The sequence below is a fragment of the Nocardia sp. NPDC050697 genome (genome assembly GCF_040654395.1).
Lineage (GTDB): Bacteria > Actinomycetota > Actinomycetes > Mycobacteriales > Mycobacteriaceae > Nocardia.
This window is the reverse complement of record NZ_JBFAHY010000001.1, coordinates 445,701-501,900: the sequence shown is the minus strand read 5'-3', so window position 1 is coordinate 501,900 and position 56,200 is coordinate 445,701. Positions and strand designations below refer to the sequence as shown.

General features: G+C 71.0%; 51 protein-coding genes and 2 pseudogenes (1 of these 53 running past the window's edge). 20 read left to right on the top strand and 33 right to left on the bottom strand.

Annotation, left to right across the window (positions count from 1 at the left end; translation table 11 throughout):
* A protein-coding gene (locus AB0H71_RS02535; protein WP_357014144.1) for a hypothetical protein crosses the window boundary here: on the top strand, positions 1–34 show its 3' portion. Its footprint begins 422 nt before the window's first position; 34 of the gene's 456 nt are visible here — the last part of the coding sequence; the start codon falls outside the window, past its left edge; it ends in the stop codon at positions 32–34.
* Between the two features lie 6 nt (positions 35–40).
* On the opposite strand, the gene AB0H71_RS02530 is transcribed toward AB0H71_RS02535, so the two are convergent.
* The 3 genes and pseudogenes from AB0H71_RS02530 to AB0H71_RS02520 form a co-directional block, all read right to left on the bottom strand.
* On the bottom strand, positions 41–1,144 hold the full coding sequence (locus AB0H71_RS02530) for a fumarylacetoacetate hydrolase family protein (protein ID WP_357014143.1): 1,104 nt from the start codon (positions 1,142–1,144) through the stop codon (positions 41–43).
* Positions 1,129–1,392 (bottom strand): annotated as a pseudogene (locus tag AB0H71_RS02525) (homogentisate 1,2-dioxygenase); the annotation flags it as partial. The pseudogene AB0H71_RS02525 and the gene AB0H71_RS02530, both read right to left, overlap by 16 nt.
* A gap of 506 nt (positions 1,393–1,898) precedes the next feature.
* Positions 1,899–3,392, bottom strand: a complete 1,494-nt coding sequence (locus AB0H71_RS02520; RefSeq protein ID WP_357014142.1) for an MFS transporter — start codon at positions 3,390–3,392, stop codon at positions 1,899–1,901.
* Positions 3,393–3,601: 209 nt separating this feature from the next.
* On the opposite strand from AB0H71_RS02520, the gene AB0H71_RS02515 reads away from it, so the two are divergent.
* Together AB0H71_RS02515 and AB0H71_RS02510 are read left to right on the top strand one after the other, a co-directional pair.
* Positions 3,602–4,321, top strand: coding sequence for a hypothetical protein (locus AB0H71_RS02515; RefSeq protein WP_357014140.1), 720 nt, complete (start codon positions 3,602–3,604; stop codon positions 4,319–4,321).
* Positions 4,318–5,100, top strand: a complete 783-nt coding sequence (locus tag AB0H71_RS02510; RefSeq protein ID WP_357014138.1) for a hypothetical protein — start codon at positions 4,318–4,320, stop codon at positions 5,098–5,100. Before AB0H71_RS02515 ends, AB0H71_RS02510 begins: the two co-directional genes overlap by 4 nt.
* Positions 5,101–5,196: 96 nt before the next feature.
* Here the strand turns inward: AB0H71_RS02510 and AB0H71_RS02505 are convergent, their stop codons facing one another.
* Positions 5,197–5,988: an IclR family transcriptional regulator gene (locus AB0H71_RS02505; protein WP_357014136.1), complete on the bottom strand. Its 792-nt coding sequence runs from the start codon at positions 5,986–5,988 to the stop codon at positions 5,197–5,199.
* A 351-nt stretch (positions 5,989–6,339) separates the two neighbouring features.
* Between AB0H71_RS02505 and AB0H71_RS02500 the strand changes: the two genes are divergently transcribed.
* The 5 genes from AB0H71_RS02500 to AB0H71_RS02480 all read left to right on the top strand — a co-directional run bounded on the left by AB0H71_RS02500 (position 6,340) and on the right by AB0H71_RS02480 (position 11,941).
* Positions 6,340–7,566, top strand: a complete 1,227-nt coding sequence (locus AB0H71_RS02500) for an aminotransferase class I/II-fold pyridoxal phosphate-dependent enzyme (RefSeq protein ID WP_357014135.1) — start codon at positions 6,340–6,342, stop codon at positions 7,564–7,566.
* A 21-nt stretch (positions 7,567–7,587) separates the two neighbouring features.
* Positions 7,588–8,805 (top strand): cytochrome P450, encoded by a 1,218-nt coding sequence (locus AB0H71_RS02495; protein WP_357014133.1) that lies wholly within the window; start codon positions 7,588–7,590, stop codon positions 8,803–8,805.
* Positions 8,802–9,779 carry a TIGR03621 family F420-dependent LLM class oxidoreductase gene (locus tag AB0H71_RS02490; protein WP_357014131.1) on the top strand — a complete coding sequence of 326 codons (978 nt, stop codon included), beginning with the start codon at positions 8,802–8,804 and terminating at the stop codon, positions 9,777–9,779. Before AB0H71_RS02495 ends, AB0H71_RS02490 begins: the two co-directional genes overlap by 4 nt.
* 99 nt (positions 9,780–9,878) lie before the next feature.
* A complete protein-coding gene (locus AB0H71_RS02485; protein WP_357014130.1) occupies positions 9,879–11,222 on the top strand; it encodes an MFS transporter in 1,344 nt (447 codons plus the stop codon).
* A 122-nt stretch (positions 11,223–11,344) separates the two neighbouring features.
* Positions 11,345–11,941, top strand: coding sequence for a TetR/AcrR family transcriptional regulator (locus tag AB0H71_RS02480; protein WP_357014128.1), 597 nt, complete (start codon positions 11,345–11,347; stop codon positions 11,939–11,941).
* Here the strand turns inward: AB0H71_RS02480 and AB0H71_RS02475 are convergent.
* The 4 genes from AB0H71_RS02475 to AB0H71_RS02460 all read right to left on the bottom strand — a co-directional run bounded on the left by AB0H71_RS02475 (position 11,925) and on the right by AB0H71_RS02460 (position 15,501).
* Positions 11,925–12,431, bottom strand: a complete 507-nt coding sequence (locus AB0H71_RS02475; protein WP_357014126.1) for a thioesterase family protein — start codon at positions 12,429–12,431, stop codon at positions 11,925–11,927. The genes AB0H71_RS02480 and AB0H71_RS02475 overlap by 17 nt on opposite strands.
* Positions 12,432–12,504: 73 nt before the next feature.
* Positions 12,505–13,479, bottom strand: coding sequence for a LacI family DNA-binding transcriptional regulator (locus tag AB0H71_RS02470; protein ID WP_357014124.1), 975 nt, complete (start codon positions 13,477–13,479; stop codon positions 12,505–12,507).
* A gap of 83 nt (positions 13,480–13,562) precedes the next feature.
* Positions 13,563–14,324, bottom strand: coding sequence for a hypothetical protein (locus tag AB0H71_RS02465; protein WP_357014123.1), 762 nt, complete (start codon positions 14,322–14,324; stop codon positions 13,563–13,565).
* Between the two features lie 433 nt (positions 14,325–14,757).
* Positions 14,758–15,501, bottom strand: a complete 744-nt coding sequence (locus tag AB0H71_RS02460) for an SDR family NAD(P)-dependent oxidoreductase (protein WP_357014121.1) — start codon at positions 15,499–15,501, stop codon at positions 14,758–14,760.
* A 219-nt stretch (positions 15,502–15,720) separates the two neighbouring features.
* Here AB0H71_RS02460 and AB0H71_RS02455 point away from each other — a divergent pair, with 219 nt between their 5' ends.
* Together AB0H71_RS02455 and AB0H71_RS02450 are read left to right on the top strand one after the other, a co-directional pair.
* The gene (locus AB0H71_RS02455) at positions 15,721–16,869 is read left to right on the top strand and encodes a Rieske 2Fe-2S domain-containing protein (protein WP_357014119.1); all 1,149 of its coding nucleotides are present in this window, start codon (positions 15,721–15,723) and stop codon (positions 16,867–16,869) included.
* Entirely contained in the window at positions 16,869–17,150 is a 282-nt protein-coding gene (locus tag AB0H71_RS02450; RefSeq protein ID WP_357014117.1) for a ferredoxin, read from the top strand. Before AB0H71_RS02455 ends, AB0H71_RS02450 begins: the two co-directional genes overlap by 1 nt.
* A gap of 125 nt (positions 17,151–17,275) precedes the next feature.
* Here AB0H71_RS02450 and AB0H71_RS02445 read toward each other — a convergent pair whose 3' ends face one another.
* The 3 genes from AB0H71_RS02445 to AB0H71_RS02435 all read right to left on the bottom strand — a co-directional run bounded on the left by AB0H71_RS02445 (position 17,276) and on the right by AB0H71_RS02435 (position 20,578).
* Positions 17,276–17,743 carry a VOC family protein gene (locus tag AB0H71_RS02445; protein ID WP_357014116.1) on the bottom strand — a complete coding sequence of 156 codons (468 nt, stop codon included), beginning with the start codon at positions 17,741–17,743 and terminating at the stop codon, positions 17,276–17,278.
* Between the two features lie 8 nt (positions 17,744–17,751).
* A complete protein-coding gene (hsaA, locus tag AB0H71_RS02440) occupies positions 17,752–18,915 on the bottom strand; it encodes a 3-hydroxy-9,10-secoandrosta-1,3,5(10)-triene-9,17-dione monooxygenase oxygenase subunit (RefSeq protein WP_357014114.1) in 1,164 nt (387 codons plus the stop codon).
* 100 nt (positions 18,916–19,015) lie between these two features.
* Entirely contained in the window at positions 19,016–20,578 is a 1,563-nt protein-coding gene (locus AB0H71_RS02435) for an FAD-binding protein (RefSeq protein ID WP_357014112.1), read from the bottom strand.
* Positions 20,579–20,814: 236 nt separating this feature from the next.
* On the opposite strand from AB0H71_RS02435, the gene AB0H71_RS02430 reads away from it, so the two are divergent.
* The 3 genes from AB0H71_RS02430 (at position 20,815) to AB0H71_RS02420 (ending at position 25,507) form a co-directional block, all read left to right on the top strand.
* A complete protein-coding gene (locus AB0H71_RS02430; RefSeq protein ID WP_357014109.1) occupies positions 20,815–21,621 on the top strand; it encodes an SDR family oxidoreductase in 807 nt (268 codons plus the stop codon).
* A gap of 31 nt (positions 21,622–21,652) precedes the next feature.
* Positions 21,653–22,519, top strand: coding sequence for a MaoC/PaaZ C-terminal domain-containing protein (locus AB0H71_RS02425; RefSeq protein ID WP_357014106.1), 867 nt, complete (start codon positions 21,653–21,655; stop codon positions 22,517–22,519).
* Positions 22,520–23,056: 537 nt separating this feature from the next.
* On the top strand, positions 23,057–25,507 hold the full coding sequence (locus AB0H71_RS02420; protein WP_357014103.1) for a family 78 glycoside hydrolase catalytic domain: 2,451 nt from the start codon (positions 23,057–23,059) through the stop codon (positions 25,505–25,507).
* A gap of 99 nt (positions 25,508–25,606) precedes the next feature.
* On the opposite strand, the gene AB0H71_RS02415 is transcribed toward AB0H71_RS02420, so the two are convergent.
* Positions 25,607–27,307 (bottom strand): 3-ketosteroid-delta-1-dehydrogenase, encoded by a 1,701-nt coding sequence (locus AB0H71_RS02415; protein ID WP_357014101.1) that lies wholly within the window; start codon positions 27,305–27,307, stop codon positions 25,607–25,609.
* A 152-nt stretch (positions 27,308–27,459) separates the two neighbouring features.
* On the opposite strand from AB0H71_RS02415, the gene AB0H71_RS02410 reads away from it, so the two are divergent.
* Positions 27,460–27,966: a nuclear transport factor 2 family protein gene (locus AB0H71_RS02410; RefSeq protein ID WP_357014099.1), complete on the top strand. Its 507-nt coding sequence runs from the start codon at positions 27,460–27,462 to the stop codon at positions 27,964–27,966.
* A 57-nt stretch (positions 27,967–28,023) separates the two neighbouring features.
* On the opposite strand, the gene AB0H71_RS02405 is transcribed toward AB0H71_RS02410, so the two are convergent.
* The 5 genes and pseudogenes from AB0H71_RS02405 to AB0H71_RS02385 form a co-directional block, all read right to left on the bottom strand.
* Positions 28,024–28,746: an ABC transporter ATP-binding protein gene (locus AB0H71_RS02405; protein ID WP_357014096.1), complete on the bottom strand. Its 723-nt coding sequence runs from the start codon at positions 28,744–28,746 to the stop codon at positions 28,024–28,026.
* Entirely contained in the window at positions 28,743–31,523 is a 2,781-nt protein-coding gene (locus tag AB0H71_RS02400; protein ID WP_357014093.1) for a branched-chain amino acid ABC transporter permease/ATP-binding protein, read from the bottom strand. Before AB0H71_RS02400 ends, AB0H71_RS02405 begins: the two co-directional genes overlap by 4 nt.
* Positions 31,524–31,560: 37 nt before the next feature.
* Positions 31,561–32,805, bottom strand: coding sequence for an ABC transporter substrate-binding protein (locus AB0H71_RS02395; protein WP_357014090.1), 1,245 nt, complete (start codon positions 32,803–32,805; stop codon positions 31,561–31,563).
* A 160-nt stretch (positions 32,806–32,965) separates the two neighbouring features.
* Positions 32,966–33,313: pseudogene (locus AB0H71_RS02390) on the bottom strand (PaaI family thioesterase); the annotation flags it as partial.
* Positions 33,314–33,389: 76 nt separating this feature from the next.
* Complete coding sequence (locus AB0H71_RS02385; RefSeq protein WP_357014087.1) at positions 33,390–34,241, bottom strand: SDR family oxidoreductase; 852 nt, start codon at positions 34,239–34,241, stop codon at positions 33,390–33,392.
* A gap of 87 nt (positions 34,242–34,328) precedes the next feature.
* Between AB0H71_RS02385 and AB0H71_RS02380 the strand changes: the two genes are divergently transcribed.
* From AB0H71_RS02380 to AB0H71_RS02370, 3 genes are all read left to right on the top strand, one after another.
* Positions 34,329–34,976, top strand: a complete 648-nt coding sequence (locus AB0H71_RS02380) for a helix-turn-helix domain-containing protein (protein WP_357014084.1) — start codon at positions 34,329–34,331, stop codon at positions 34,974–34,976.
* Positions 34,973–36,199, top strand: a complete 1,227-nt coding sequence (locus AB0H71_RS02375; protein WP_357014082.1) for an NADH:flavin oxidoreductase — start codon at positions 34,973–34,975, stop codon at positions 36,197–36,199. Before AB0H71_RS02380 ends, AB0H71_RS02375 begins: the two co-directional genes overlap by 4 nt.
* 90 nt (positions 36,200–36,289) lie before the next feature.
* Positions 36,290–37,066, top strand: coding sequence for a helix-turn-helix domain-containing protein (locus AB0H71_RS02370; RefSeq protein WP_357014079.1), 777 nt, complete (start codon positions 36,290–36,292; stop codon positions 37,064–37,066).
* Between the two features lie 13 nt (positions 37,067–37,079).
* Here the strand turns inward: AB0H71_RS02370 and AB0H71_RS02365 are convergent, their stop codons facing one another.
* Positions 37,080–37,673 carry a PadR family transcriptional regulator gene (locus tag AB0H71_RS02365; protein ID WP_357016108.1) on the bottom strand — a complete coding sequence of 198 codons (594 nt, stop codon included), beginning with the start codon at positions 37,671–37,673 and terminating at the stop codon, positions 37,080–37,082.
* 159 nt (positions 37,674–37,832) lie between these two features.
* Between AB0H71_RS02365 and AB0H71_RS02360 the strand changes: the two genes are divergently transcribed.
* Together AB0H71_RS02360 and AB0H71_RS02355 are read left to right on the top strand one after the other, a co-directional pair.
* The gene (locus AB0H71_RS02360) at positions 37,833–38,180 is read left to right on the top strand and encodes a hypothetical protein (protein ID WP_357014076.1); all 348 of its coding nucleotides are present in this window, start codon (positions 37,833–37,835) and stop codon (positions 38,178–38,180) included.
* Complete coding sequence (locus AB0H71_RS02355; RefSeq protein ID WP_357014074.1) at positions 38,173–38,859, top strand: Dabb family protein; 687 nt, start codon at positions 38,173–38,175, stop codon at positions 38,857–38,859. Before AB0H71_RS02360 ends, AB0H71_RS02355 begins: the two co-directional genes overlap by 8 nt.
* A gap of 37 nt (positions 38,860–38,896) precedes the next feature.
* Here the strand turns inward: AB0H71_RS02355 and AB0H71_RS02350 are convergent, their stop codons facing one another.
* The 13 genes from AB0H71_RS02350 to AB0H71_RS02290 all read right to left on the bottom strand — a co-directional run bounded on the left by AB0H71_RS02350 (position 38,897) and on the right by AB0H71_RS02290 (position 53,039).
* Positions 38,897–39,760, bottom strand: a complete 864-nt coding sequence (locus tag AB0H71_RS02350; protein WP_357014071.1) for an alpha/beta fold hydrolase — start codon at positions 39,758–39,760, stop codon at positions 38,897–38,899.
* Between the two features lie 84 nt (positions 39,761–39,844).
* On the bottom strand, positions 39,845–40,105 hold the full coding sequence (locus tag AB0H71_RS02345) for a hypothetical protein (RefSeq protein WP_357014069.1): 261 nt from the start codon (positions 40,103–40,105) through the stop codon (positions 39,845–39,847).
* Entirely contained in the window at positions 40,102–40,632 is a 531-nt protein-coding gene (locus tag AB0H71_RS02340; RefSeq protein ID WP_357014066.1) for a flavin reductase family protein, read from the bottom strand. The genes AB0H71_RS02345 and AB0H71_RS02340 overlap by 4 nt, the downstream gene beginning before the upstream one ends.
* 52 nt (positions 40,633–40,684) lie before the next feature.
* Complete coding sequence (locus tag AB0H71_RS02335) at positions 40,685–41,944, bottom strand: NADH:flavin oxidoreductase (protein WP_357014064.1); 1,260 nt, start codon at positions 41,942–41,944, stop codon at positions 40,685–40,687.
* A 14-nt stretch (positions 41,945–41,958) separates the two neighbouring features.
* Positions 41,959–43,899, bottom strand: coding sequence for an NAD(P)/FAD-dependent oxidoreductase (locus AB0H71_RS02330; protein ID WP_357014061.1), 1,941 nt, complete (start codon positions 43,897–43,899; stop codon positions 41,959–41,961).
* A complete protein-coding gene (locus AB0H71_RS02325) occupies positions 43,896–44,780 on the bottom strand; it encodes an SDR family NAD(P)-dependent oxidoreductase (protein ID WP_357014058.1) in 885 nt (294 codons plus the stop codon). Before AB0H71_RS02325 ends, AB0H71_RS02330 begins: the two co-directional genes overlap by 4 nt.
* Positions 44,780–45,667 (bottom strand): SDR family NAD(P)-dependent oxidoreductase, encoded by an 888-nt coding sequence (locus AB0H71_RS02320; protein ID WP_357014056.1) that lies wholly within the window; start codon positions 45,665–45,667, stop codon positions 44,780–44,782. The genes AB0H71_RS02325 and AB0H71_RS02320 overlap by 1 nt, the downstream gene beginning before the upstream one ends.
* Positions 45,664–46,608: an alpha/beta hydrolase gene (locus tag AB0H71_RS02315; protein WP_357014053.1), complete on the bottom strand. Its 945-nt coding sequence runs from the start codon at positions 46,606–46,608 to the stop codon at positions 45,664–45,666. Before AB0H71_RS02315 ends, AB0H71_RS02320 begins: the two co-directional genes overlap by 4 nt.
* A gap of 32 nt (positions 46,609–46,640) precedes the next feature.
* A complete protein-coding gene (locus AB0H71_RS02310; RefSeq protein ID WP_357014051.1) occupies positions 46,641–48,257 on the bottom strand; it encodes an NAD(P)/FAD-dependent oxidoreductase in 1,617 nt (538 codons plus the stop codon).
* 187 nt (positions 48,258–48,444) lie between these two features.
* The gene (locus AB0H71_RS02305; protein WP_357014049.1) at positions 48,445–49,407 is read right to left on the bottom strand and encodes a VOC family protein; all 963 of its coding nucleotides are present in this window, start codon (positions 49,405–49,407) and stop codon (positions 48,445–48,447) included.
* Positions 49,408–49,433: 26 nt separating this feature from the next.
* Positions 49,434–50,618: an acyl-CoA dehydrogenase family protein gene (locus AB0H71_RS02300; RefSeq protein WP_357014047.1), complete on the bottom strand. Its 1,185-nt coding sequence runs from the start codon at positions 50,616–50,618 to the stop codon at positions 49,434–49,436.
* Between the two features lie 40 nt (positions 50,619–50,658).
* A complete protein-coding gene (locus AB0H71_RS02295) occupies positions 50,659–51,846 on the bottom strand; it encodes a Rieske 2Fe-2S domain-containing protein (RefSeq protein WP_357014044.1) in 1,188 nt (395 codons plus the stop codon).
* A gap of 113 nt (positions 51,847–51,959) precedes the next feature.
* Positions 51,960–53,039 (bottom strand): ferredoxin--NADP reductase, encoded by a 1,080-nt coding sequence (locus tag AB0H71_RS02290; RefSeq protein WP_357014041.1) that lies wholly within the window; start codon positions 53,037–53,039, stop codon positions 51,960–51,962.
* A gap of 242 nt (positions 53,040–53,281) precedes the next feature.
* On the opposite strand from AB0H71_RS02290, the gene AB0H71_RS02285 reads away from it, so the two are divergent.
* Positions 53,282–54,082, top strand: a complete 801-nt coding sequence (locus AB0H71_RS02285; protein WP_357014038.1) for an IclR family transcriptional regulator — start codon at positions 53,282–53,284, stop codon at positions 54,080–54,082.
* 30 nt (positions 54,083–54,112) lie between these two features.
* On the opposite strand, the gene AB0H71_RS02280 is transcribed toward AB0H71_RS02285, so the two are convergent.
* Together AB0H71_RS02280 and AB0H71_RS02275 are read right to left on the bottom strand one after the other, a co-directional pair.
* The gene (locus AB0H71_RS02280) at positions 54,113–55,054 is read right to left on the bottom strand and encodes an AEC family transporter (RefSeq protein ID WP_357014035.1); all 942 of its coding nucleotides are present in this window, start codon (positions 55,052–55,054) and stop codon (positions 54,113–54,115) included.
* A gap of 157 nt (positions 55,055–55,211) precedes the next feature.
* Positions 55,212–56,180: an alpha/beta hydrolase fold domain-containing protein gene (locus AB0H71_RS02275; RefSeq protein WP_357014032.1), complete on the bottom strand. Its 969-nt coding sequence runs from the start codon at positions 56,178–56,180 to the stop codon at positions 55,212–55,214.
* Positions 56,181–56,200 lie beyond the last annotated feature (20 nt).

Below are 56,200 nucleotides of genomic sequence, written 5' to 3'. Positions count from 1 at the left end.
CGCCTTCGGCTGGTCCGGCACCCAGACCACCTGACCGGGGTCACCCGGGCAGGATCCGGCCGCGCACCTCGCCGAGCTCGATCCGGGTGCCGTCCGGCCCCGGCGCGGTCGCGGCGATGGTGACCTCGTCGCCGTCCGCCAGGAAGGTGCGCGGTTCGCCGCCGATCCGGACCGGTTCAGCGCCGTTCCAGGTCAGCTCGATGAAGGAGCCGCGCTGGTCGCGGGCGGGGCCGGAGACGGTGCCGGAGGCGAACAGGTCGCCGGTGCGCGCGGTGGCGCCGTTGGCGGTCAGGTGCGCGAGCATCTGCGCGGGCGACCAGTACATGCCCGCGTACGGCGGGCGGGCGACGAGCTGCCCGTTCCACGACACCGCGAAGTCGATGTCCAGCCCCCAGCCTTCGCCACCGCGCAGGTACGGCAGCGGCGCGGGGTCCTGGATCGGGGTGGCGATGCGGGCGGTCTCGAGGGCGGCGAGCGGCACCACCCACGGCGAGATCGAGGTGGCGAAGCTCTTGCCGAGGAACGGGCCGAGCGGCGCGTACTCCCACGCCTGGATATCCCGGGCGGACCAGTCGTTCACCACCACGACGCCGAAGACGTGCTCGGCGAGGTTCGCCGGGGTGATGCGCGCGCCGCCCACCCCCACGACGAAACCCAGCTCGGCCTCGATATCCAGGCGCCGCGACGGCCCGAAGACGGGGCCGTCCGGGGTAGCGAGCTGGCCGCACGGCCGGACGATATCGGTCCCGGAGACGACCACCGTCCCCGCCCGCCCGTGGTACCCGACCGGCATGTGCTTCCAATTCGGCGGCAGCGGAGCCGCATTCGGGCGGAAGAGTTTCCCGAGCGTGCTCGCGTGGTGCTCGGAGGCGTAGAAGTCGACGTAGTCGGCGATCTCCACCGGCAGGTGCAGGGAGACCTCGTCCAGCGGGTAGGTCGCATCGAGTTCGGTTACGCGCGAACGAATCTCGGCCCAGCGCTCCGGGCCCTGGGCCATGAAGGCATTGAGGCTCGGGCGCGCGAACACCTCGTCGCCGAGTTCGGCCGCGAGGTCGACGACCCCCTCCCCCACCCGGGCCCCCACCCGCGGGGCACCGCCGCCGATCGAGAACACCCCGTACGGCGCGATCACGCCCACGACCACGCATACGTGGGGTCCTCGCAGGTCAGCCCGCCTTCGCCGAGCCCGAGCGGGGCGAAGGTGTCGACCATGACCGCGGTCTCCTCGAACCGCTCCGCGCCGAGCGAGCGCTCCGCGGATCCGGGCTGCGGGCCGTGTGTGTGCCCGCCGGGGTGCAGCGAGATCGAGCCGAGCCCGATCCCCGACCCCCTGCGCGCCTCGTAGTCGCCGCCGCAATAGAACATGACCTCGTCGCTGTCCACATTGGCGTGCGCACTGACGGTCGTTTTCGGGGCTCCCAGCGGCCGGAATCTCGGTGTCGCAGCAGTTCTACCAAGCCACTCCGGCAGACCGACCGGCCGGGACATCCGCGCCGCGCCCCGTCGGTGCCCCGCGCCGGCTTCACTCCTCGCGGGACCGCGAGCATGCGCCTGCCCCGGCAGCCCATCCACACCTGGACGATCCGGCGGCTGGACAGCGGCGGGTCGTGCGGTATCGACCCGCACCCTGCCCGTCAGGGCTGGAGTCCGGGCACGCGGCCTGCTGCGTGGCCATCGGCGAGCAGCTGCTGCCGGCCGCCCGCTCGAGCGGCGCCTGCCGCTTCGACCGGCCAGGCACGTCGGTCACGTCGCCTGCCCCCGACGACGGTGCACAGCGGCACGGGCCGTCACGTGGTCGAGTCCGGGAAGGCGAAGGAGGATTCTCCGGAAGGGGCCGATGCGGCGGCTGCCGAACAGTGTGGCCGACCCCGGCACTGTGACCGGCCGCGCCGTCCCGCTCAGCGGTCCTCCACCTCCTCCGCGAGTTCGTCGGAACGATCCGGAGTTGCGCCGCCGACTTCGACCTGATCTAGCTTGCGCAGGCGAGGAATCAGTGCAACGAGGAGGAGTCCCGCAACGGCGAGCCCGACGACGACACGGTAGGCATCGACATAGCCGGAGTCCGGATAGAACCGGGTGCCCTGGAGGGTAGTTCCGTCGTTCGCCATGACCACGAACAGCACCTGGGTGACGACGGCAGTCACGATTCCCTGCAGCATGCCCTGCATGCCGTTCGCCAAGGCCTGTTCGTGCGGCCGGACCGCTTCGATGATCATGATGGGTGCGATGGCGGCCACGATTCCCGTGCCGACGGCTCCGACCACTCCAACGACGAGAAGTTGCTCGGCCGTGTAGTGGTACTCGGCGATCAGAAGGTATCCGACGGCTACGCAGACCGCACCGGCGGCAAGCAGGATCCTGGTGTCGACCCGGCGCGCGAGCGCGCCGGCGGCCACGGCGGCGACGATGATGAGGGCGCTCGCGGGGGCGCCGATGAGCGCCATCTTCGTCGCGCTGTAGCCCAGGCCGTCGGAGACGCCGGGGATGGCGGGGAGCAGGGCGAGCAGCTGGGTGACCGTTCCGGCGGTGAAGACGGTTCCGCCGAGGACGGCGGTGGCGAGGAAGACCGTCCAGACTTCCCTGCGGGCGAGCAATTCGAGCCGGAACATCGGCTCCGCGACCAGCTTCTCGACGAGGACGAAAGCCGCGAGCGCCGCGAGCCCGCCGAGCACGCAGGCCAGTGTCGAGGGAGCGGTCCACCCCCACTCGCTGCCCTTGCCGACGCCGAACACGATGGCGGTGAGGCCGGTGCCGAGCAGGATGCCGCCGGCCCAGTCGAAGGTGCTGGACCGGTTTCGGATCGGGCTCTCCGGGACGAAGGCGATGAGGGCGACCAGGCTCAGCGCGGTGGCTGCGACGAGGAACCAGAGCACTCCCCGGAATCCGTGGTGGTCGAGAAGGTACCCGGAGAGGAAGGGGCCGCCGAGTGCGACGAGCCCGACGGCTCCGCCGATCATTCCGCTGGCGGGGCCGACGAGCCTGCGCGGGAAGACATCGCGGGCGATCGCGTAGACCAGGGCGGCGATGGGCATGTAGAGACCGCTGATGCCCTTGCCGATCAGGAGGACGGCGTAGGTGGGCGCGGTCGCCGCGACGAGGTCGCCCAGCAGGCCCGCGATGGTGATGACGATCATCATCCGGCGCTTGCCGTAGATGTCGGCGGCTTTGACGACGAAGGGGGTGACGAAGGTGCCGACGAGTGCGGCGGTGAGGCTGAACCAGGCGATTTGCGTGGTTTGGAAGTGAACCGCGATCTGTGCCTGCGCGTTTCTGGCGAGCAGTCCGATGACCGACAAGAGCTGGGCAGGCCAGATGAGGGCGATCAGCAGCAGGGTGTAGCGGGCGCCGATGCCGGTGCCTGCCGAGGCGTTTCGGGTACTCGGTGAGTCCACGGGGGTGCCTTTCGATGGCGAACAGCCGAGGACACTAGTTCGTGCTAGCGATCTGCGCGGACGATTCGCGATATGCGCTATCTGCGCCCCGATGAGCGGGACCCGCGCGTGACAACACCTCGACCATCGGCCTACAGTGCTTTCTCGTGCTAGTGAGGCACGTCTCCCTGCTGCGGCAGTGTGACCCGACGCACCAATAAGGGACATCCATGAAATTCCGTCGATCAGCCCTGGTCGCGGCGATGACCGCCACGGCCGTTCTTGCGGGCGTGACCACCGCGCACGCCGACGACTCACCCCAGGCGCCAGTGGGCTACAGCACCACCATTACCGAGGGTGCGGTCGTCACCCATCTCGACGACGGGACCTTCGCGCCCGCGGAAGACAGCCGTTCGATCCTGGTCCGGGACGCGGCCGGAGAGCCGCTGGAGACGTTGCCGCTCTCCTTCTCCATCGATGGTCAGCAACTTCCTCTGGCTCAGGCGATCTCGGCGGACGGCCGGACGCTCACCCTGACTCCGCAGCTGAGCGGCCTCGACCGTGCCGCACTGCGGCCGATCGCCTCGCCGCTGGAGAACCAGCTGGCCATGAACGATCTGATCAACGCGGTGAGCATCGGCACCTCGGTCGGCAGCCTGGTCGGCACCGCGATCGGCGCGATCGCGGGCATCGCGGTCGGCTTCGCGATCTCCGGCGCCGCCTGCGTCGCGCTGAGCCTCGGCTGCATCGTCGCGGTGCTGCCCATCATGAGCCTCACCGCGGGCGTCGGCGGGATCACCGGGCTCATCATCGGGGGCGGTCCCACCGCCGCGGCGGCGGCGTTCGAGTACTTCAGCACGCTCAACGCGCCGGTCGGCGGCAGCAAGTACGCCCCGCAGGTGCAGGGCAAGCCCGGCGGAGTCCCGGCTCCCGCCGAGGTGCCCCAGTGAGGCGTCGCACGGTGCGCATGGGGAGCACCACCGCGGTCGCCGCGGCTGCCGTGGCCGTGCTGACCGTCGCCGCCGCACCGGCTTCGGCGGAACCGGCGCCCGCCGCGCCCGCGCGGTTCAGTGCCGTTCTGCACGACCGGACACTGGTCACCACGCTCACCGGCGGGCAGTTCACGGTTGTCCCGGACCGGGATGTGGTGCAGGTCAGCGACTCGGTCGGCGTGCCGATCGCGACCCTGCCGCTGACTTTCGCCGTCAACGACCGGATCTTCCCCATCGCGCACGCATTCTCCGCCGACGGGCGGGAGCTCGCGCTGACCCCGGACCTGGACGCGGTGCGCTCCGCCGCGCTCCAGCCCGTCGCATCGCCGGTCGAGGAGCAGCTGGCACTGAACTACCTCGCCGGTGAGCTCGGCAAGAACCTCGGGATCGGCGGCTTCGCGGGCAGCGTGCTCGGCGCGTTGGTGGGGCTCGCGGTCGGACTGGGATCGTGCCTGCTGGTCGGGCCGGGTTGCCTGGCGACCCTGCCCCTGGCCCTCGGCGCCTTCGCCGGAGCCGGAGGTGTAGTCGGGACGCTGGTCGGCGGTGGCGCCGCGCTCGCGGACGGGTTGTGGAAGTACGTGCTCACCCTGCAGGCCGCGCCGGGTCAGAGCCCGTACGCGAACCAGGGTGGACTGCTGGACCCGAACGGAACGGGTGTGCCGGACTCTCCGCTGCGCCTGCCCAGCGGGTCGGCCGATGGTCTCGAAGCGGGGTCGAGCTCGGGCTCCGGCGGCTGAGCGGGATCGCGGCGCCGCCGTGCGGAAACGTTTCAGAGCGTGACCGCGGGACGGCGGCTCGGCGAGCTCAGGCCGCCGAGCCATCGTCCGGCGTCGCTATCCGCGCCTGACCAGAACCGGGCGCGGACGCAGCGGCGGAACTCCGGCGGCGACGCGCCACACGGTCGCCGCCGCGGTCCGCACTTCGGCGATCGCGGCGTCGACACGCAGGGTTCGCGTCGCCCCCGACAGCGAGAAGGCGAACTGCGCGCCCGCACCCCCGTTCTCGATGGCCGCCGCGACCGCGGTGATGCCGAGCGCGCTGCCTTGCGCGTCGATGGCGACACCGCCACGATCGCGAATCCTTTCGAGGTCACGGTCCAGCAGGGCAGCGGTGTGGATGCTGTAGGGGGTGATCGGCCCGGGGAAGGACAGCTCCGGCCATTCGGCTTCGGGCAGCTCGGCCAGCATCGCGCGTCCCGCGGCCGTCAGTACGGCAGACTGCCTTGCCCCCGTTGCCCATTCCGCGGCATACCCGGGAGCGATTCCGACCCTTTCGAGGTGCAGGATCTCAGCACCGGTGAGCATGCTCAGGTGGGCGGTGAGCCCGGTCCGGCGGTGCAGTTCGGTCATGATCGGCAGCGCGGCGCGATGGACGCTGCGCTGACGGGTGAACTGGGAGCCCAGTTCGAACATGCGGAACCCGAGCGCGTATTTGAAGTCGTTGCGTTCGACCCAGCCCAGCTCGACCAGGCGCTGCAGGATCCGGTGCGCCGAGGAGCGCGGTAGATGCGAGCGGCGGGCGATCTCGGCCAGGGTCAGCGGCCGCTGACCGACGAAGGATTCGAGTAGCGAAGCCACCCTGTCGATCATCGCCGCGGGAGCGTCGTCGATCTGCGCCGTTGCCATGTACACCTCCACCGACCTGCTGGTCAGATTCTGCCTATCTGTCAGATTATGACAGATGTGAGTGTAGCCACAGACTCAGCGGTGTGTAAAGCAGCTCACAACCGGCCGAGGAGCATTCCGCATTCCGCCTACAACAGCACGGCGGGGAGACCCCCGGACAAGGCCGGCGTCCAGTCAGTGGGAGAAACGAGACGACGGCGTTCGGCGCCGGGTCACACTTCGGTGCGTCGGCCGCACTCCCCCGCCAAGTCGAAAGCGTTGGGGCAGTGCCGACTTCAACTCGACCGAGCCGCAGGCGACCAGTTCGCCCTCGGCCGGTTCCCGCTGTCGCCCACTTCCGAGGAGTACACCGTGACCAGAGTCATCTACGCGCGCAGCGTGCACGACGAGGCCGAGATCAACGCCTGCCTCGAGGTGCTGCGCGGCGGCCCCTACGCACTCAAGATCGGCAAGAACGTCGCCGAGATGGAACGCCGCACCGCCGAGCTGTACGGCAAGCGGCTCGGGCTGATGTGCAACTCGGGCTCGTCGGCCCTGTACCTGGCACTCGAGCTGCTCGAGCTGCCGAAGGGCTCGGAGGTCATCACCTCGCCGCTGACCTTCTCCACCGATGTCTCCCCCATCGTGCGCGGCGGCTGGATTCCGGTATTCGTCGACGTCGAACCCGACACCTACAACGCCGATCCGGCCGCCATCGAGGAGTTGATCACCGACAAGACCAAGGCGATCCTGCTGCCCAACCTGGCCGGCAACGCCCCGGACTGGGACGCCATCCGCGAGATCGCGGACCGGCACGGCCTGAAGGTCATCGAGGATTCCTGCGACTGCATCGGCACCACGCTGCGCGGCACCAGGACCGGCAGCCGCTCCGACATCACCGTCACCAGCTTCGCGATGTCGCACATCATCACCTGCGCCGGCCAGGGCGGGATGGTCTGCGTGGACGACGAGCGGCTGCGCGACCGCGGACTCATGCTGCGGCGGTGGGGCAGGCGCTCGGAGCCGCACCTGTTCGGCTCCCAGGCCGCCAAGACCGGCCGGGTCTTCCGCGAGGACCTCGACGGCGTGGCCTACGACAACGACTTCATCTTCGACGTGCTGCCCTGGAACTTCGAGCCCTCGGAGCTGGGCGCGGCCTTCGGGCTGGTGCAGCTGTCCAAGCTGGGCCAGAACTACCGGCGCCGCGCCGAGATCTTCGAGGCGTTCAGCGGCGCCTTCGGCGCCTACCCGACGCTGTTCCGGCTCCCGCGTCCGCTCCCGGACTTCCATACGGCCTGGCTGTGCTATCCGGTGACCATCCGCGAGGACGCCGGTTTCGCCCGCGCCGATCTGCAGTCGCACCTGGAGGGCGCGGGGATTGACACCCGCACGGTGTGGAGCGGCAATGTCACCCGCCACCCCATGATGCGCGGCGTGGAGTACCGGATCCCCGCGGGCGGGCTGCCCAACGCCGACGAGGTCTTCGAGCGCGGCATGTCGCTCGGCATGAGCCACGGCATGACCGCCGAGGAGCTCGACCACGTCGTCGCCAGCATCCACGACTTCGCCGGGCGCTACGCCCCGGCCGCCGCCCACTGACCGACGAACGGAGACTGCGCCGTGACCAGCACAGAAGCACCGCAGAAGCTGCCCTACCTGGACACCCACACCCAAGAGTTCCTCGACGACCCGAACCACTTCCTGGGCCGCGGCGCCGATCGGCTGCGGGCGGCCGAGGGCAGGACCGGGGCCGAGGTCTTCGCCTACGACACCGTGCGCGGGGTTTACCGCGACGACCGGCTCGTGCCGCGCAGCCCGCAGTTCTTCCTGGACAAGGGGCTGACCACGGGGCCGATCATCGATTACCTGGTGGACGGCAATCTCAACTTGACCTGGACGGCGAACCATGACCGGATCCGCCCGATCCTGCTCAAGGGTTTCCGCCCGACCCGCATCGCGCAGGCGCGGCCGATGATGAGCGAGCTCGCCGATCGTCTGGTCGACCGGCTGGACGAGGGGGGCACCATCAACTTCGTCACCGAGTACAGCCACCACCTGGCGATCGGCGTGGTCGCCGGCTTCATCGGGATCCCGTTCGACGAGGTGGACGCCTTCGCGAACGCGACCGTCAAACTGCGGCTGCTCGGCCAGGAGCCGATCTGGCCGGGGGTGCCCGCGCTGGAAGACGCGCTGCGGGCGGTGCACGACTACAGCGCGCACCTGGTCGAGCAGCGCAGGCGCGAGCCGCGCGAGGACTTCATCAGCGACCTGATCGAGGCGAGGGAGGCGGAGCAGGCCGACATCTCCGATGTCGAGATCGTCTGGCACATCGCCGGTGTGCTGCTGGCCGGGCACGACACCACCCGCTACCAGCTGGCCTCGGCGGTGCGCGCGATCGTGCAGGCCGGGCAGTGGGACACGCTCGCGACGAACCCGCGGCTGATCCCCGCGGCGATCAACGAGGCGATCCGGCTGCATCCGGCCACCCCGCGCCAGGTGAAGGTGGTCGATCAACCGCTGACGCTGGAGGGGATCGACTTCGAGCCGGGCCAGACGGTGACGATCAATGTCAGTGGTGCGGGCCGCGACCCGATCGCCTTCCCCGATCCGGACCGGTTCGATCCGCTGCGCCCCGCGCCGCTGTTCGACATCGGCTTCGGCTACGGCGGGCACTACTGCCTCGGCCACGCGGTCGCCAAGGCCGAGATGGAGGAGGGGCTGAAGGTGCTCACCAGGCGGTGGCGCGACCTGGCCATCGACGGCGAGGTCGAACTGGCCGCCGGTGGCGTCATCGCGGGGCCGGAGGTGGTCCCGGTGCGCTACGAGCGAGTGCGATGACGCTCCCGATCGTGCGGCCCTTCAAGACCGCGCTCTACGCGCCGCCGGTGCAGCCCGATATCGCGGACTGGCACCGGCGGTTGCGGCGGATGGACCGCAGTGGACTCACCGCCATCACCGTCTCCGACCACTTCCTGACCGGCCGCCAGGACCCGATCCCGGCGCTGGCGGCCATCGCGTCGGTGACCGAACGGGTCCGCGTCATGGCGCTGGTCCTGGCCAACGACTACCGGCATCCGGTGATCACGCACAAGGCGGCCGCCACGCTCGACCTGATCGCGGGGGGCCGGTTCGATCTCGGCCTCGGAGCCGGGTACCTCGCCGCCGAATACGCGGCCGCGGGGATGACCTTCGATCCGGCTCCGGAGCGGGTCGATCGCCTCACCGAGGCGATCACGATCATCACCGGGCTGTTCGGCGGGGAGCCGGTCGAGCACCGCGGCACCCACTACACGATCAACGGGCTGGCGGGCACGCCCGCACCGGTCCAGCGTCCACACCCGCCGCTGGTCATCGGCGGGGGCGGGCGGCGAATGCTCGCGCTGGCCGGGCGCTGCGCCGATATCGTCGGCGTGCACGCCAACCTGGCGCGCGGCACCGCCTACGACGCGGGCGTCATCGAGGACATGCTGCCCGCGGCGATGGCGGCCAAGATCGCGTGGGCGCGGGCGGGCGCCGAGCGCGCCGGACGGAACCCGGACGCGCTGGACTACCTGTCGATCACCTGGACCTGCCGGGTGGTCGAGCGCGCGAGCGAGACCGACGCGGCGCTGCGCGAGGTATGCGCGCGCTATAACGTCGACCCAGCGATCGGGCGCCGCTCCACGGGGCTGCTGGTCGGCACCGTCGAGCAGTGCCTGGACCAATTGCACACCCGCCGTGCCGAACTGGGGCTCAACTACGTCGACTTTGGCGCCGCCGACTTCGAGTCGATCGCCCCACTTGTCGCGGCGCTGCACCCGCAATCGCGCTGACATCGGCGAAATCCCACTGACCAGAAGCACCGAATGCGGCCGCGGTGCGTGCCCGCCACGATGGCACCGTCGTCTTTCTTACCCGAAGCGGAGGCTTCCATGAGTTCGGCACCGACCCCGCACTCCGATCCAGCGCAGCTGCGCCGCGTGGCGATCTCCAGTCTGCTCGGCACCGCGATCGAGTACTACGACTTCCTGCTCTACAGCACCATGACGGCCCTGGTCTTCAACAAGGTCTTCTTCCCGGGCTCGAACCCCGCGCTGGGCACCATCGCCGCGTTCGGGACCCTGGCGGCCGGCTACGTCGCCCGCCCGATCGGCGGGGTGATCTTCGGGCACTTCGGTGACCGGATCGGCCGCAAGTCCATGCTGGTGCTGACCATGGGGCTGATGGGGGCGGCGAGCTTCCTCATCGGCGTCCTGCCGACCTACCAGGCGGTCGGGGTGATCGCACCGCTGTTGCTGGTGCTGTTGCGGGTCGTGCAGGGCGTGGCGATCGGCGGCGAGTGGGGCGGGGCAACGCTGATGGTCACCGAGCACGCCGACCCGGCCCGGCGCGGTTTCTGGAACGGCATCATGCAGATGGGGTCGCCGATCGGGTCGCTGCTCTCCACCGGCGTGGTGGCCGTGGTCGCGCAACTGCCGGACGAGGACCTGATCTCGTGGGGCTGGCGCATTCCGTTCCTGGCCAGCATCGCGCTGCTCGCGGCCGGGCTCTACCTGCGGATCGGGGTCAGCGAGAGCCCGGTGTTCCGGGAGGCGGCGGCCGGAGCCGAGCCCGCGCCGACGGTGCCGTTCCTGGCCATCGTGCGGCGGCCGGCAACTCTGCTGCTGGCGTGCGGGATCGGGATTGGCCCCTTCGCCCTCACCGCGCTGCTCAGCAGCTACATGATCAGCTACGCCACCGCCATCGGCTACGACCGCTCCAGCGCGGTGACCGGGCTGCTGTTCGTGTCGAGCACCGCGCTGGTGGCCATTCCCCTGTTCTCCGCGCTCTCGGATCGGGTCGGTCGCAGGCCGGTCGTGCTCGGCGGTGCCGTCGGCATCGTGGTGCTGGCCTGGCCGATCTACGCCCTCGTCGACACCGGCTCGGTGCCGCTGCTGTTCACCGCCCTGGTGGCGGGCCAGATCGCGCAATCGGCGATGTTCGCGCCGCTGGGCGCGCTGCTGTCGGAGATGTTCGGCACCGCGGTGCGCTACACCGGCGCCTCGATGGGCTACCAGTTCGCGGCGCTGCTCGGCGGCGGCTTCACCCCGCTGATCGCGAGCGCCCTGCTGGTCGACGGCCCGAGCAGCGCTCCGCTGATCGGGCTGGCACTGGGGTGCGGCCTGGTGACGGTGCTGTGCATCCTGCGGGTGCGCGAGACCAAGGGCCAGGATCTCGGGCGAATCGCTGCCGCCACCGCACCGACGGTGCTCCCGGCCGAGAGCCAGAACCGATGAGCGGGCCGCAGCCGAGGCCCGTGCCTGGCTCCCCACCGAATCGGCACGAGATGACACAATGTCAGTTCTTGACACGATCGCGACTACCGGGAGGTGTGGTGGAGAAGACGGCTCGTCCCACCTTGACCGAGCGCAGGGCCGAGGAGCTCCGGGTGACCATCGCGCTCACCGCGCGCGATCTGTTCATCGCCGAGGGAAACACCTCGGCGACCGTCGAGCGGATCTGCGCGATCGTCGGAATCGCTCCCCGCACGTTCCACCGCCACTTCCCGGTGAAGGAGGATGTGCTCGGGCCGCTGTTCAAGCAGAGCGAACAGCTCATCGTCGAGATCCTGCGCACCGCGTCCGCCGACGCCGACCCGGCCGAGCTGCTCGCGCACGCGCTGACCACCGAGGTGCACCGGCGTCAGGTGCCCGAGTTCGATCGCAGGTTCATGGAGCTGATGATCAGCACCCCGCCCTACCGGCTGCGCTGGCTGGAGTGGGGCGAGGGGCTGTGCGGGGAGATCACCGAATTCCTGTGCAGGCATTTCGATCTGGGCACCGACCCGTTCCTGCGCGCGCTGCCCGCGCAGCTGGTCATGCAGACCATGCGCCAGGCCTACATCCACTGGGTGGACGCCGGCCACAGCGGTGAGTTCGCCGAGGTCGAGCGCATCATGCTGCGCGGCATGCGGCTGCTGGTGGCCGGTCTCGCGGCGGTCACTCCCTCTCTCTGATCCGCATGGCGCCGCAGATCGGGGCGGGCCAGCCGAGGGCACGGGATCGGTCCAGGCGCTCGTCCAGCCCGGCGGCGATATCGCCGGGCAGCGGACTCGCTCTCCGGGCCCCGAGGTCGACGTGGACGAGCATGATCTCGAGGGTGTTCGCCAGGCGCGCCCTCCCGGTGTCGAGCAGAAAGGTCATCATGTGGATAGCCTTCGAGCTGCGCTCGAGCACCCGTGGGTGGACCGAGAACTCGTCGCCCTCCCTCAGTTCGCTGTAGTAGACCAGGTGGTGCTCGGCGGTGAACAACCCCGCGCCGCGCTGCCGATAGCTCTCGTCGACTCCGACCGCGCGCACCAGGGCGTCTGCACCCCTGGAGTTGTGGTCGAGGTAGTGCAGCACGTTCATGTGACCGTTGCCGTCGGTGTGGGCGGCGGTGACGGAGGCGGTGAGTGCGGCCGGAAGGTTCTGGATCTGTTCCGCGGTCGGTGGTATGGCGCCCATGCGGCGATCTTGGCGCACGCAGGCGCAGTTCGGATTCGAAGTTCCGCTCACCGGAACGACCACCGCGCGGGGGTCAGGAGGATTCGCGGTGCACGATCCGGAAGTCGGGCACCAGCGGGGCCGGGGCGGTGCCGGTGTGACCGAGTCCGTGCAGGGCCAGGTCGGCCACGTAGCGGGCGAGCTCGCCGATGCCCATGCGAACACTCGACAGCGCGGGTACGAACGCTTGCCCGAATGGTGCGTCGTCGTGGCCGATGACCGCGAGCGATGTCGGGACCCCGATGCCTGCGCGGACCGCCGCACCGACCGCGAGTGCCGCGATGAAGTCGTTGTAGGCGAGAACACCGGTGATCCCGGCATCGCGCCACTGCCGCACCGCTCGTGCCGCGGTGTCGTCACCGGCGGCAAGGGAGCGTACGTCCAGCGGCGGCAGCCCCAGTTCCGCCGCTGCCCGGCGGGCCGCCTCGCAGCGTGTGGCCGCCAGCTCGGCCAGCCGGCGATCCTCGGGCAGCGCGAAGGCCAGCCGGCGATGGCCACGCTCGTACAGGTGCCGCACCTGCAATCTCGCCCCGGCCGCGGTCAGTGCCGAATCCGCGATCGACTGCGTCAGAACGACCTTCGCGCCACTGACCTTCGCGGAGCGGACACTCACCTCGTCCAGCTCGCCCAAGCCGAGGACGACATCGGGATGCAACGTCTCCCACAACGGCCGGGCCCGGTCCCCCGCCCGACGGGTGTATGTGACCAACGTGTAGCCGGCCTGATCGAGGCGGAACGACACCTCGTCCAGGAACCCGGCCAGGCTGGTCTCGACCGGCCAATCGGGCATGAGCAACATGACCAGGCGAGTGTTGCCACGACGCAGTGCCTGCGCCGCGTGATTCGGACGGTAGCCGAGCCGCTCGGCCTCTGCCAGCACTCGCTGCCTGGTCTTCTCCGGGATCGTCTGCCCCGGGGTGTTGTTCAGGACGAAGCCGACCGTGGCCCGCGAAAGTCCCAGCGCGCGCGCCACATCAGCCGCTGTCACCCGCTTGCTCGATGCCGGCATCTCCGCAGCCGCCCTCCTCCACCACTGCCCGAGCACCCTCGTACTCGGAGTCAAGCTAGCACGTGCCGAACACCGGCGCCGTCCTACCAGTCCTGGAAGGGCACGATGGTCCGCAGGGTCGTGGCGAACAGTTGTTGCCCGCTCGCCGCGGCCACCGAATCCAGTTCACCGGCGGTCGAGGCGGTCGCGGTGTCGATGCGCTGGCTCACCTCGAAAGGATCCTCATCGAGGTAGAGCAGCCGGATCCGCAGCGATCCCCTCGGGTCGTCGCCTGCCTCCCGGGGCAGCATCGTCACGTTCTGATGATGGTCGAAGGAGAACGTCCACGCCCCTGCTACCCCCTCGACATCGAGCAGTGCGGGCAGCAGTACCCGATCCTCCCAGCGGTGATGCTCGTGGGTGGCACGGCCGTATGGTTCGCTGTACCGGGTCAGCGTCAGATGCAACCCCTGATTCGGCCGGTAGGGAAGCACGTCCGCCGACACCATCGCAGCGGCGGCGGCATAGCCTTTCACCGGGCGGAAGAACCCGAGCAGCGGGCGCCGCACGCCCGGAATCAGCGGTCCGCGCCCCCATTGGAAGGAATCCGAGCCGAGATCGTTCCACTGCCGGACCGATTCCTCGAAGGGCTCGTTGAACCAGTACATCGCCACGTAGTCGACATCGGCGAACTCCGGCACCTGTGGGTGGAGTCGGCCTTTGCGCGGTCGCGCCCACCGATCACCCCAGGCGACACCGGGGAGCGCCAGATTCTCCGGCCGATGGTCGAACAGGTGCCAGTGGTTGTAGGAGCGATGATCCTCAGCGGTCGCGTCGGGCAGCGCGACAAAGGAGAAGAACACCATCGGGCAGCCCGTCACGACGGCCCCCCGGCCACAGTCGGCGGTTCCGGAGTGATGGCACCGGCCGGGTCCTCCTGGCCGCCGATCCGCCGTCGCCGGCCGACCGCGGGTAGCGGGGGACCGGAGTAGACGCGTTCGTTCTCCGCGCCGATGATCGCGACTTTGCTCCTGCTCATGTGGCCTCTTTCAGGTGAAGGTCGCCGAGACCGAGCGGAGCGGCCCGATGGCGGCTCGGATGGTGCTGCTCGCGCACAGCGGCGCCGACAGCCCCGGCGCATCGGAGGAAGTGACCTGGCCGACTCGCCGCACTCGCGGGTGACGCGTGCCTGCCGAACCACAGCGGCCCGCGGTGCGCCGAGCATTCTTCTCCGCGGTCTCGATGGTGACAGCCGCCGAACCGGCGATGGGACCGCTGTCCCGCTGGGTGGTCACCCGCTCAGGCCAGCGCGCCGCCGTCGATCACGAAGTCCTGGCCGGTGCAGTAGCCGCTCGCGTCCGAGGCGAGGAAGGCCACCAGCGCGGAGACCTCGTCCGGCCGCCCGACCCGCGCGATCGGCAGGTTCGCCACCGCTCCCCCGCCTGCCCGGGTCGCCGCGGAGACCATCGCGGTGTCGATGGCGCCGGGGCAGACGGCATTGACCCGGATGCCGAGCGGGCCCAGCTCCTTGGCCGCCGAGCGGGTGGCGCCGCGCAACCCCCACTTGGCGGCGGCGTAGGCCAGCCCGCCCGCATACCCGGTCATCCCCGCGGTGGAGGCGATATTGACGATGGAACCGCCGCCGCCCGCCCGCATCAGCGGCAGCACGGCCTGCATGCCGAGGACCGCGCCGATCAGATCGACGTCGAGGACGAAGCGCAGCTCCGCCTCGGCGAGTTCGCCGAGGGGCGCGCGCGGCGCCACCCCGGCATTGTTCACCAGCACGTCGAGGCGGCCGAAGCGGTCCCGGGTGCGGGCCACCGCGGCCTGCCAGTCAGCGGCGCGGCGCACGTCGAGCGCGACGGCCTCGGCGGGGCCGGGCAGCTCGGCCGCGACCGCCTCGACCTCCGCGCGGTCGAGGTCGGCGAGCACCACCGCTGCGCCGAGCCCGGCGAGCCGGCGCGCGTGCTCGGCGCCCTGCCCCCGTCCGGCGCCGGTGATCAGCACGACCCTGTCCTTCAGTTCCAGCGAGATTCGCGTCATCGCGTCCCTTCCTCCGCCGCCCGGCTGTCGAGGCGAGTGTGGGCCGGGCCGGGGCGGGCGCGGGGCGGTGCGTCCGGTCAGTGGACGGAGCCGGGATTCCAGTGAGTGAAATCACTTACCGGCGAGCGGGTGGATCGCTGTTAGAACGGGTTCGCAGCGCAGGAGGCCGCACACCGCGGCCCGTCAGCCCCCTGCGCTCCGCATCCGAGGAGGGTGGACATGAACCCCGCACAGCAGGACCCGGAAATCCGCACGATCGAGGCGGTCGCCGCCCCCGCGCGCTTCGCGCGCGGCTGGCACTGCCTCGGCCTGGTCCGCGACTTCGCCGACGGGAAACCGCACGCCGTGCAGGCTTTCGGCACCAAGCTCGTGGTCTTCCGGGGCGAGAACGGCACGCTGAACGTCCTCGACGCCTTCTGCAGGCACATGGGCGGCGACCTCAGCCAGGGCACCGTCAAGGGCGACGCGGTCGCCTGCCCGTTCCACGACTGGCGCTGGAGCGGCAACGGCCGCTGCACCGAGATCCCCTACGCCCGGCGGGTGCCACCGCTGGCCAGGACCCGCACCTGGCACGCGCTCGAGCAGGACGGGATGCTCTTCGTCTGGCACGACGCCGAGGGCAGCAAGCCGACCGATGAGGTCGCGATCCCGCGCATCGAGGGCGCCGGGAGCGCGGGGTGGACGGATTGGCACTGGTACACCACCGTGGTGCACACCAACTGCCGGGAAATCATCGACAACGTCGTGGACATGGCGCACTTCTTCTACATCCACGGATCGCTGCCGACCTACTTCAAGAACGTCTTCGAGGGCCCGGTCGCCGCCCAGTACTTCAAGAGCGGCGCCCGCGCCGACTTCCCCGCCCCCGAGGGGCAGCCGACGATGCTCGGCACCTCGTCGGTGGCGTCCTACTACGGCCCCTCGTTCATGATCGACGACCTGACCTACCACTTCGAGTACGGCGATCAGCGCACAGTGCTGCTCAACTGCCACTACCCGATCGACGCGAACTCCTTCGTGCTGCAGTACGGCATCATCGTCGAGAAGGCGCCGGGGCTGCCCGAGGACGCGGCGATGCAGACCGCCGTCGCGCTGGGCGACTGGGTCAAGATCGGTTTCGAGCAGGACGTCGAGATCTGGAAGAACAAGGCGCGCATCGACAATCCGCTGCTCTGCGAGGAGGACGGCCCGGTCTACCAGCTGCGCCGCTGGTACGAGCAGTTCTACGTGGACGCCGCCGAGGTCACCGCGGAGATGGTGGACCGCTTCGAGTTCGAGCTCGACACCACCAGGCCGCTGGAGGCGTGGAACGCCGAGATCCAGGCCAACGTGGCCGCGCAGAGCGGCACGGCCGAGGCACCCGCCTGATGGCGCCGCGCGCCGACAACCGGCTGGCCGACACCCCGATGGTGCCGGTCGACTGCGCGCGGTGCGGCGCGCAGGTGCTGGCCCGCAAGAGCAGCTGGCAGCAGACCAGCGTGCAGTGGAACGCCGACGCGGTCGCCCGCTGCCCCGAGCTCGGCGAAGCCGTGCTGCGCGGCCCCTTCCTGCCCGGTTGCTCGCGGATGAGCGAGGCCATCCGGGCGGCGGCGGCCGCCGGGCGCATCCCGATTCCCGCGGACGCGGAGCCGGAGGTCGCCACCAGCTGAACGGCGGAACCCGGATCGACACCGAGGGCCGCAGCGGCAGCGCTGCGGCCCTCGCCGTGCCGGGACCTGCGGGAACACGAGGGGCCGCAGCGGATTCACTGCGGCCCCTCGTGGCTGCCTCGTGGTCAGGAACCGCCGGGACAGTGCTCGGCGTGGCGGGCGGCGAGCCGTTCGGCGGTGGCCCGGCTCAGCACCTCCACGATCTGCCCGAGCGGATCGCGGTGGTAGCAGGCACCGGGCGGGGTGCTGCCGTCGCCGCCCGCCATCCACAGCGGTGCGCCGCGCCGGGTCAGCTCGGCGGAGACGGCCGCGACGTCGTCGGCGACGAAGCCGAGGTGGTGGATTCCGGTGTCGGTGGGGCGCCAGATCGGGGAGTCCGGCACGGTCCGCAGCAGCTCCACGTGCGGCGGGCCTGCCGAGAGCGCCATCCGCTGTACGGTGCGCTGCGCGACCCCGTCGATCCGGCAGGTGAACTCCGTCTCGCCGAAGACCCGGATGTCGAGGCCGTAGAGCCGGTTCAGCGCCGCCGCCGCGGCCTCGACATCGTCGGCCACGATCCCGACGTGGTGCAGCTCGGCCAGATCGTAGAGCATGGCCGCGCTCAGTACATGCCCTCGTCGATCGGGACCCCGAACTCGCCGCGGCCGAACATCGCCAGTGCCCGCTCCACGTCGTTGATGACGTGCACGGTGCCGGCGTGCACGTCGCGCCAGTGCCGCTCGATCGCGTTGCCGCGGGCGATGGAGTGCCCACCGGAGTTCTCGAACAGGATCTCCACGGCGTGCACCGCCCGCTCGGTGCCGAGCACCTGGTCGCGGCGGGCCCGCAGCCGCAGCGGCTCGGGGATCTCCTCGCCGGCGTCGACGTAGCGCAGCTGCTCGGCGACGTTGTGGTCCATGGTCAGCACCGCGGCGTCGATCTCGCCTGCCGCGCGCGCCACCCGCACGTGCGCGAAGGCGTCCTCGGCCACCTTCTGGCCGCCGTAGGACATGCGGACGCGCTCCTTCATCCGCTCCACGTGCGCGGTGTAGGCGCCCTGGGCGGCGCCGACGATCGCGCTGGTGATGGTGTAGGAGAAGACCATGCCGAAGGGCAGCTTGTACATCGGGGCAGTGTTCACCGCCTGGCCGGGGCCGCGCAGCCGGTCCTGCTCGAGCGAACTGAAGGCGCGGTGCGCCGGGACGAAGGCGTCCTCGATCACGATGTCGTTGCTGCCGGTGCCCGAGAGCCCGACGACGTTCCAGACGTCCTCGACCCGGTAGTCGCCGCGCGGGACCAGCGCGGTCAGGTACTCCGGCGCCTGCCCCTCTCGGAAACACAGCGTGCCGAGCAGCACCCACTGGCAGTGGTCGCTGCCGGAGGAGAAGCTCCAGCGCCCCGAGAGCCGGTACCCGCCGTCGGCCTCGACGAGCTTGCCGGTGGGGGCGTAGGAGGAGGAGACCAGCGCGTCGGGGGTGTCCTTCCACACGTCGTCCTGCGCGCGCTCGTCGAAGAGCGAGATCTGCCAGGGGTGCACGCCGACCACCGAGGCCACCCAGCCGGTGGAGGGGCAGGCCGCCGCGATGGCGCGCACCGTCTCGTACAGCGCGGCCGGGCTCTGCTCGTACCCGCCGTAGCGCTTCGGCTGCAGCAGCCGGAAGAACCCGGTCTCGCGCAGCTCGGCGATGGTCTCGGCGGGCACTCGCCGCTGCTGGTCGGCCTCGACGGCGCGGTCTCGGATCCCCGGCAGCAGCGGGCGCACCCGGTCCAGTACTTCGTTGCTCATCTCGTTCTCCTGATCTCTACTCCGCGCGCGGAATGCGACGACGGTAGAGGCCGCCGGAGCGGGCCGGAGCACGGAGTTTCAGCCACCGGAACGGTGCCGGTCACGGCTTCGGCTCGGGGCCGCCCGCCAGGTGCCGCGCGGCCAGGTGCGCGAAGACCATCGAGGCACCGATCGGGTTGCCGCCGCCGGGGTAGACGGTGCCGCTGACCGCGGCCATGGAGTTGCCGGTGGCGTAGAGACCGGGGATCGGCGCGCCCGCGGTGTCCAGGACGCGGGCGTCGGCGTCGGTGCGCAGGCCGCCCTTGGTGCCCAGGTCGGAGAGGCCGAAGGCGGCCGCCCGGTAGGGGCCGTCCCCGATCGGCACCAGCGGGTCGGGGCAGCCGGGGACCGAGCGGTCGTAGGGTTCGGCGCCGCGGCCGAAGTCGGGGTCGGCGCCGCGCGCGGCGTGCTCGTCGTAGCGGGTCACCGTCCGGACCAGGGCGTCGGCGGGCACGCCGATCTTCGCCGCCAGCGCGGGCAGGGTGTCGGCGGTGTGCCAGAGCCCGGCCTGCTCGTAGGCGGCGGGGTCGGCGAGCGGGACACCGGTGAACAGCACCGGCGGCTCCGGCGCCGCACCGCCGTAGATCATCCAGTAGGGCAGCGTGATCCGGCCGTCGCCGAGGCGGGCAAGCACCTCGCGCGCCAGCCGGTCGTAGGGGGCGGACTCGTTACCGAACCGCTCGCCCGCCTGGTCGACCAGGATGCCGCCGGTGAACCAGAGCGAGAAGGTGGAGGCGCCGTCGGGGTGGGTCAGCCCCGGCGCCCACCACGCCTGGTCCATCAGGTCGACGTCCGCACCGACCGCCATGGCCGCCTCCAGCGCGGCGCCGAGGTTGCCCGCGGGCGCCATCGAGTCCCGGGCGCTGCCCGGCACCCCGAAGCGTCGGCGCAGCCGGTCGCTGCGCTCGAAGCCGCCCGCGGCGATGAGCACTCCGCGGGTGGCGCGGATCCGGCGGCGGCCCTGCCTGGTGGCGACCAGCGCGCCGGCCACCCCGCCGCCGAGGTGGACCAGCTCCCGGCACCCGGCGTCGCGGCGCAGCTCGACATTCGGGAACCGGCTCAGCGCCAGCAGCATCCGCCCGATCAGCGCCTGCCCGCCGACGAGCTCGTCCGGCGCGGGCTCGGCGCCGCGATCGGTGCCGAGCGGTGGGCGCAGCGCCGCGGCCAGCTCACCCAGTGCCGCGGCGGGCAGCGGCGCCGGGACGATGTGCCTGCCCGCGGCCCGCGCCCGCGGCTGCGCGCCGAAGTAGTCCGGCCACGGCAGCACCTGGAACTCGAAGGCGGGGTCGCTCTCCAGGTACTCGACCAGCGGTGCGCCCCCGGTCACGAAGGCCTCCTGCAGCGCGGCCGGGGTTCGGTCGCCCACCACCGCGCGGAAGTAAGCGAGCGCGTCGTCGATGATGTCGTCGTCACCGGCCCGGCGCAGCACCGGATTGCACGGGAACCACATGCCGCCGCCGGAGTAGGCGGTCGTGCCGCCGAAGCTGCCGGTCGCCTCGATCACGATGACGTTCAGCCCGGCGCGGGCCGCGGTGTAGGCGCCGATCAGCCCGCCACCGCCCGACCCGATCACCAGCACGTCGCAGCGCTCGTCCCACTGCACTGCGGAATCGACCCAGCTCATCGGCCCTACCCTCCGTCGTCCCCGCGACACCGGCGTCACCGGGTGCGCCGATGCTAGGCAGCGGACGCCGCTCCGGAGCCGGGCTGTTCCGCTGATCGAGACGCCCGCGGGCGCCGGCCACCGGTCCGGCGCGGTCCACTGAGCGGGAGGCCCCCGCCGCAGCACCCGCCCGGCCGACCATCCTCGACGATCGGGCTCGTCCGGCCCCGCCGCTCACCGAAACAGGAGAATCACCCATGACACAGCTGCAGCGCTACGACGGCCGCCGCGCACTCGTCACCGGCGGCGGCTCCGGTATCGGCCAAGCCAGCGTGCTGCGCATCCTCGCCGAGGGCGGCCGGGTGGTCGCCGCCGACATCAGCGAGACCGGGCTGCAGGACACCGTCGCTAAGGCGGGCGACGCCGCCGACCGCCTGCACACCGTCGTCGTCGACATCGGTGACGAGGAATCGGTGCGCACGGGCGTCGAGGCGGCGACCTCCTGGCTCGGCGGGCTCGACACCCTCGTCAACGCGGCGGGCGTGCTGCGCTCGGCGCACTTCGAGCAGACCCGCCTCGCAGATTTCGAGCAGGTGCTGCGCGTCAACCTGGTCGGCACCTTCCTGGTGACCAGGGAGTCCATCGCCGCGCTGCGCGCGGGCAACGGCCCCGCCGTGGTCAATTTCAGCTCCACCTCGGCGATGTTCGCCCATCCCTACATGTCCGCCTATGCCGCCTCCAAGGGCGGCATCCAGGCGATGACGCACGCGCTGGCCTCGGAGTTCAGCAAGCAGGGGATCCGCTTCAACGCGGTGCAGCCGGGCTCGATCTCCTCCGGGATGACCGACGGCACCGGTGCGGCCAAGCAGAGCGTCGGCCCCGGCCTGCCCGCCGACGCCGACTTCGCCCTGTTCGCGAAGGCGGCGCCGGCATTGCCGCTGAGCGACGGCGCCATTTTCGCCGGTCCGGACGCCGTCGCCGCGGTCGTCGCCATGCTCGGCAGCGCCGACGCCTACTTCGTCACCGGAACCGAGGTGCGGGTCGATGGCGGCTCGCACATGTGAGCACCACCCGCCGACCTCTCAGGAGACCCCGATGCCCATCGACCCCACCACCGCGCTCGGCGCCGAGCTGCCCGGCCAGGAGTTCTCCTGGACCCCCTCGGACGTGCAGACATATCACCTCGGCCTCGGCGCGGGACGCGACTGGACCGACCCCGCGGAGCTGGCCTACCTCGACGATCGCGCGCCGCGGGTGCTGCCCACCTTCGCCACCGTGGCGCCGGGCGTCCGCAACACCGGGGCCCCGCGAGTGAGCATGCCCGGCGTGGAAATCGACCTGGCCAAGGTCGTCCATGCCCATCAGGAGGTGGTGGTGCACCGGCAGATTCCCGCCGCCGGTCGTGCGCGCAGCAGCGGGCGCATCGCCGAGATCTGGGACAAGGGCTCGGCAGCGGTCGTCGTGCAGGAACACACCGTCACCGACACCGAGGGCCGGGCGCTGTGGACGACCCGCTCATCGATCTTCGCCAAGGGCGAAGGGGGGTTCGGCGGCGACCGCGGGCCCAGCGCCACGATCGAGACTCCCTCCCGATCGGCCGATTTCGAGGTCCTCGTACCGACGATGCCCCAGCAGGCGCTGCTGTATCGCATGTGCGGCGACCGCAATCCGCTGCACTCCGATCCCGCTTTCGCCCGGGCGGCGGGCTTCCCAGCGCCGATTCTGCACGGACTGTGCACGTACGGCATCGCCTGCAAAACCGCGACCGACACCTTTCTCGAGGGTGACACCACCCGGGTCGGAGGTTTTCGCGCGCGCTTCGCCGGGGTGCTGTTCCCCGGCGAGACCTTGCGCGTGCGGGGGTGGCAGAACGGTGGCAGCGACCTCACGCTGTCGGTTACCGCCGTGGAGCGCGATGACGCGCCGGTGCTCGCCGATGCATCGCTGACCGCACTGGTCTGAACAGGTCGCGGCTGCGCGGTCCGCGCGCGGCCGGAATAAACTATCACGTGCTAGTTTGAAGAGGCCTCTCGGAGACGCGGCCTCCCGCATCGGCCGAGCGGACATCCCGTTCCCGATGCCACGAGGAGTCCCATGACGAGTCCGGGTGCAATCGCCATCGCCCTGTCCCCGCCCCGCTTCGAGCACCACCGCGAGGCGCTCGGAATCGGTCACTCGACACCTCGGCTGAGCTGGATCACCACCGACGCGCCCGCAGGCTGGCGGCAAGCCGGCTACGAACTCGAAGAGCACGGCGGCCGACGGCACGCGGTCGACTCTCCCGACTCGGTGCTCGTGCCGTGGCCGTTCTCGCCGCTGACCTCGCGCCAGCGCCGGCGGATCCGGGTCCGGGTGCGCGGCGAGAACGGACCGGCCTCCGACTGGAGCACCTGGTCGGTGGTCGAGGCAGGGCTGCTCGACCCCGCCGACTGGTCAGCCGCCCTGATCGGCACCGGTGCCGAACAATCCCCGCCGCCGCTGCTCCGCCACGATTTCACCGTGCGGGACGTGGCGATAACCCGGGCACGGGTCTACGCCACCGCGCACGGGCTGTTCGAACTCGAACTCAACGGCCGGCGGGTCGGCGACCACGAGCTGGCGCCGGGATGGACGGCCTACGAATCACGCCTGCGCTACCACACCTTCGACGTCACCGGGCTGCTCCGCTCCGGAGCCAACGCGATCGGTGTCCGGCTCGCGGACGGCTGGTGGCGCGGCCACCTCGGCTGGGACGGCCGATCCGCGCTCTACGGCTCCGACCTGGCCGCTCTGGTGCAGTTGGAGATCGAGTACGGCGACGGAGACCGGGCTGTGATCGGATCCGGCCCGGACTGGCGCGCAGGCACAGGACCGATCCTGACATCGGACCTCTACAACGGCGAGCATTTCGACGCCCGGCTCGACGCACCGGGGTGGTCCAGCCCCGGATTCGACGACAGCGGCTGGCTTCCCGTCGAAGCGGAGACCTTCGATACCACGGTCCTGGTTGCCCCGGACGGCCCCCCGGTGCGCTGCGTCGAAACCGTTCCGGTGGCCGAGGTACTCACCACTCCCAGCGGTGCCACCGTGCTCGACTTCGGCCAGAATCTGGTCGGACGGCTCCGCATCACGGTCACGGGCCGGGCGGGGGACACCGTCGTCCTGCGCCACGCCGAGGTACTCGAGAACGGCGAGCCGGCCTTCGCTCCCCTGCGCACCGCCGCTGCCACCGATACCTATGTGCTGAGCGGCGCCGGAACCGAAACCTGGGCTCCGCGATTCACCGTGCACGGATTCCGCTACGCGCAGGTCGAAGGGTGGCCGGGAACACTGCGGCCCAGCGATTTGGTCGCCGAGGTCCTGCACACCGACATGGTGCGCACCGGCACCTTCACCGTCTCCGACCCGCTGCTGCAGCGGCTGCACGACAACGTGGTGTGGAGCATGCGCGGCAATTTCGTCGATGTGCCGACCGACTGCCCGCAACGCGACGAGCGGCTGGGCTGGACCGGAGACCTGCAGGTCTTCGCGCCGACCGCCGAGTTTCTCTACGACTGCGCGGGGATGCTCACCGGCTGGCTGCACGACTTGGCCGCTGAACAGCGCAAATACGGGGGCACCCCGATGATCGTGCCCGCCGTCGTCATGGGGTACAACGGGCCGATGGCGGGCTGGGGCGACGCAGCCACCGTCGTTCCGTGGTCGATCTATCGGGCCCACGGCGACGAGGGAATCCTCCGCACCCACTTCCACAGCATGCGTGCCTGGGTGGAGGAAGTAGCCGCCGCGGCGGGTGCTGATCGCATCTGGAACTCGGGATTCCAGTTCGGCGACTGGCTCGATCCGACCGCACCGGCGGGCAGGCCCGAACAGGCCGCCACCTTTCCGGAGATCGTGGCCACCGCCTATTTCGCTCGGTCTGCGCGGATTGTCGCCGACACCGCCACCTTGCTCGATCGGGCCGAGGACGCCCGACGGTATCGGCGGCTGGCCGAGGAGGTCCGTGATGCTTTCCGGCACCAGTACGTCACGCCGTCGGGACGGCTACTGTCGGACTCTCCTACCGCCTACGCCTTGGCGCTGCAATTCGATCTGCTCGACGGCGCCGAGGAACGCGGCCGCGCCGCCAATCGGCTCGCCGAGATCGTCCGGAACAGTGGCTATGCCATCGCCACCGGGTTTCTGGGCACCCCGCTGCTCTGCGATGCTTTGTCCGCGCACGGTCACGCCGACGTCGCCTACCGGGTGCTGATGCGGACCGAGCCCCCGTCCTGGCTGTACGCCGTCGTCAACGGTGCCACGACCATCTGGGAGCGCTGGGACTCGCTGCTGCCGGACGGCACCATCAATCCCAGTGGAATGACCTCGTTCAACCACTATGCGTTCGGCTCGGTCGCGGACTGGTTGCACAGAGTCGTAGCAGGACTGGCCCCCGGCGAACCCGGCTACCGGTCGCTGCTGATCGCACCTCAGCCGCCGCGGCGGGGGCTCACCTCTGCGGGGGCGCACCTCGACACTCCCTATGGAACAGCCGAAAGCGCATGGGAACTGCGTGCGGGGCAGTTCCACCTCACCGCAATCGTTCCCGTGGGAGCGCATGCCGAGGTTCGGCTTCCGTCCGGCATCGTGAACCGGATCGAGCACGGCACCCACCGATGGTCCGAGCCGTTCGAAGTCGAGAGCGACGAGCGGGGAGTGGTCGACGTCGACACCCGGCTCGGCGATCTGATGGATCACCCCGACGCCATGCTGGTGCTGACCGGCGTCATCACCAAGTACATCCCCGAAGCTGCCGAACATCTGAGCGCGGGAATGCGGGGACAGGAAGACATGACCCCCCGGGTGGTCGCCGGGTTGATGCCGCGCCCGGACGAAGTCCTCGCCGACCTGGAGCGTGGCTTCGCGGCAGTCTCCGCGGGCACGAAAGTCCCGCCCGACGTATTCGCCGAGCTCGCACCGCCCGCGCTCTGACACGCTGACAGCGGAAGCCGCATTCTGTCTGTGGAGTTGAGCGGCTTCCTACCCCACGGGGGGAAGCCGCTCAACTTCCGGGCCACTTGCTTCGCGGTCCTATCGGAGTTCCGCGCCCGCGGCGTGCCGGGCGGCGACATATCCGTAGACCAGCCCCTGCCCGATGGTCGCACCGGCACCCGGGTAGGTCGCCCCGAAGGCGTTGGCCGCGGTGTTGCCGATGGCGTACAGCCCCTCGATCACCCCGCCGTCCTCGCGCAGCACCCGCGCGTCCGCATCGGCCACGACCCCGCCGCACGTGCCGAGATCGCTGAGGATCATCCGCACCGCGTAGAAGGGAGCCTTGTCCAACGGTGCGAGATTGGGATTCGGTGCCACGGTGGGATCACCGTAGTAGCGGTCGTAGGCGCTCTCCCCGCGGCTGAACTCCGGGTCGGTGCCCCATTCGGCGTACTGGGCGATCGAGCGGAAGCTCTCGGCGAGCGCGTCCTCGGGCACGCCCATCGCGCGGGCGAGCTCGGCCGGGTTGTCCGCTCGGTGCGCCAGCCCCGCCTCGAACCATGCCTTCGGCAGCGGCTGACGCGGGAAGATCGCCCCGGCCATGATGTAGTTGTTGCGGTAGCGCTGGTCGAAGATCAGCCACATCTGCTCGACCGGGTCGCCCTCCTGCTCGCGGGCGAGCATTGCCTGGCCGAAGGACATGTAGTCGGTCGCCTCGTTGATGAAGCGGCGGCCGGTCTGGTCAACGACGAAGGATCCGGGCAGCGAGCGCTCGGCGAGCATGACCAGCGGGGCTGCGCCGGGCAGCGGCGCGAAGGCCGGAAACCACCACGCCTGGTCCATCAGCGCGATACCGGCGCCGAGTTCCTGTGCGGCGGTGATCGCGTCGCCGGTATTGCCCTCCGCGCCCAGGCTGGCGGCGTCGGCGAGGCGCTGCGACTGGAATTTGTGCCGGGCGGCCATGTCGTGGTCGAACCCGCCGGCGGCGAGCACGACACCCCGGCGAGCGGTCACCGTGACCTCCTTCCCGTCCTGGCTGAGCACCGCGCCGGTCACCCGATCGCCGTCCTGGACGAGCCGCACCAGGCTGGTTTCGGTCCACACCGGGATTCCCGCTCGCAGCACGCCCGCGAAGAGCCCCGCCGCCAGCGCCTGCCCGCCGGCCAGATACTCCCTCCCGATGAGCATGCCGCCGATCCCCTGCGCCGCCCGCCGCAGAATCCGCGAGAGCGCCCGCGCGGGCTTGCGCGCGATGAGGTTCATCCACTTGTAGTCGGCGCCGGTCACCGGCATGGGAACCGGTGCCTCCATCACCCCGCCACGCAGCCGCGGCCGCTCCGCGCCGAGCACCGACGCGTCGAACGGGCGGCACTCGCAGGTGCGGCCCTCCGCCCGCCCGCCCGGCTCCTCCGGGTGATAGTCGGAGTACCCCTCGGCCCAGAAGAACCGCATGGGGGTGGTGCGCTCGAGCATGCCGACGGTGGCGGGACCGGCGTCGAGGAAGGCCCGGCCGCGCTCGGCCGGCGCCGAGTCACTCACCACCGCGCGCACATAGGTCTCGGCCTCGGCGATCGCGGCGGGGCCGTTGTCCGGCAGGATCGAACTACCGGGGATCCAGAAGGCACCCCCGGAGCGAGCGGTGGAGCCGCCGACGAATGCGGTCTTCTCCACGATCAGCGCGGACAACCCAAGCTCGTGGGCCGCGAGCGCGGCCGACATGCCCGTGCCCGAGCCGACCACGAGGAAATCGACGGTCGTGTCCCTGGCGGCGGCGCGCGGGGGCATCGGCTTCTTCGCCATGATCGGAAACTCCACTCTCAGAATTCAGCGGGAAAGCCCCACGGTAGGTTCGGCGACCGGGATGGCGGAGGCGGCTTTCCATTCAGCGGGAGGTCCCGCTGACTGGAATTCGCTGCTGCTCCGCAGGTCACTGGGCGGTTAACGTCCCCGGCATGAGCAACACCTGGAGCAGAGAAGAACTCGAAAGCGCATTTCAGACCTGGCATTCCACGGTCGCGCGGGCCGCCTCCGGCGAGGGCAGCTGGCGCGAATTCGTCGACCTTTTCACCCCCGACGCCGAATATCACGAGCAGATGGTCGGCGTGTTGAAGGGGCCCGACGCCATCTGGGCCTGGGTCGAGCCGACACTGGCCACCTTCCCGGGTGCCGCGATGACCTCTTTCCCCGCCTACTGGCACCTGATCGACGACGTCAACGGCGTCATCGTGGTCAAGCTGAACAACCTGATGCGCGACCCCGGCGACGGCGCGCAGATGGGCGCGGACAACATCAGCATCCTGACCTACGCCGGCGGCGGGAAGTTCTCCAAGGAGGAAGACGTCTACGATCCCGCCGAGTTCGTGAAGCTGGTTCCGGAGTGGATCGAGCGGGCCGTGCAACTGGGAACACTCAGCGCGGACGAACTCGCGTGGTGCCAGCAGCAGGCGGCCTCCGCGTAATCACCCGAAACAACTGCGGGCCAACGCATTCGCGTTGGCCCGCAGTTGTTTCAGAGCTCAAGCGGCGTCGGTACCGAGATAGGCGCGCTCGACTCGGCCCGGATCCGCACGCAGCGCCGCCGCGCTGTCCCGGTCGGCGATCCGCCCGTGCACCAGCACAGCGGCACGATCGGCGCTGCCGAGCGCGAGGTGCACGTGCTGCTCGACCAGCAGGACGCTGGTCCCCTCGGCGGTCGCGAGCCGGCGCAGCACCTCCAGGATCTCGGTCACGATCACCGGAGCAAGCCCCATGCTGAGCTCGTCGATGAGCAGGACCGACGGCCGCTGCAGGATCGCCCGGCCGATCGCGAGCATCTGCTGCTCTCCGCCGGAGAGGCGGCCCGCATCGACCGACAGCCGCTTTTCCAGCGCGGGAAAATACTGCAGCACCTGCTTCAATGCACTCGACCGCCGAGATCGCTCGGGCACCGCGAGCAGCAGATTCTGCTTGGTACTCAGCTGCCGGAACAGCGCACGATCATCGGGGACCAGCACCATGCCCGCACGCACCGCGTCACGCGGGCGGCCGCTGCGCACCGGCGCCCCCTCGACCTCGATCGCCCCGCCGGTGTGCGGTAGCAGCCCGGCGAGCGTCTCCAGCAGCGTGGTCTTGCCCGCGCCGTTCGGCCCGAGCAGGCAGGTGATCTCCCCTGCGGCCAGGGTCAGGTCGACGTCGCGGACGCACGGCCGCTCCTTCAGGTAGCCCGCGGTGACACCGCGGCACTCGAGCGTGGTCGTCACTGCGGAGCCTCCTGTGCGGCGAGCGGGCGGGTGTGCAACTCCGGGACCGGTTCGCGCGCCGGGTCGACGGTATCGGCGGGCACCCCCAGGTACGCGCGCAGCACCTCGGGATGGGAACGGATCTCCTCGGGGGTGCCGGTGGCGATGACCCGGCCGAGGTCGAGCACGATCACCCGGTCGCAGACGGTGAGCACCAGCTCCATGTCGTGGTCGACCAGCAGCACGCCGGTGCCGTCGGCGGCGACCGCGCGCAGTTTGTCCCCGAGCCACCGGCTCTCGCCGCTGTCCAGACCGGCCGCCGGTTCATCGAGCAGCGCCACCGCGGGCTCGGCGGCGAGCACCCTGGCCATCGAGACCAGCTGCCGCTGGCCCTGCGATAGCAGCCCGGCCTCCCGGTCGGCGTGCTCGGCGATGCCGAGCACCGCCAGCGTGCGCGCGACGCGCGCCGCCACCGGCTGGTCCGAGTGCGAACGGGCCGCGCCGACCCGGACGTTCTCCGCGACGGTCAGGTCGTCGTACAGCTCGACATCCTGGAAGCTGCGGCCGAGCCCGGCCCGGCTGCGGGCGTGCGGGGGCCGACCGGCCAGGGGCCGACCGGCCAGGGTCACCGCCCCCGTGGCCGTGGCGAACCCGGTGACCGCATCGATGACTGTCGTCTTACCCGCGCCGTTCGGGCCGATCAGCCCGACGATCTCACCGGGGCGCACCTCGAAGGCGACGTCGGTGGCGGCCTGCACGGCGCCGTAGGTGACGCTGACGTCGCGCACTGCCAGCACCGGCGCCGTGCGATCGATATCGGCACGGCTCCGCGGCTCCGCGTCGGCGAGCCCGGCGGCCACGGGGCGGCGGCGCACGAGCGCGGGCCACGGGATCCGGGGCAGCTTGCTCGCGATGCCGTCCGGGTTCACCATCACGGTGACGACGAGCAGCAGCCCGCTGATCACCGCGTAGTAGTCGCCGACGTGCAGGAAGCGGTCGACCAGCAGGTAGACGACGCCGCCGGGCGCCATCACCCCGGCGAGGATGCCGCCGGTGATGGAGGTGATGCCGGCGACGTAGATGACCGCGAAGAGCGAGATCCCGACGAAGACCGCGAACGGTTCCGGGGTGGCGAGGTTCTGCTGGTACCCCATCAGCGCGCCGCCGAGCCCGGCGATGAACGCGCCGATGGCGAAGGTGATCAGCTTGGTGCGGGACACGTCGATCCCGGCCGCCGCAGCCGAGCGCTCGTTGGCCCGGACCGCGAGCATGTCGGTACCGAGGCTGCTGCGGCGCAGCGCGGCGACCGCCAGCCCGGCAGCGGTGAGCACCGCCAGGCAGAGCAGCGCGAAGGCCAGCCGCGGGTACGCCTCGCCCGCACCGATGTTCAGATCGATGCCGAACAGCCTCGGGGTGTCGATCGGCGCGCCCTGCACGCCGCCGTTGAGCTCGGGGTTTCGGAACCAGAACGCTTCGACGAAGACCGCGAGCGCGAGCGTCACGACGGTCAGCGGCAGCCCCCGGACCCGCAGCGCGGGCAGCCCGACCACCACCCCGACGACGGTGGCGAACAGCGCGGCCAGCAGCGGCGCGAACGGGAACGGGACGCCCAGGTGCTGATTCAGCACGCTCAGCGCGTAGGCCGAGACGCCTGCCAGGGTGAGCTGGGCGAGCGAGACCTGCCCCGCGTACCCGGTGACGACCACCTGGGACAGCCCGATCACCGCGAAGATGATGCTGCTCACGATGGCCGCACGCCAGCTGCCGGTGGTCGCCAGCAGCGCGGCCACGGTGACGGCGAGCGCCAGCAGCGCCGGCAGCAGGATGCGGTCGGGGCGGGGTGCCCGGCCGAGGGTCTGCCGGATCACCGAGCCCCGGTCCGGCAGCGGCCTGCCCTTCAGCACCAGGAATCCGAGGATCAGCAGCAGCGAGATCGCCTCCGCGGTGCCGGCGCGCGGCCACCAGTCGTAGAGCCCCTGCAGATTGGTCGCCTCGGCCTGGAGCGCGCCGATGACGATACCCGCGGCGACGGTCAGCCAGATCGAGCCGAAGTTGCCGACCAGGGTGGCCGCCAGCGCGGGCACGATGAACAGCGAGTAGGCGACCGGGTTCAACGCCACCAGCGGCGCGATGAGGATGCCGCCCAGGCCGGCGACGACCGAGGACAGCGCCCAGTTCGCGAAGGCGATCCGATCCGGCGAGAGCCCGGTCAGGTAGGCGCCCTTCTCCGACTCGGCGGCCGCCTCGGTGGCGACGCCGAACCGGGTGAAGCGGAAGACCAGCGCCACCACCACCGCCAGCGCCACGATGGCCAGCGCCAGCCACACCCGGTCGGCGGGCACCTTCCGATCGCCCAGCGCGAAGGTGTCGAGCGCGAAGATCGGCTGCACCGCGACCAGGCCGGTGCCCACGCGCTGGGCGATCACCGCCTGGATCACGATCATAAGGCCGATCGAGGCGACGGCCTTGGCCACCACCGGTGCGGTGCGCATCGGCCGGAACACCAGCGCGTAGCACAGCACGCCGAGCAGTGCGGCCGCGACCAGGGAGATCGCTATGGCAGGGCCGACCCCGAGCGGTCCGCCGAGGTCGATCCGCTCGGGCAGCCCCGGTATCGGGACCAGCAGGTCGCCCTTGCGCAGCAGGGCGTAGGTGTACGCGGCGTACAGCGCGACCGCACCGGTGGCGAAGTTCACGACGCCGGAGCTCTTGAAGGTCATCACGAGCGCGAGCCCGAGCGCCGCGTACACCGCCCCGTTGCCGAGGCCGAGCACGAGGTAGGAAAGGTGTTCTGTCATAGCTGGTCTCCCTGGCCGAACGAAAGTGGCGGGCGGGTCAGCCGGTCACCTTGAGGTTCACCGGGACGGCCTGGTCGTTGAGCTCGCCGATCAGCATCTGGCGCGAGCAGATCGACGGCAGCATAGGCACCGCGGTGCCGTCGCAGGTGAAGGTGATTCCGCCGCCCGCGGGCATCTCGACGCCCTTGGCCGCGCGCAGCGCCTCCTTGATGCTCGCCGCGTTCACCTCACCCTGGATTCCGTCGGTGGCACCGGCCAGCGCCAGCACGACCTGATAGCCCGAGGAGGCCGCGCCGGTCACCGTCGCCGACGGTGCGTAGGCCTGCAGCACCGAGCGGTAGAGCACCGAGTCCGGGCGATCGGAGAGGTAGTCGGTCGCGGTGATGCCGGTGCTGCCGGTGACCGCGTCCATCCCGATGATCCCGGTGACGTTCGGATCCAGGCAGACCGGGATGAAGACCTTCTGCACGGCCGGGTCGGTGGTCTGCACCGCCTTGTAAACCGAGGCGCAGGTCGCGGCGTCGGCGATCACGCTGACCCCGTCCGGCTTGCCGGAGAGCCCGGAGGTGACCAGCGGCGTCGGGTCCGGCACGCCGAGCGGGATCGGCACCACCTTCAGCTGCACACCCGCGGCCTGGAACAGCGGCGCGCCCATGGCGTCGGCCAGCGCGCCGAGCCCGCCGCCGTCGCTGGCGAACAGGGTGAAGTTCTTCATCCCCTTGTCCTTGGCGGCAGCCGCCATCGCGCCGATGGTGCCGGGCAGCCCAGCCGAGAGCGCCGCCGAGTCCGGCGAGGTCAGCTCCTGCTGCGAGACGCCGTTCAGGGTGACATAGGGGATGCCCGCGCCTGCCACGATCGGCAGGATGGTGCCGCCCTGCGAGGTGCCCGGCGACAGCACCGCGGCCACCTTCTGTTCGACGAAGTCGTTGGCGCACTTGGTCGCCGAGGTCGGCTCCTCCTGTTGCTTGCAGACCACCAGCTCGATCGGGCGCCCCGCGATGCCGCCGCCGTTCTTGTTCACGTACTGCGCCGCCGCCTCGGCGCCCTCGCGCATCTCCGGCAGCGAGACCACCGCGCCGCCCTCGGTCGACACGAAGCCGATCCGGACCGGGGCGCCCGAGGCGGGCGCGTCCGGCAGGGCGGTGGTGGGCGCGCCGGACACCGCGGCGTTGTTGTTCGACTCCTCGTCACCGGCGCACCCGGTCGCCGCGATCGCGGTGCACAGTGCGGCGGCGCCGATCACGGCGACTGCTCGTCGCCGCCGACTCAGACCAAGCTTCATGATCTGGTTCTCCTTCCGATGGCGAGGCCGCACCGGGTGGTCCCCGACACAATGAAGGTCCTCGCGTGAGCCACATCACCGACCGACGTGGCGGACGGATTATGTGTTCATCGACCGGTCACCTCCGAAGGGGTTTTCCCGGTGACCGGGACAAACCGCCTCAGGAGCGGTCACGGGGGCGGACGAAGACCCCCTCGGCCACTACCGTTACATCGCCTGCGACGGCAACGTGGCCGGTCGCGAAGGTTTTGGCGCCCTCATGGCGCACTGTCCGCGCCTCGCCGCGTATCGGGCCGAGCGGGGTCGGCCGCAGGTAGCGCAGCGTCAGGGTGCCGGTGACGGCGGGCCCGCCGGGGCGCTGTGCGACCGAGCCGAGGAGCTGGTCGAGAATCAGCGCCGAGACCCCGCCGTGCACGCAGCCCGGCGGCCCTTCGTAGGCGGCGCCGAGCTCGGCCTCGCTCCACACCGAGCCGTCCGGAGCGCGCTCGACGACGAGCGGCGGCGCGATTCTTCCTGGGATTCATCCTCACCTCCGGACGTCACCTTCGGCATCGGCCGTCAGGCACCGCAATGTCCGATTCCGGTCAGCGGGCTCGGAAGCCGCGGAAGCGGCGCAGGTAGCCGGGGAGCCCACGCAGCGGAACGGCCCGCGGCCAGACGTCCGGCCGGAAGTACGCATCGCTGCCGCCGTCCACGAAAACGACGCTGCCGCAGAGGAAGCGCGCGGAGTCCGAGAGCATCAGCAGCACCCAGTCGGCGAGGTCGTCCGGATCGCCGAAGCCCCCGATCGGCACGGGGAAGCCGCGGATGGCCGCGGCCTCGGCGGGGGTGGCGAGCTGCTTCTCCAGCAGCGGGGTCAGCACGGCGCCCGGGGCGAGCACGTTGAGCCGGATCCCGGCTCCGGCCCAGTCCGCGGTCACCGCGCGCCGCCGTGCCCAGCGGGTCACCGCGATCTTGGAGGCGGCGTAGGCGATCGCGGGCGCGTTCCGGCCGAAGATCCGCACCGCGCGCAACGCGCGTTCGACGTCCCCCGCCAGTAGGGCGCGGATCGCCCGCCCCGGTACGGCGGGGACGGTGGTAGTCGAGTTGCTGCCGAAGACGACGACTCTCGCCTCCCCCGCGGCGGCGAGCGCGGGACGCCAGCCATCGAGCAGCTCGACCACCCCGCGGTAGTTGACCTCGTAGATCTGGCGAGGCCGGTCCGCGCCCGGCGCCGGCCCGACCCCCGCTGCGAGGACCACGCCGTCGAGGCGGTCGCCGGCCGCGGCGAGCACCTGTTCGATCGCCGACCGCCTGCCCTGCCCGGTGCCCAGGTCGGCCACGACCTCGGCTTCGCGCAGATCGACGCCGACCACCGTGTGCCCGAGCGCACGCAGCTTGTCCGCCGCGGCGCGGCCCATACCGGATGCCGCTCCGGTCACGACGTAGACACCCATAATTCTCCCGCTTCCCGCTGTTCCAGCATCGACACTCGATGCCGCGCAATATTGACACACCTCGCCAAAACTGGTTCGCTTTTCTCTGTGATCGGTTCAGCTCCCCCCTCTCGCCGCCCCGGACGCCCCTCGGTCCTGGACTCCAAGGCCGTCACCGCGAGCGCGCTGCGCCTGTGGTCGGAGCGCGGCTTCGCCGGTACGAGCTGGAACGACCTCGCCCAGGCCACCGGCATCAGCGCCCGCACCCTGCTGCGGCACTACTCGTCGCGAGCCGAGATCGCCTGGCTCGGTGTGGCGCCGGCGACCGAGCGACTGCGCGCCGCACTGGACGGTGCCGCGGACGGCCTACCGACCGCGGCCATCGTCCGGGGCGCGATCGTCGAATCGGTCTCCCACGATCCGCGGCTCCACGAGGTGGCGCCGGGGTGGCTGCGCCTGATCTCGGCCGAGCCGGAACTCGCCGCAGGCGCGCCGCGTGCCTACCAGCCGTGGATCGAGACCCTCGCCCGCTACTTCGCTCTCCGCCTGCCCGCCGCTCCCGCCGCCATCTGCCGAGCACTCGCCACCGCGTACCAGGCGGCCACCTTCGCCGCCCTGCTCGAGTGGGCCGACGCGGGCGCGAACGGTGACCCGGCCGACGCCGTCGAGCGCATGCTGCGCTGGCTGGACGTACACGCACCGCTCACCACTTCCGCCGACCTCCCCGCTCCAGCCCGAACAGAGGAATCCCGATGACGACATCGTCCATCCCGGCCCGGCCGGATCCACTCGCCCCCGCGCAGCTCGGCCCGATCCAGCTGCGCAATCGGATCATCAAGTCCGCGACCTTCGAGGGAGTCACCGCGGACGCCCTCGTCACCCAGGCACTGATCGACTTCCACGTGGCGGTCGGGGCCGGCGGCGCCGCCATGACCACCGTCGCCTACTGCGCGGTCGCCCCGGAGGGCCGCACCGAGCGCGACCAGATCTATTGGCGCCCCGAGGCGCTGCCGGGGCTGCGCCGGCTCACCGACGCCGTGCACGCCACCGGCGCCGCCGTCTCCGCGCAGATCGGGCACGCCGGGCCGGTCGCCAACTCGCGCTCGACCGGATTGCCCTCGCTTGCCCCATCGAGGCGGCCGAATCCGCTCGCGATGGGGCTGGACCGCGCCGCCACCGACGACGACATCCACCGCATCATCGAGGCTCACGCCCAGGCCACCAGGTACGCCGCCGATGTCGGGTTCGACGCCGTCGAAGTTCACCTCGGCCACAACTACCTGGCCAGCTCGTTCCTGAGCCCGAACATCAACCGCCGCACGGATCGCTGGGGCGGGTCGCTACCCAACCGCGCGGAGTTCCCGCGCCGGATCCTGGAAGCGGTGCGGGCCGCGGCAGACGGGCGGATCGCGGTGCTGGCGAAGACGAACATGGCCGACGGCGTGCCGGGGGGGCTGTGGCTGGACGAGTCGCTGGCCTTCGCCCAGTTGCTCGAGCAGGACGGCCACCTCGACGCCCTGGAGCTGACCGGCGGCTCCTCGCTGTTGAACCCGATGTACCTCTTCCGCGGCGACGTGCCGCTCCGGGAGATGGCCGAGACCCAGCACGGCATCGTCAAGCTCGGCATGAAGATGTTCGGCCGCTTCGTCTTCCAGCACTACCCCTACGAGCCGCTGTACTTCCGCGACTACGCCCGCCAGTTCCGTAACGCGTTGACCATGCCTTTGGTGCTGCTCGGCGGCATCACCGACCTGGCCGCGATCGACACCGCGATGGACGACGGATTCGAGTTCGTGGCCATGGCGCGGGCGCTGCTGCGCGAACCCGACCTGATCAACCGGATCCAGGCCGACTCCGCCACGCGGTCACTGTGCATTCACTGCAACCTGTGCGCGGCGAGCGTCTTCACCGGCACCCGCTGCCCGCTGATTCCGCAGGAGGCCGACCATCCTGCGGAATCAGCGGCCGCGCCTTCGTGACCTGCTTCACATGAGGCCGGGGATGTGGCACTATTCCTATTAGAAATAGCCACGTCAGACCCGTGGCACGTGCGACGAAGGAGTCAACGCATGACGATCGCGCAGGACGTGCGGCCCGCTGAAGCCAACACCCCCAGCGCCCTACTCGACCGGCTCTCGCTCGTCCTGGACGCCTTCGACGGGCGGGACAGCCTCGGCCTGGCGGAGATCGTCGCGCGGACCGGCCTGCCGCGCTCCTCGGCCCACCGGATGCTGGACCGGCTGGTCCAGCTCCGGTGGCTGAGCCGGGAGGGCCGCAACTACAGCCTCGGCATCCGGCTCGTCGAGCTCGGCTCGCTCGCCGTGCACCAGGACCGGGTGCACGCCGCGTCCGCCGAGCACCTGCACCACCTCTACCGGACCACCGGCATGGTGGTGCACCTCGCGGTGCTCGACGGCGCGGACATCGTCTACCTCGACAAGCTCGGCGGCAGGCTCGCCGCCTACGTGCCGACCCGCATCGGCGGCAGGCTGCGCGCGGACCGATCCGCGCTCGGCAAGGCGCTGCTCGCCTCGGCGGGACGCGACGAACCGGGCGATCAGCTCATCCGGGAGCTGGGATACGCCGTCGAGCGCAACACCACGCTCGACGGGTTCGGCTGTATCGCCTCCCCCATCGGCCCGGCCGGTGAGGCCACCACGGCGGTGTCGATCTGCGGGCCGCTGTCGCGCATGACCTTCGACAGCCGGATGACCACGCCGGTCCAGCTGACCGCGAACGCCATCTGGCGCAGCATGACCTCCGGGGTTCGGATCACCCCGACCCTGCAGCGGCGCAATATCCTGCGCTCGCTGCCCACCGCCCCGAGCGTGCTCGCCGAGGGCTGACGCCTCCCCGAGGTCAGTCCTCCCCCACCGTGCGCCAGATTCCCGGATGCCGGGGCACGGGCAGCTCGTTCTCGTCGTGCGCCGCCACCTCCCGATAGCGCGCCGCCGCCCCGTCGATGTCCTCGAGCAACTGCTCGGCCAGCGCGATCTCGGCCTCGAAGTACCGCTGCGACCAGCGCAGGCTCATCTGGGTGAAGGCCCAGCCCGGCTCCGGCTCGGAGCGGTCGGCGTGCCGCGCGGCGCGGCGCGCCTGCTCGCGCAGGTTCTCGATGTGCGCGTGCACGATCCGCTTGAGGTGGTCGGGCTCGTGCAGGTGGCCCATCCACAGCCGCAGCATCACCCCGTGCTTGAGCACCGGCATGTCCACCTCGGCCTCGAGCGACCAGTTGCGCAGCGCCCGCAGCCCGGTGTCGGTGATGCCGTACAGCCTGCGCCCGCGCACCCCCTCGTCGGCGACCTGCCGGGAGCGCACCAACTCCAGGTCCTCCAGCTTCTTCAGCTCGGCATAGACCTGGCTCACCGACGGGCTCCAGTAGAAGAAGCCGATGCTCCAGTCCGCCCACTTCTTCAGGTCGTTGCCGGTCAGCTCCTCACCGAAGGCGAGCATGCCGAGCACCGCCCAGCTGGTCGCGGGTAGGCCGGGGTAGGAATCGTCGGCGGTCACGCCCGGAGCCTACAAGGACATCGACTGCGTCCGGGATCGGCAACTCCCGGCCACCGGGAGGCTCAGCCGCCGGTCAACGGCCCAGCACCTACCTTCGATCCCATGGACGAGTCCACCCTTTACATCATCGACCGGGTCGTGGTCAGACCCGGCACCGCGCGAGAATTCATCGACGCCTACCTCGCCGGCTACGCGCCCGGCGCGCGAAATCGGGGCCTGACCCTCGAGCGAATCCTGGTGAGCCCGCCGGTCTGGATCGAGGGTGAGACGAACACCGTCACCGCCACCTGGACCGTCACCGGCAGTAGCGAGTGGTGGGCGGCGGCGGTAGCAGGCAGACACGACCCGGCGCCCGCGCAGTGGTGGGAATCAATGGCATCCATGATCGTCGGCCGATCCCGCTCGACCGCGAGCCGTGCCCAGGACGTGGAAGGACTCTGCGATGTATAAGGTGACCCGCCTGCTGCACCTGGCCGAGCCCGGGGACGACAACAGCGCTGCGACGGCCGTCGAGCGGGTGACCGCGGCGGCGGAGTCCGCCGGCGCCGAGCACGTGCTGGCCGCGCGCACCCTGCCCGGCGTGCGCAACGGCGGCGACATTCTGGTGCATCTGCGCTTCGGTACCGAGGCGGCGTGGACGAGGCACCGCGCGACGATCGACGCGGCCACCTCCGGCCCCGCGATCCGGCACACCGACGGCGTCGAGTACGAGACGGCGCCGGTCGGCCGCAGCGGCCGCAGGCCGGCGGCGGGCGGTGGCGGGGTATACCGGACGCTGCTGCTGCGGGTCGACGCCGGCGCCGACCCGGCCGAGGTGCGCCGGTTCGAGCACGGCACCCTGCAGATGCCCGCGCACATCCCGGCCATCCTGGCCTGGCAGCTGAGCCCGGTCCGGCAGGCCACCGGCAGCACGCGCTGGACCCACGTGTGGGAGCAGGAGTTCGCGGACGTGCACGCGCTGCTGGGCCCCTACATGCACCACCCGATCCACTGGGGTCACGTGGACCGCTGGTTCGACCCGGAGTGCCCGGAGCAGATCGTCAGGGACCGGGTCTGCCACAGCTTCTGCGCGATCGAGGCGCCGGTCATCGACACGGCGGTCGAGCTCCCCGCGGTCCGGGCGGGCTGAGCCGGGACCGCGGGAAACGGGGCGGGCGGAAGGGAGCTCAGCGTCCCAGGAAGGCCAGCACGGTGGCCTCCCAGGCTTCCTTCTGCTCGATCATCACCCAGTGCCCGCAGTTCGGGAAGATGTGGATCTCCCCGTTGCGCAGGGTGCGCAGCGGCAGCAGCGCCATGTCGACCGGGCTCACCCGGTCGTCGCGGCCCCAGGTGACCAGCACCGGGGCCGCGATCCGGCCCAGCTTGGCCCAGCCGGGCACCTCGGCGGCGCGCGCCGCCTCCGCCATCCGCGCCAGCGCCGCCCGGCCGTACATCCGGCGCGAGTTCTCCAGCGTCGCCGGATCGGTGGCCTGCTCCCAGCGCTGCTCGATCAGCTCGTCGGTCACCAGCGCCGGGTCGTAGACCATCGAGTACAGCCACGCGGTCAGCGCCTCGCGGGTCGGGTTCTCCACGAACTCGCCGAGCCGGATGATGCCCTCGCCCGGGGAAGCGCTGAACAGCGGCGTGCCGATGCCGCCGATGGTGACCAGCCGCTCCACCCGCTCGGGATGCGCCAGCGCGAACTCGGTGCCGACGAAGCCGCCCATCGAGTTGCCGACGATCCGGACCCGGTCCAGCCCCAGTCCGTCGAGGAAGGCGCCGACCGCCTGCTGGGCCGAGAGCATCGGGTGCGCAGCGCCGAAGTCGTCGCTGACCCCGAAGCCGGGAAACTCCAGCACCAGGGTGCGGTAGTGCGCGGCGAACGCGGGGACATTGGCGCCGAAGTTGCGCCAGCCCGTCACGCCGGGGCCGGAGCCGTGCAGCATAAGCAGTGGCGGGCCGTCGCCGCTCTCGCGGTAGCGCAGCACGCCCTGCTCGGTGGGCAGTTCCCGCAGCTCGGGGAGGATTCGGGAGTCGACCGATGTACTCATACCACGAGCCTGCCACCGCGGCGCGGCGCTCCCGGCGCGATCTCCCGGTGAGCGGCACGCCTTTTCGCGCCGCGCAGCCGCGGCTCAGTGCAGCCGCGGGATGGCGTCGCCCGCCGGGAGCTCGATCCGGGATTCGGGCAGCAGCTGCTCACGCACCGCCCGGTCGATGGTGCGGTGCAGCACCTCGCAGCCGCGCTCCTGGTGCCCGACGCCGCGATCCGCGTCCGCGATCACCGGGCAGCGACCGGCATCCCCGGTCCACTGCACCGACGTGTGCGCGGCGCTGAACTTCTCGATCAGCACCCGCTGCCCGCAGCGCTCGCAGGCGAGCGGACGCAGCGTCATCGCACCGCTCCCGGCTCCGCGAAGCCGTAGCGGCCGCGAAAGAAGATCAGCGGCGCCAAATCGGACGCGTAGAGGTGCCGCACCCGGGAGACCACGATGGTGTGGTCCCCGGCGGGGTGCTCGGCCTCCAGCTCCGCCTCGATCCAGGCCAGGCTGCCCGCCAGGATCGGCGCCCCGGCCGGGGACGGCTGCCAGTCCAGGCCGCGGAACTTGTCCGCGCCGCGCGCCGCGAGCTGCCTGCACACGGGCTCCTGGGCCTCGGACAGGATGTTCACCGTGTAGTGCCCGGCCGCCCTGACCTTGGGCCAGGACGAGCTGGTCGCCCCCACGCAGAAGGCGATCAGCGGCGGCTCCAGCGAGACCGAGGTGAACGAATTGGCGGCCAAGCCGGTCGGCGCCGCGGTCTCCGGATCGATGCCGGTGATCGCGACGACGCCGGTGGCGAAGTGCCCGAGCACGGTGCGCATCAGCGCCGGATCGAGTTCCGGGAGCTCCGCTGTCGCGGTCTCGCTGCCGATGGAGGTCATCCCCTGCTCCTCATGGGTCGACGAACACACACCGTGACGGTAGAGGCCGGGGTCATGCCGGAGCGGGGCCTCTCCCGTTGGCCGGAACACCCGTTGCGGCCGGCAGCGCCGGATCCGCGAGCGGTACCGCGGTTCGCGGCCGCGCCAGCACGCAGTGGGTGTCGTAGAAGATGGTCGGCATGCACTTGTTGCAGTGGATGCAGAGCGATTTCGCACCGTGATCGGCCCGGATCCGGTTGATCAGGTCCGGCTCGCGCAGCAGTGCCCGCGCCATCGCCACGAACTCGAAGCCCTCGGCCATCGCGGTGTCCATCCCGGCCTTGTCGGTGACGCCGCCGAGTAGGATCAGCGGCATCGACACCGCGGCGCGGATCTGCCGCGCCGATTCCAGCATGAACAGATCCCGGTAGGGGTAGCTGTGCAGGAACAACTTCCCCGCGACCTTGACTCCCGCCCGCATCAGCGGCGACATCACCGCCGCGAACTCGGCGAGCGGCGCGTCGCCCTTGAACAGGTACATGGGGTTGAGCAGCGAACTGCCGATGGTCAGCTCGATGGCGTCGAGGGTGCCGTCCTGCTCCAGCCACTGGGCGACCTGCGCCGCCTCGTCCAGCCAGAACCCGCCGGGCACCCCGTCGTCCATGTTCAGCTTCGCCAGCACCGCGATCCGGCCACCGGACGCCTCGCGCACCTCGGCGGCCACCTCGCGCACCAGCCTGGCCCGGTTGCGCAGCGACCCGCCGTAGGCGTCCTTGCGCTTGTTCAGGGCCGGGCTCAGGAACGAGCTGGCGAAGTAGTTGTGCCCGAAGTGGATCTCCACCGCGTCGAAGCCGGATTCGATGGCGAGCCGGGTCGCGGTGCCGTGCGCGGTGCGGATGCGGGCGATGTCGGCGAGCGTTGCGGCATGCGTGAGCTGCGGGCCCATCGGGCTGATCCGCCGCGACGCCGCCAGCGCCGGGAAGCCGTTGGACTTCGCGCTGGCGACCGGCCCGGCGTGCCCGATCTGCGCCGACGCCGCCGCGCCTTCGGCATGGACCGCGTCGGTGAGCCGGCGCAGGCCGGGCACCGCTTCGTCCCGCATCCAGAGCTGGTCCGCCTCGGTGCGGCCCTCGGGGGCGACCGCGCAGTAGGCGACGGTCGTCATCCCGACCCCGCCCGCGGCGACCGCCCGGTGGAACTCGACGAGCTGGTCGCTGACCAGCGCGCCGGGTGCCATGTGCTCGAAGGTCGCGGATTTGATGATCCGGTTGCGCAGCCGCACCGGGCCGAGCCGGGCCGGTGCGAGGACGTCGGGAACCTGGGCTGTGGTCACGACGGTGCCGCCTTTCAGTGGGGGGTGAAGGTGAGATCCTCGGGATGCGGCTCGCGCAGCATCGTCCAGTAGTCGACGAGGCGCCACGGGCACGGCACGACCGCGCGGCCCGCGCTGTTGCGGTAGTACCCGTTGACCTCGGCGCCGGGGTGTACCCAGACGGTCTCGTCGAGCGCCTCGTCGACGCGCCGGTTGTAATCGTCCAGCGCCTCCGGCGTGACCTCGAGTGCGGCGAGGTCGTTCTCCAGCAGGTACTGCAGGCACTCGATCAGGTAGTGGACCTGTTCCTCGCCGGTGATGTTGTGCCCGGCACCGTGATTCGGCGCCGAGTTCGGGCCTGCGGTGACGAACAGGTTCGGGAAGCCGGGCGCCTGTACTCCGAGGTAGGCGCGCGGGTCCTCACCGCCCTTCCACACGTCGGCCAGCATCCGGCCGTCCCGGCCGGTGATGTCGATGGTGGTGGTGAACTGCAGCTGGAACCCGGTGGCCAGGATGATCACGTCGGCCGGGACGAACTCCCCGTCCGTGGTGTGGACTCCGTCCGGGGTCACCTCACGGAACGAGGCGCGGTGCAGCGTCACGTGCTCCCGGTTCAACGCCTTGAAGAAGCCCGGGTCCTTGACGATCCGCTTGGCGTACGGGCGGAAGTCGGGGGTCAGCTTCTCGATCAGGTCCGGCCGGTCCGGGAAGCTCTGCCGCAGGTACTCCTGTGCGGTGCGCAGCACCATGTCGTTGGCCGGGGAGGCGGACAGGTGGGTGGCGGCCCACTCCCTGTCGATGCGCGGCAGCGGGTACAGGTTGTCCGAGGCGAACCAGTAGGTGCGCAGCCGGAACCATCGGTCGTAGAAGGGCAGGTTGGCCTGCGCCCACTTCTCGCCGGCGGGGACGTCGCCGCCGACCGTCTTCTCCGGCACCAGCCAGTGCGGCGAGCGGACGACCACGTCCAGCGCCTCGACCTGGTCGACGATGCTCGCCACCACCTGCACCGAGGTGCAGCCGGTGCCGAGCACGACGACCCGCTTGCCGCTCAGGTCCAGGCTCGTGTCCCAGTCGGCGGTGTGCACGACGGTGCCCGCGAAGGTGTCCATGCCGGGGACCTCGGGGACATTGGGCTCGTTCAGCATGCCGAGCGCGGTGACGACGGCGCGGGCCCGGTGCCTGGTGACGGCGCCGCCGCGGTCCTCGGTCACCACCTCCCAGCGGTTCTCGTTCGCCAGCCAGGTCGCCGAGAGCACGCGGGTGCCGAACCGGATGTGCTCGCGCAGCCGGTACTTCTCGACGACGCCGAGCAGGTAGTCCTGGTACTCGGGGCCGGTCGGGTAGTAGCGCGACCAATCCGCCTTGAGTTCGAACGAGTACGAGTAGTAGTGGCTGGGGGTGTCCACCGCCGCGCCCGGGTAGGTGTTGCGGTGCCAGGTGCCGCCGATGTCGTCGTTCGCCTCGAACACGGTGTACGGGAAGCCGGCCTCGCCCAGCTTGATCGCGGCGTTGATGCCGACGATCCCGGCGCCGATCACCACGACGTCGAAGTCGGCGGGCGGCTGTACCGTCACCGGGACGTGGCGGCGATCCTTCGCGAACCCGGCCTGCTCCAGCAGCAGCGGGACGAATTCGGCGTCCACCCGCTGCGCGGTGCAGATCGTCGCCATCCGGCGGAACAGGTCGTCGTCGGGGACGTCGAGCGCGGCGACGGCATCCGGTGTCAGCAGTTCGCGGGCCCTGGCCCGGATATCGGCGGCGACGTCGTCGGGGTAGGTGCCCGGCGGCACCGTCGGGCGGGTTCCGGTGCGGTAGTGGTTGCCCGGCTCCTCGATCGACAGTCGCGCGCCGAACTCGTCCAGCAGCCCGGTGTCGCCGGTGACGTGCACGAGCGACATCAGCAGCGGCGCCGGCTCGCACTCGGCGATGGCCTGGTGGAGCGCGGTTTCGGACGCGATGGAGACGGTGTCGGTCATGAGCTACCTTCCGGAAGTGGGACGCCCATCCGGGCGAGCATGGCGCGGGGGTCCGCGGGTGGGCTGAGGGTGCGCAGCTGCTCGCCGCGCCGGTCGACCGCGCCCCGGCACATGGCGTCGTCGGAGAAGACCCAGAACGCGCCCCCGGCGATCTGCTCGATCATGTGCTCGGCGGCCGCCAGCGGGTCGAGGCCCTTCTCCTCGTTGTCTCGCTGCATCGCGGCGAACACCGCGTTCGCGGTGGGGTTCGCGGTGGGCGCGTCGCGCTGGGCGGCGCGGAAGATCTCGCTGCGGATCGAGTGCGGCACGACGGCACTGACCTGGATCGGCGCGCCGATCACGGCCAGATCCTGGTGCAGGCACTCGGTCATCGCCTGGACGGCGAACTTGCTGACGATGTACGGCGACTGCACGGCCACGGTGTTGATGCCGCCGACCGAGGAGAGGTTCGCCACGCAGGCCGGGGTCCCGGCCGCGAGCATCCGCGGCACGAACGACCGCACGCAGTAGAAGACGCCGTCCACGTTGATCTGCATGAGCCTGCGCCAGCGCGCCGGGTCGATCTCCCACAGCAGCCCCGCCGACTCGACCCCGGCATTGTTGATCAGCAGCTCGATGCTGCCGTGCCGGTCGAAGAGGGTCGCCGCCATCGCCTCGACCTCGTCCGGGTCGGAGACGTCGACGCCATAGGGATCGGCGTCGCCGCCGGCGGCGACGATCTCGGCGGCCACCGCGGCGGCGCGCGCCTCGTCGATGTCGGCGACGACGACGGTCATGCCGAGCGAGCCGAGGTGCTCGGCCAGCCCCCGGCCGATACCCGCCGCGGCGCCGGTGACGACGGCGGTGCCCTGTGCGAAGCGCTTGCGTGCGACGTCGCTCATCACATTCCCTCCGGCCGGATGTTGGGGTTCGCCCAATCGGGTGGCTGCCTGCGCGGCAGTTCGGCGCCGCCGTCCAGTGCGTGCACCCCGGTGCCGGTGGCGTACGGGTAGTGCAGGCTGAAGGCGACCAGCCCGGTGCGGTCCGCGGCCGGGGCGGTGCACATCTCCAGCACCGTCTGCGCCAGGTACTCGACCGGCTCGGTGTCGTACCCCTCGGGCAGCAGGGTCGCCGCGCCGGGGGTCATGATCGCGGTGGACGGGCCGACCGCGTTGACCGCGATGTTTTCGTCCACGAGTTCGGCGGCCAGCCCCTGGGTGAACCGGTGCAGCGCGGCCTTCACCGACGCGTAGATCACGTCGCCGGAGGTCTTGTTGTACTCGCGGAACGGCCGGATCGGGTTGAGACCGGTGGATGAGCCGATGTTGACGATCCACCCGGCACCCTGCTCGCGCAGGTGCGGGATCGCGGCGCGGCTGAGCACGAACGGCACCTCGAGGTAGTGCTGCACGGTGCGGTGGAAGGTGGCGTCGCTCATCTCCGCGACGGAGCTGTAGTCGGCGAAACCGGCGTTGTTGACCAGGATGTCGAGCCCACCGAGCGCCTCGGCGGCCCGGTCGACCAGGCCCGCGCGCTGCTCGGCATCCTCCAGGTCGGCGGGGAGGGCGATCGCTGTACCGCCCGCCGCTTCGATCAGCCGCACCGTTTCAGCGAGCGTTCCGGAAAGCACGTGGGTCGCACCGTCGCGCACCGACGGGCTCGGGTTCAGCGCGCGCGCGGTGACCGCGACGGCGGCGCCCTCGGCGGCCAGCCGCTGGGCGATGGCGCGGCCGATGCCGCGGCTGCTGCCGGTGACCAGGGCCCTGCGGCCCGCGAGACGGCCGCTCACGACACCTCCAGCACGTCGCGCATCATGGCCCAGACCTGTTCGCGCGCAGGGCCGGTCAGCGACAGGCTCGGGAAGGTCAGGAAGCCGTGGAAGAGCCCGTCGAAGCGGTGCGCGGTGACCGGCACGCCTGCCTCGGCGAGCAGGCGGGCGTACTCCTCGCCCGCCGAGCAGGGCGGGTCGAGCTCGGCGGTCGCGACCACCGCGGGCGGCAGCCCGGCCAAGGATTCGGCTTTGCTCGGCACCAGGTACGGGTTGTCGGTGCCGTCCGGCGCGTACTGCTGCCAGTACCAGCGCATGGCGCCGGTGGTGTTGTAGTAGCCCTCGCCGTAGCGCCGGTAGGACTCGGTGGTGAAGTCGTCGTCGATGACCGGGTAGAGCATGATCTGCGCGGCGATCCGCGGCCCGCCGCGGTCGCGGGCGGCCAGGCTCACCGTTGCCGCCAGGTTGCCGCCCGCGCTGTCGCCGGCCACCGCGATCCGCTCCGGGTCGCCGCCGAAATCCGCGGCATTGCCCGCCGTCCAGACCAGCGCGGCGTAGACGTCCTCCATCGCCGCGGGCCCGGCGCTCTCCGGCGCACGGCGGTAGTCCACCGCGACCACCACGACGCCGACCGCGGCCGCCATGGACCGGCAGAATTCGTCGTGACTGTCCAGGTCGCAGAAAACGAACCCGCCGCCGTGCGCGAAGACCACCACCGGCAGCGGCGCATCCCCCCGCGTCTCGGGTACGTAGACGCGCAGCGCGAGCGCGCCACCCGGGCCGTCGATCGTGCGGTCCTCGGCGTGCTTCGTGGCGGGCTGCCTGGTGAGCGGCGCGCGCCGGGACACGATGAGCTCGCGCAGCTCGGCCGCGCTGTGCTCGGTCACGTCGGGGAACGACTCCAGCGCCGAGAGCATCGCCTCGACCTCCGGGTGCAGGTCGGACCGTCGCTGTCCGGCCATCTCGACCACGTCCTTCTTCGTCGTTGGGAGGGTCAGCCGGCCGCGGGGGCGCTCAGCTCGAAACCCTTGTATCCGGCGGCTGCCACCTCGGCGCAGAGCGCGTTGTAGTTGCCGAACCCGCCGATGTACGGCATGAACACGCGCGGCTTACCGGGGATGTTCGCGCCCATGTACCACGAGTTCGCGGTCGGGAACAGCGTCCCCGCCGCCTTGGTGTTGCACTCGGTGACCCACTCGTCGACGGCCTGCTCGCTCGCCTCGACAGTGCCGAAGCCGTGCTCGTCGAGGTGGTCGAGGCAGCCGACGATCCAGTCCACGTGCTGCTCGGCCATCAGCACCATGTTGGCCAGCACGCTGGGGCTGCCGGGGCCCGCGAGGATGAACATATTGGGGAACCCGGCCGCCGCGAGCCCCAGGTAGGTGCGTGGCCCGGCGGCCCACTCGGCGCTCAGCTCACGGCCGTCCCGGCCGCGGATGTCGATCCGGGCCAGCGAGCCGGTCATGGCGTCGAAGCCGGTGGCGAAGATCAGCACGTCGACGTCGAAGGACTGCTCGCTGGTGCGCACCCCGGTCTCGGTGATCTGTTCGATCGGCGTGCGCCGCAGGTTCACCAGGGTGACGTTGTCGCGGTTGTAGGTCTGGAAGTAGCCGCTGTCGGTGACGATGCGCTTGGTGCCGATCGGGTGGTCGTTCGGGATCAGCTGGTCGGCGAGTTCCTGATCGCGCACCATCTCCCGGATCCTGGCCTCGACGTACTCGCGGGCGGTGTCGTTGGCGGCCAGGTTCGTCGTCTGGTCCGGGAATGCCTTGGCGAACAGGTAGCCGCCGCGCTGCCACCACTCGTCGTAGATCCGGGTCCGCTCCTCGGCGTCGACCTCGAGCGCGCTCCTGGGGTACGGGCTGTTCGGGGTGCCGCCGCCGCTGATCCGGGACAGCCGGCGCCGCTCGGCGTAGTTCGCCTTGACCTCGGCGATGAACTCCGGGTCGAGCGGGCGGTTGCCCGCCGGGATCGAGTAGTTCGGCGTGCGCTGGAAGACGAAGAGCCGCTCGGCCTGCTCGGCGATCACCGGGATGGCCTGGATGGCGGAGGAGCCGGTGCCGATGACGCCGATCCGCTTGCCGGTGAGATCGACGGGGTCGTGCGGCCACTCGCCGGTGTGGTAGGTCTCGCCGGCGAAGGTGTCGCGCCCCGGGATCTCGGGCTTGTTGGTCGCGGACAGCACGCCGGTGGCCAGGATGCAGAACCGCGCAGTCACGGTCCGGCCGGTGTCGGTGGAGATGGTCCAGCGCTGGGCCCGCTCGTCGTAGACGGCGGCGCTCACCCTGGTCAGGAAGTCGTAGGCGGAGCGCAGGTCGTGCCGGTCGGCCACGTGCTCGAGGTAGCGCAGGATCTCCTCCTGCGTCGCGAACCGCTCCGACCAGGTCCACTCCTGCTGCAACTCCGAGTCGAAGGAGTAGGAGTAGTCGATGCTCTCGACATCGCAGCGGGCGCCCGGGTACCGGTTGTGATACCAGGTGCCGCCCACGTCCTCGGCGGATTCGAATCCGTGCACCCGCATGCCGCGGCCGCGCAGCCGGTGCACCGCGTACAGGCCGGAGATCCCCGCCCCGACGACGACGGCGTCGAAGTCGCTGTCCTGATTTGTCACGTGTTTCACTTCCCTCGATGAGGTGATCGTCGGCTGGAGCCACACCGTAAGTCGCGCAATCGCTTCCGGAACGGCGCGCTCCCATCCAGCGGTCCTCGGGTTCCTGGAGCCGGCGCCGCCGCCGCGGGGGCGCCGGGGCGGGTGGCACATCCGCGCCCCGGCGCCGGTCATCGGGTACGGCCGCGCCTCAGGCGCCGACCGTCTCCGTGGCGGTGGCCGCCGCCTGGTTCCCGGCCGCCTGCTGCTGCGCTTCCTTCATCTCCCGCATCCACATCCACTCGTGGCCCCAGTAGCTGTCCGCGGTGATCTCCTCGGCGGTGTAGTAGCTCTCGTCGACGAGCTTGCCGCCCCAGCCGTACTCGATGTCCCAGCCACCCGGCACCCGGACGTAGAAGGAGATCATCTTGTCGTTGGTGTGCCTGCCGAGCGTGGAGGAGACCGGGAAGTCCCTGGCCAGCACCTGGTCGTAGGCGCGGCCGACGGCGTCGAGGTCGTCGACCTCGACCATCACGTGGATCAGCCCCGGGTCGCGGCCCGCCAGGCTCGGCATGATCGCCAGGCTGTGGTGGCGCTGGTTCACGCCCATGAAGCGGATCCGCAGCGGCGGCGCCTCCGGCGGGGTCGGCATCCGGAAGGCGCCGCGGGACAGGAACCCCAGCGTCTCGTTGTAGAACGCGAACGATTCGTCGAAGTTGGTCGTCGGCATGACCACGTGCCCCATGCCCTGCTGTCCCGTGACGAAACGCTGGCCGTACTTGGTCAGCACCGGGCTGTGCTCCAGGACCGGGCCGTGGAAGAACTCGAGCGGCGTGCCGCCGGGATCCTTCATGCTGAACCCGGCCTCGACCTTGCGGCGATCGGCCAGCTCCTGCGGCATCGGCGTGATCTCGAACCCGGCGCCGGTCAGGTGCTCGGCCAGCCTGCGCAGCGCCAGCCCGTCGCGGACCTCCCAGCCGACCGCGGTCACCCGGTCCACGTCACCACGCTCCACGGTGATGCGCGCCGGGCGCTCGTCCATCCGGAAGTGCAGGGCGTCGGTCTCCGGGCCGAAGCCGGGCGCGAAACCCAGCACCTCGAGCCCGAGTTCCCGCCAGCGCTCCATGTCGGTGGCGACCACCCGGACGTAGCCGAGCCCCTTGATTTCGGTCATCGTTGCTCGCGTTCCTCTCGAACCGGTCAGATCATCACGCGCAGCGGCCCCGGCGGGACCTCCACGCCAAGCGACGCCAGCGCGGCGGCGTGGTACGTGGTGCTCGTGACGTGAATGGCGTGGTGCAGCCCGGCGTGGGCGTCGCGCCAGAACCGCTGCAGTGGGTTGTCCATGCGCAGCGCGTTGCCGCCGGCCCGGTCGAACACCTCGTCGGCGGCGCGGACCGCGCGCCAGGCGGCGCGCGCCTGGTCCCGGCGCACCCGGGCGCGGGTCTCGAAGTCGATCTGCTCGCCGCGGTCGACCATGTCGTAGATGCGGTCGACATTGGCGAGCAACTGCTGACGGGCGGCGTCGATCTCGGAGGCCGACTCGCCCAACGCATGCAGCACGTACGGGTCGTCCTTGACCACGGTGCCGGTGGCGCCGACCCGGTTGCGCTGGTAAGCGACGCCCGCGGCGAGCACGCCCTCGCAGATGCCGATGGTCGCCGAGGTGATGCCCAGCGGGAACATGGTGGACCACGGCATCCTGTAGAGCGTCTCGGTGGCGCCGTACTCCTGGGCGGCGGTGCCGTCGATGACCTTCGCCGAATCCATCACCCGGTAGCCGGGGACGAAGGCGTCCTTGACGACGATGTCCTTGCTGCCGGTGCCGCGCAGCCCGACCACGTCCCAGGAATCGGCGATGATCTCGTAGTCCGCGCGGGGCAGGATCACGTGCAGCCCCTGCGGCGGCATGAGCGGCTTGCCGTCCGCGCCGCCGACCATGGCGCCGAGGAAGATCCAGTCGCAGTGATCGGTACCGGAGGAGAACTGCCAGCGGCCGTTGAGCCGGTACCCGCCGTCCTCGGGCACGGCGACGCCGCCGGGCATGTAGGGCGAGGCTTGCCAGGTGTCGCCGTCGGCGCCGAGGACCTCCTCCTGCACCTTCGGGTCGGCGAAGGCGAGCTGCCACGGGTGCACGCCGACGATCCCGCCGACCCAGCCGGCCGAGCCGTAGATGCTCGCCGTCTTCATGACGGTCTCCGCGAACTCCCGCGGGTGCGCCTCGAAGCCGTTGTACTTCTTGCGCTGCAGCAGCCGGATGAGCCCGGCCTCCTTCAGCTGCTTGGCCATGCCGTCGGAAAGCCTGCCGAGCGAGTCGGATTCGTCGGCGGCGGCGCGGAGGTCGTCGGCGATGGCGACGATGTTGTCGAGAACGGTGTAGGTCATCGGGACTCCTGGTCCGGAAGAACGGGAAGGGAAGGGGTGCTCAGGAACCGGCGGGGGCGGTCCGGCGGTCGGCGGCGATGGCGCTGCGGCCGGCGGCGAGGTTGGCGTCCACCTCGGCCTGCCAGTTCTGCAGGGCGCGCTCGGTGTCGATCTCGAACTCGAACCGGTTCGTCATCTCCGGCTTGACGTCCTCGACGTCCACGTAGAACTGCTGGTACCAGCGGCGCAGCTGGTAGACCGGGCCGTCCTCCTCGCAGAGCAGCGGGTTGTCGATGCGCGCCTTGTTCTTCCAGATCTCGACGTCCTGCTCGAAGCCGATCGCGATGCCGCGGCCGACGGCGGCGGCCATCGCGTTCGCGGCCTCGTCGCTCATCCCGGCCTGCTTCTCCACAATCACGCCGTACTGCAGCCGGAACGAGGTCGGTGAGATCGGGTAGTGGCAGTTGATCAGGTAGATGTTCGGCTCGTCCCGATCGGCGAACTGCGCGCTCCACAGCTTGTCCACCATGTACGAGGGGCCGTAGTAGGTGGCGTCGGAGCGGCTCTCGATACTCAGGTCGGTGGTGTTCGAGCTGACGCCTGCCGCGTCGGCGCGCGGGCGGGAGCGCATGAGCTGGGTGGCGGTGTGGCCCTCGAACACATTGCGGAAGTAGGTCGGCATGCCGTAGTGCACGTAGAAGAAGTGCGCCATGTCCACGACGTTGTCGACGATCTCCCGGCAGTGCGACTCCTCCACCAGCACCGAGTTCCAGACCCAGTCGGTCCAGCCCGGATCGCCGTAGGTGGGGATCGCCGGGACGGCCAGCTCGGCCGGGGGCTTGCCGCCCTGCGGATCGTGCCAGATGAACAGCTGTCCGCTGATCTCCAGCGTCGGCCAGGCCCGGGTCCGGGCCAGCGGCGGCACGCGCCGGGCATAGGGAATCGCCGCGCATTTGCCGTCGCCGCGCCAGCGCCAGTCGTGGAACGGACAGGCGATCGTGTCGCCCTTCACCTCGCCGTGCGCCAGGTTTCCGCCCATGTGCGGGCAGAACGCGTTGAGAACGTTGACCTTCCCGTTCTCCCCGGCGAAGACGACGAGTTCGGTGCCGAACGCGCTGATCTGGTGCGGCTTTCCGTCGGCGAAGTCGCGCACCAGACCCAGGCAGTGCCAGCCGCGCGCGTACCGCGCGGGCGGCAGACCCGTGTCGATGACGCGGACCTGGTCTCCGGTTGCAGGGGTGGAAGTCACGATTCCTCCTGGTCAGATGGGCTGCGACCGCGAATACCGGTGCACTGCGACCAGCTTGGCAGCCCGGAATCCGGTGTGACGCGCGTCTCCTGCTGAGTGGGACGGCGATCCGGTCAGTACTCGATCGCGATCTCGTCGCTCACCGGTTCGGCCTGGCAGGCGAGGATGTACCCCTCGTTCAGGTCGTCCTCGGTGAGGATCTCGTTGCGGGCCAGCTCCACCCGCCCCTTCGTGAGCGCGCAGACGCACGCGCTGCACGCGCCCTCCCGGCAGGAGTACGGTGCCTCGATGCCGGCATCGAGCAGCGCGTCCAGCAGCTTGCGCCCCGCGGTCCACGGCACGTCGTGCTCGCCGCCGTCGATGCGCACCCGGACCCGGGCGACCACCTCGGCATCCGCCGCGGGCGCGGCGGCAGGTGCGGTGCCGAACGGGTCGCTCTGCAGGGACAGGAACCGCTCGGAGTGCACCCGGGACGCCGGAAAACCCACCGCTGCGCAGACCTCGACGGCGAGGTTCATCAGCGGCGTCGGCCCGCAGATGTAGACGGTGCGGTCGGCGAAGGGGCGCAGCAGCAGCGACAGGGTGCGCCGGGTCGGATACCCCTGTACCGATTCCAGCACGTGCAGCACCGACAGCCGATCGGCGAAGCGCTGCTCCAGCTCCTGAAGCTCGCGGCCGAAGATGACCGAGTCCTGGTCCCGGTTGGCGTAGATCAGCACCACGTCGCCGCCGCCCGCGACCAGGATCGACTTCGCGATCGCGATCACCGGGGTGATCCCGCTGCCGCCGGCCACCAGCACCACCGGCTCGTCCAGCGAGGCCGGGGTGAAGGTGCCCGCCGGTGGCAGCACCTCCAGCTCGGTGCCTGCCGCGACGGTGTCGCACAGCCAGTTGGAGCCGTGCCCGCCCGCGACCCGCTTGACGGTGAACTTCATCGCCGGGTCGGTGTGCGGGGAGCTCGACAGCGAATAGCAGCGCGCGGAGCCGGTGCCGATGTCGGGCACCCGCACCGTGAGGAACTGCCCCGCCCGGTAGCTGGCCGGCGAGCCGTCGAGCGGCTCGACGACGAAGGACCGCGCGTCGGCCGTCTCCTCGATGACCTCGAGCACCCGGACGCGGGTGCCGCGCGAGCCCGCCGGGTCCGTCGCCGGGTCCGCGAGGACCTCCGGACCGGCACTCGTATCCGTGGACATCCGCCCTCCTGGTCGTGGTCGATCGTGCGCGCTCCGTCCGTGCCGGATCGGAGCCCCCGGCGAGGCTAGGCGCACGCTCGCCGGCTCGGTGGGGAACGTCTCGCTGACCGGGAACGTTGTTCGGTCAGGACGACGACCCCGTGCGATTCTCGAACTCGAGCCGGTCCGTGCTTCGAGGCCGGCCTGCACGTGGTAGTACCGTGATACCTGTCACAGTGGTGTGGCCGGTGTTGGGAGGTCGAGTGAGAACATCAAGCCCCGCGGGCGTGCCGGTCTCGGTGGTCGAGCGGATTTCGCTGGTGCTGGAGACGTTCAACGGCGTGGGTCCCCTGACCCTTGCCCAGGTCACGTCGCGGACCGGCCTCCCCCGCTCCTCGGTGCACCGCCTGCTGGAACAGCTGGCGAGCACCGGCTGGCTGGCCCGCTCCCCCGACCAGACCTACGAGCTCGGCGTCAAGGCCTACGAGATGGGGCAGGCCGCGCTCAACCAGAACCGGCTGCTGCGGGGCGCCCGCCCGGTCATGCAGGCCTTCGCCCAGCAGACCGGGCTCACCATTCAGCTCGCCGTGGTCGACCACGGCGACACGGTCTACCTCGCCAAGATCAACGGCCGGGCCTCGGGCCCGACCCCGACCGCCGTCGGGCAGCGGGTGCCCGCGCACCTGACCGCCGTCGGCAAGGCGCAGCTGGCCTTCACCGCCGCGACACGCAACCCGCACGTCATCCGGGGGCTCGGGCACACCGTCGGCGGTGAGCTGGTCCGGCGCACCGCGCAGAGCATCGGCACCGACGCCCAGCTCGCGGAGGAACTCGGCACGGTCCGCGACCGGGGTGCCGCCTTCGACCGCGGCGAGGCGTTCTCCGGGCTCGGCTGTGTGGGCGTCCCGATCGGCCCGCCGGACCACATCTACGGCAACCTGGCGGGCATTTCGCTGTGCGCCCCGGTGACCTCGATCGACTACCGCAAGCTCATAGGCCCGATCCGAGTCGCGGCCGGCGATATCTGGGATCGGTGCGTCGCGGCCGACCTGGAGACCCACTAGGGCGCGTGCCACCGCTCCCGGCGCGGGAGCTCAGAGGAGCAGCCGCCACATCGGGAGCAGGCACAGCGCCAGGATCGTCGACTTCACCACCGCCGCGGCCGCGAGCTCGACATCGGTGTCGTAGGCCTGCGCGATGGTGAACAGGTTCTGCGGGGCGGGCATGGCGGCGATCAAAACCAGCGACCCGCGCCACGGCTCCGGCACCCCGGCCAGGTTCATGGCGGCCCACATCAGCAGCGGGAACAGCACGCACTTCACGGCGACGAGCGTGTTCTCGCCGGGGGCCGCCCCGCGCCACCGCAGCCCGACCCCGCCGAGGTAGAGGCCGAGTGCGAACAGCGCGACCGGCGCGGCCGCGGCCCCGGCGAACTCGCAGGACCGCAGCAGCACCGCGGGAACGGGCGCGGCGGCGGCGTTCAGCGCCACTGCCGCCAGGCAGGCCACCACCACGGGGGTGAGCAGTGAACGCCCCGCCCCGGCTGCCGCCCGCCGCCAGGCCGGGGCGGGGCCGCCGCGTGCGGTCGTCGCCTCCATCACGGCGACGACCAGCATGGTGAACACCAGCACCTGGAACAGCAGCACCGGCAGGATCGGGGTGGCGTCGCCGAAGAACAGCACCAGCACCGGAATCGCGAAGTAGGCCGAGTTCACCTGCACCGCCGCCATGATCCGCAGCGCGATCCCGCGGACGTCGGCCCGGTGCGCGAACCGTGCCCAGGCCGCAACCACGGCGGCGGCGAACAGGGCGGTCGCGGCGTACACCGACAGCGAGTGCGGCTCGAAGAGCACCGCGAGGTCCGCCGCGTATAGCTGAGCGAACAGGTAGGCGGGCACGGCGAGGCGGAAGACGAACTCCGACAGCACGGCCGAGTCCGCGGCGGCGATGATCTTCCGCCGCGCGAAGATCACCCCGCCCGCGAAGACCGCCACGATCGGCACCACCGAGGCCGCCGCCGCCAGCACCGCGTTCATCGCGACAGCGTCGCAGTTGCGCCCGGCCGGCGACTCGGCGCGCGTCCCGCCGTGGATGCTCGAAACCCTGAGGGCGTGCGCGTCGCCGGGCAGTCCGCCGGGTCACCCAGTGCGGAGCGACGCTGTGTCCGCGTGCCTGGGGGCGGTGGGCGTCCGGTCATCGTTCCGCCGGCGCGGCAACCTGCCAAGGCAGCACGGAGTCGAATTTCGCGCGCAGCAGCGCCCCGGTCTCCGCGATGGCGAGCAGGGCGCGAGCCGAGTTCTCCGGCCGCATCAGGAAGCCGTGCAGCACGCCGGGGTACCGGGTGAGCGTGGTCTGTACGCCGGCATCACGGAGGCGGGCGGCGTAGCGCTCGCCCCAGTCCCGGATCGGATCACCCGCGGCCGTCACCACGATCGCCTGCGGCAGCCCGGAGAGATCCGCGGCGTAGGCGGGGACCCGGTAGCAGTCCGGCGGCGCGACGGCGCCGGCGTCCGCGAGTTCGTGCAGGTAGACGATGTCGTCGCGGAGCAGCATGGGGGCCTCCGGCATGGCGAGCACCGATGGCGCGCCCAGGTCGCGGTCCAGCCCCGGATACAGCAGCACCTGGGCGAAGAGCGCGGGGCCACCGCGGTCGCGGACCAGCAGTGCCACGCCCGCGGCGAGACCACCGCCCGCACTGTCGCCGAGCACTACCAGGCGGTCGGGGTCGACGCGCAGATCACGGGCGTTCTCGGCCACCCAGGTGGTGGCCGCGTAGGACTCTTCCACCTGGACCGGGGCAGGCCATTCCGGCGCCAGCCGGTAGTCGACGGCGACGACCGTTGCCCCGGTGGCCAGCGCCAGGTGCCGCGCCAGCGGCTCGAACGAGGTGGTGGAGCCCATCGCCAGCCCGCCGCCGTGCAGGTGCACCACGACCGGCGCGGCCGGATTCGTGGTGGGCCGGTAAACCCGCAGAGCGAGCGGGCCGTGCGGCCCCGGGATGGTCAGCTCCTCGATCTGCGCCATCGCGGGCATCGACTCCGGCGGGGGCATGGCCGCCACGCCCGCCCGGACCGCTTCGATCCCGCGCGCACGCATCGAGGGAATCGGCCCGAGCGCGGCGATACGCGCAGCGACATCGGGATCCAGCGGGGGAACAGCCATGGCATCTCCTCGAAAGCTCC

Bases quoted from the DNA above. Each gene is read 5' to 3' on its own strand.
- AB0H71_RS02515 (WP_357014140.1), top strand. From the start codon at position 3,602: ATGAAATTCCGTCGATCAGCCCTGGTCGCGGCGATGACCGCCACGGCC.
- AB0H71_RS02325 (WP_357014058.1), bottom strand. From the start codon at position 44,780: ATGAGCGACGTCGCACGCAAGCGCTTCGCACAGGGCACCGCCGTCGTC.
- AB0H71_RS02280 (WP_357014035.1), bottom strand. From the start codon at position 55,054: ATGAACGCGGTGCTGGCGGCGGCGGCCTCGGTGGTGCCGATCGTGGCG.
- AB0H71_RS02455 (WP_357014119.1), top strand. From the start codon at position 15,721: ATGAACCCCGCACAGCAGGACCCGGAAATCCGCACGATCGAGGCGGTC.
- AB0H71_RS02305 (WP_357014049.1), bottom strand. From the start codon at position 49,407: ATGACCGAAATCAAGGGGCTCGGCTACGTCCGGGTGGTCGCCACCGAC.
- AB0H71_RS02360 (WP_357014076.1), top strand. From the start codon at position 37,833: ATGGACGAGTCCACCCTTTACATCATCGACCGGGTCGTGGTCAGACCC.
- AB0H71_RS02490 (WP_357014131.1), top strand. From the start codon at position 8,802: ATGACGCTCCCGATCGTGCGGCCCTTCAAGACCGCGCTCTACGCGCCG.
- AB0H71_RS02445 (WP_357014116.1), bottom strand. From the start codon at position 17,743: ATGCTCTACGATCTGGCCGAGCTGCACCACGTCGGGATCGTGGCCGAC.
- AB0H71_RS02385 (WP_357014087.1), bottom strand. From the start codon at position 34,241: ATGGGTGTCTACGTCGTGACCGGAGCGGCATCCGGTATGGGCCGCGCC.
- AB0H71_RS02340 (WP_357014066.1), bottom strand. From the start codon at position 40,632: ATGACCTCCATCGGCAGCGAGACCGCGACAGCGGAGCTCCCGGAACTC.
- AB0H71_RS02415 (WP_357014101.1), bottom strand. From the start codon at position 27,307: ATGGCGAAGAAGCCGATGCCCCCGCGCGCCGCCGCCAGGGACACGACC.
- AB0H71_RS02395 (WP_357014090.1), bottom strand. From the start codon at position 32,805: ATGAAGCTTGGTCTGAGTCGGCGGCGACGAGCAGTCGCCGTGATCGGC.
- AB0H71_RS02430 (WP_357014109.1), top strand. From the start codon at position 20,815: ATGACACAGCTGCAGCGCTACGACGGCCGCCGCGCACTCGTCACCGGC.
- AB0H71_RS02375 (WP_357014082.1), top strand. From the start codon at position 34,973: ATGACGACATCGTCCATCCCGGCCCGGCCGGATCCACTCGCCCCCGCG.
- AB0H71_RS02485 (WP_357014130.1), top strand. From the start codon at position 9,879: ATGAGTTCGGCACCGACCCCGCACTCCGATCCAGCGCAGCTGCGCCGC.
- AB0H71_RS02355 (WP_357014074.1), top strand. From the start codon at position 38,173: ATGTATAAGGTGACCCGCCTGCTGCACCTGGCCGAGCCCGGGGACGAC.
- AB0H71_RS02275 (WP_357014032.1), bottom strand. From the start codon at position 56,180: ATGGCTGTTCCCCCGCTGGATCCCGATGTCGCTGCGCGTATCGCCGCG.
- AB0H71_RS02475 (WP_357014126.1), bottom strand. From the start codon at position 12,431: ATGGGCGCCATACCACCGACCGCGGAACAGATCCAGAACCTTCCGGCC.
- hsaA (WP_357014114.1), bottom strand. From the start codon at position 18,915: ATGAGCAACGAAGTACTGGACCGGGTGCGCCCGCTGCTGCCGGGGATC.
- AB0H71_RS02505 (WP_357014136.1), bottom strand. From the start codon at position 5,988: ATGGCAACGGCGCAGATCGACGACGCTCCCGCGGCGATGATCGACAGG.
- AB0H71_RS02300 (WP_357014047.1), bottom strand. From the start codon at position 50,618: ATGACCTACACCGTTCTCGACAACATCGTCGCCATCGCCGACGACCTC.
- AB0H71_RS02365 (WP_357016108.1), bottom strand. From the start codon at position 37,673: ATGCTCGCCTTCGGTGAGGAGCTGACCGGCAACGACCTGAAGAAGTGG.
- AB0H71_RS02435 (WP_357014112.1), bottom strand. From the start codon at position 20,578: ATGAGCTGGGTCGATTCCGCAGTGCAGTGGGACGAGCGCTGCGACGTG.
- AB0H71_RS02345 (WP_357014069.1), bottom strand. From the start codon at position 40,105: ATGACGCTGCGTCCGCTCGCCTGCGAGCGCTGCGGGCAGCGGGTGCTG.
- AB0H71_RS02350 (WP_357014071.1), bottom strand. From the start codon at position 39,760: ATGAGTACATCGGTCGACTCCCGAATCCTCCCCGAGCTGCGGGAACTG.
- AB0H71_RS02370 (WP_357014079.1), top strand. From the start codon at position 36,290: ATGACGATCGCGCAGGACGTGCGGCCCGCTGAAGCCAACACCCCCAGC.
- AB0H71_RS02460 (WP_357014121.1), bottom strand. From the start codon at position 15,501: ATGACGCGAATCTCGCTGGAACTGAAGGACAGGGTCGTGCTGATCACC.
- AB0H71_RS02290 (WP_357014041.1), bottom strand. From the start codon at position 53,039: ATGTCCACGGATACGAGTGCCGGTCCGGAGGTCCTCGCGGACCCGGCG.
- AB0H71_RS02410 (WP_357014099.1), top strand. From the start codon at position 27,460: ATGAGCAACACCTGGAGCAGAGAAGAACTCGAAAGCGCATTTCAGACC.
- AB0H71_RS02425 (WP_357014106.1), top strand. From the start codon at position 21,653: ATGCCCATCGACCCCACCACCGCGCTCGGCGCCGAGCTGCCCGGCCAG.
- AB0H71_RS02465 (WP_357014123.1), bottom strand. From the start codon at position 14,324: ATGGTGTTCTTCTCCTTTGTCGCGCTGCCCGACGCGACCGCTGAGGAT.
- AB0H71_RS02470 (WP_357014124.1), bottom strand. From the start codon at position 13,479: ATGCCGGCATCGAGCAAGCGGGTGACAGCGGCTGATGTGGCGCGCGCG.
- AB0H71_RS02330 (WP_357014061.1), bottom strand. From the start codon at position 43,899: ATGACCGACACCGTCTCCATCGCGTCCGAAACCGCGCTCCACCAGGCC.
- AB0H71_RS02315 (WP_357014053.1), bottom strand. From the start codon at position 46,608: ATGGCCGGACAGCGACGGTCCGACCTGCACCCGGAGGTCGAGGCGATG.
- AB0H71_RS02450 (WP_357014117.1), top strand. From the start codon at position 16,869: ATGGCGCCGCGCGCCGACAACCGGCTGGCCGACACCCCGATGGTGCCG.
- AB0H71_RS02400 (WP_357014093.1), bottom strand. From the start codon at position 31,523: ATGACAGAACACCTTTCCTACCTCGTGCTCGGCCTCGGCAACGGGGCG.